This is a genomic window from Clostridium sp. SHJSY1 (genome assembly GCF_031626875.1).
GTDB lineage: Bacteria > Bacillota > Clostridia > Clostridiales > Clostridiaceae > Clostridium.
In genome coordinates this window covers 1-55525 of sequence record NZ_JANDMF010000035.1, presented here as the reverse complement: position 1 = coordinate 55525, position 55525 = coordinate 1, and the positions used below count along the sequence as shown (strand labels likewise).

Annotated in this window: 46 protein-coding genes, 1 pseudogene and 1 other annotated feature; of the genes and pseudogenes, 40 read left to right on the top strand and 7 right to left on the bottom strand. The window is 29.8% G+C overall.

Translation table 11 applies throughout. The annotated features are described in order from the left end of the window. Window positions 1-261: 261 nt before the first annotated feature. The 11 genes from NNC19_RS15685 (at window position 262) to NNC19_RS15635 (ending at window position 14206) form a co-directional block, all read left to right on the top strand. On the top strand, window positions 262-1173 hold the full coding sequence (locus NNC19_RS15685) for a TIM barrel protein (protein WP_310939613.1): 912 nt from the start codon (window positions 262-264) through the stop codon (window positions 1171-1173). A gap of 171 nt (window positions 1174-1344) precedes the next feature. Further along, the gene (locus tag NNC19_RS15680) at window positions 1345-2505 is read left to right on the top strand and encodes a sugar diacid recognition domain-containing protein (RefSeq protein ID WP_310939612.1); all 1161 of its coding nucleotides are present in this window, start codon (window positions 1345-1347) and stop codon (window positions 2503-2505) included. A gap of 347 nt (window positions 2506-2852) precedes the next feature. Next, window positions 2853-4175 carry a gluconate:H+ symporter gene (locus NNC19_RS15675; protein ID WP_310939611.1) on the top strand — a complete coding sequence of 441 codons (1323 nt, stop codon included), beginning with the start codon at window positions 2853-2855 and terminating at the stop codon, window positions 4173-4175. A 549-nt stretch (window positions 4176-4724) separates the two neighbouring features. Beyond that, window positions 4725-6047 carry a gluconate:H+ symporter gene (locus tag NNC19_RS15670; RefSeq protein ID WP_310939610.1) on the top strand — a complete coding sequence of 441 codons (1323 nt, stop codon included), beginning with the start codon at window positions 4725-4727 and terminating at the stop codon, window positions 6045-6047. Window positions 6048-6375: 328 nt separating this feature from the next. After that, on the top strand, window positions 6376-7521 hold the full coding sequence (locus tag NNC19_RS15665) for a glycerate kinase (protein ID WP_310939609.1): 1146 nt from the start codon (window positions 6376-6378) through the stop codon (window positions 7519-7521). An 18-nt stretch (window positions 7522-7539) separates the two neighbouring features. Continuing rightward, window positions 7540-8439 carry a 4-hydroxy-tetrahydrodipicolinate synthase gene (dapA, locus tag NNC19_RS15660; RefSeq protein WP_310939608.1) on the top strand — a complete coding sequence of 300 codons (900 nt, stop codon included), beginning with the start codon at window positions 7540-7542 and terminating at the stop codon, window positions 8437-8439. Between the two features lie 38 nt (window positions 8440-8477). Continuing rightward, window positions 8478-9362, top strand: coding sequence for a 2-hydroxy-3-oxopropionate reductase (gene garR, locus NNC19_RS15655; protein ID WP_310939607.1), 885 nt, complete (start codon window positions 8478-8480; stop codon window positions 9360-9362). A gap of 290 nt (window positions 9363-9652) precedes the next feature. Beyond that, window positions 9653-10981, top strand: a complete 1329-nt coding sequence (locus NNC19_RS15650) for an enolase C-terminal domain-like protein (protein WP_310939606.1) — start codon at window positions 9653-9655, stop codon at window positions 10979-10981. A 97-nt stretch (window positions 10982-11078) separates the two neighbouring features. After that, the gene (locus NNC19_RS15645; protein WP_310939605.1) at window positions 11079-12050 is read left to right on the top strand and encodes a D-2-hydroxyacid dehydrogenase; all 972 of its coding nucleotides are present in this window, start codon (window positions 11079-11081) and stop codon (window positions 12048-12050) included. Between the two features lie 31 nt (window positions 12051-12081). Further along, on the top strand, window positions 12082-12963 hold the full coding sequence (locus NNC19_RS15640) for an aldo/keto reductase (protein WP_310939604.1): 882 nt from the start codon (window positions 12082-12084) through the stop codon (window positions 12961-12963). A gap of 52 nt (window positions 12964-13015) precedes the next feature. Next, on the top strand, window positions 13016-14206 hold the full coding sequence (locus NNC19_RS15635; RefSeq protein ID WP_310939603.1) for an NAD(P)-dependent oxidoreductase: 1191 nt from the start codon (window positions 13016-13018) through the stop codon (window positions 14204-14206). A gap of 60 nt (window positions 14207-14266) precedes the next feature. Here NNC19_RS15635 and NNC19_RS15630 read toward each other — a convergent pair whose 3' ends face one another. Beyond that, window positions 14267-15988 carry a methyl-accepting chemotaxis protein gene (locus NNC19_RS15630; protein ID WP_310939602.1) on the bottom strand — a complete coding sequence of 574 codons (1722 nt, stop codon included), beginning with the start codon at window positions 15986-15988 and terminating at the stop codon, window positions 14267-14269. Window positions 15989-16207: 219 nt separating this feature from the next. Between NNC19_RS15630 and NNC19_RS15625 the strand changes: the two genes are divergently transcribed. After that, the gene (locus NNC19_RS15625) at window positions 16208-18208 is read left to right on the top strand and encodes a KUP/HAK/KT family potassium transporter (RefSeq protein WP_310939601.1); all 2001 of its coding nucleotides are present in this window, start codon (window positions 16208-16210) and stop codon (window positions 18206-18208) included. A gap of 453 nt (window positions 18209-18661) precedes the next feature. Then, window positions 18662-20665 carry a KUP/HAK/KT family potassium transporter gene (locus NNC19_RS15620; protein ID WP_310939600.1) on the top strand — a complete coding sequence of 668 codons (2004 nt, stop codon included), beginning with the start codon at window positions 18662-18664 and terminating at the stop codon, window positions 20663-20665. A gap of 103 nt (window positions 20666-20768) precedes the next feature. Here the strand turns inward: NNC19_RS15620 and NNC19_RS15615 are convergent, their stop codons facing one another. Then, window positions 20769-21275 carry a hypothetical protein gene (locus NNC19_RS15615; RefSeq protein WP_310939599.1) on the bottom strand — a complete coding sequence of 169 codons (507 nt, stop codon included), beginning with the start codon at window positions 21273-21275 and terminating at the stop codon, window positions 20769-20771. A gap of 462 nt (window positions 21276-21737) precedes the next feature. Between NNC19_RS15615 and NNC19_RS15610 the strand changes: the two genes are divergently transcribed. The 5 genes from NNC19_RS15610 (at window position 21738) to NNC19_RS15590 (ending at window position 26489) form a co-directional block, all read left to right on the top strand. Then, complete coding sequence (locus tag NNC19_RS15610; protein ID WP_310939598.1) at window positions 21738-23051, top strand: pectate lyase; 1314 nt, start codon at window positions 21738-21740, stop codon at window positions 23049-23051. A 214-nt stretch (window positions 23052-23265) separates the two neighbouring features. Further along, complete coding sequence (locus NNC19_RS15605) at window positions 23266-23577, top strand: hypothetical protein (RefSeq protein WP_310939597.1); 312 nt, start codon at window positions 23266-23268, stop codon at window positions 23575-23577. A gap of 323 nt (window positions 23578-23900) precedes the next feature. After that, window positions 23901-24314: a hypothetical protein gene (locus tag NNC19_RS15600; RefSeq protein WP_310939596.1), complete on the top strand. Its 414-nt coding sequence runs from the start codon at window positions 23901-23903 to the stop codon at window positions 24312-24314. 477 nt (window positions 24315-24791) lie between these two features. Next, window positions 24792-25259, top strand: coding sequence for a hypothetical protein (locus tag NNC19_RS15595; RefSeq protein WP_310939595.1), 468 nt, complete (start codon window positions 24792-24794; stop codon window positions 25257-25259). 285 nt (window positions 25260-25544) lie between these two features. Beyond that, window positions 25545-26489, top strand: a complete 945-nt coding sequence (locus tag NNC19_RS15590; protein WP_396136443.1) for an ABC transporter ATP-binding protein — start codon at window positions 25545-25547, stop codon at window positions 26487-26489. Window positions 26490-26962: 473 nt separating this feature from the next. On the opposite strand, the pseudogene NNC19_RS15585 reads toward NNC19_RS15590, so the two are convergent. Next, window positions 26963-27412 (bottom strand): annotated as a pseudogene (locus tag NNC19_RS15585) (ATP-binding protein). 362 nt (window positions 27413-27774) lie between these two features. After that, a complete protein-coding gene (locus tag NNC19_RS15580; protein ID WP_310939593.1) occupies window positions 27775-27909 on the bottom strand; it encodes a hypothetical protein in 135 nt (44 codons plus the stop codon). A gap of 610 nt (window positions 27910-28519) precedes the next feature. Here NNC19_RS15580 and NNC19_RS15575 point away from each other — a divergent pair. The 20 genes from NNC19_RS15575 to NNC19_RS15480 all read left to right on the top strand — a co-directional run bounded on the left by NNC19_RS15575 (window position 28520) and on the right by NNC19_RS15480 (window position 49451). Beyond that, window positions 28520-28660 carry a hypothetical protein gene (locus NNC19_RS15575; protein WP_310939592.1) on the top strand — a complete coding sequence of 47 codons (141 nt, stop codon included), beginning with the start codon at window positions 28520-28522 and terminating at the stop codon, window positions 28658-28660. 24 nt (window positions 28661-28684) lie between these two features. Next, the gene (locus tag NNC19_RS15570) at window positions 28685-29878 is read left to right on the top strand and encodes an AMP-binding protein (RefSeq protein WP_310939591.1); all 1194 of its coding nucleotides are present in this window, start codon (window positions 28685-28687) and stop codon (window positions 29876-29878) included. A 13-nt stretch (window positions 29879-29891) separates the two neighbouring features. Continuing rightward, on the top strand, window positions 29892-31019 hold the full coding sequence (locus tag NNC19_RS15565) for a 3-dehydroquinate synthase II (RefSeq protein WP_310939590.1): 1128 nt from the start codon (window positions 29892-29894) through the stop codon (window positions 31017-31019). A 14-nt stretch (window positions 31020-31033) separates the two neighbouring features. Continuing rightward, entirely contained in the window at window positions 31034-32398 is a 1365-nt protein-coding gene (locus NNC19_RS15560) for an AMP-binding protein (RefSeq protein WP_310939589.1), read from the top strand. Continuing rightward, entirely contained in the window at window positions 32388-33149 is a 762-nt protein-coding gene (locus NNC19_RS15555; protein ID WP_310939588.1) for an amidohydrolase family protein, read from the top strand. Before NNC19_RS15560 ends, NNC19_RS15555 begins: the two co-directional genes overlap by 11 nt. A gap of 68 nt (window positions 33150-33217) precedes the next feature. Continuing rightward, window positions 33218-34066 (top strand): carbon-nitrogen hydrolase family protein, encoded by an 849-nt coding sequence (locus tag NNC19_RS15550; protein WP_310939587.1) that lies wholly within the window; start codon window positions 33218-33220, stop codon window positions 34064-34066. Between the two features lie 702 nt (window positions 34067-34768). Next, window positions 34769-35659: a hypothetical protein gene (locus tag NNC19_RS15545; RefSeq protein WP_310939586.1), complete on the top strand. Its 891-nt coding sequence runs from the start codon at window positions 34769-34771 to the stop codon at window positions 35657-35659. Further along, entirely contained in the window at window positions 35656-36537 is an 882-nt protein-coding gene (locus NNC19_RS15540) for a hypothetical protein (protein ID WP_310939585.1), read from the top strand. The genes NNC19_RS15545 and NNC19_RS15540 overlap by 4 nt, the downstream gene beginning before the upstream one ends. Further along, window positions 36534-37484 carry a peptidase U32 family protein gene (locus NNC19_RS15535; RefSeq protein WP_310939584.1) on the top strand — a complete coding sequence of 317 codons (951 nt, stop codon included), beginning with the start codon at window positions 36534-36536 and terminating at the stop codon, window positions 37482-37484. Before NNC19_RS15540 ends, NNC19_RS15535 begins: the two co-directional genes overlap by 4 nt. A gap of 56 nt (window positions 37485-37540) precedes the next feature. Next, a complete protein-coding gene (locus tag NNC19_RS15530; RefSeq protein ID WP_310939583.1) occupies window positions 37541-38497 on the top strand; it encodes a peptidase U32 family protein in 957 nt (318 codons plus the stop codon). 13 nt (window positions 38498-38510) lie between these two features. Further along, window positions 38511-39308, top strand: coding sequence for a 2-amino-3,7-dideoxy-D-threo-hept-6-ulosonate synthase (locus tag NNC19_RS15525; protein ID WP_310939582.1), 798 nt, complete (start codon window positions 38511-38513; stop codon window positions 39306-39308). Further along, window positions 39305-40201: a hypothetical protein gene (locus NNC19_RS15520; RefSeq protein WP_310939581.1), complete on the top strand. Its 897-nt coding sequence runs from the start codon at window positions 39305-39307 to the stop codon at window positions 40199-40201. Before NNC19_RS15525 ends, NNC19_RS15520 begins: the two co-directional genes overlap by 4 nt. A gap of 12 nt (window positions 40202-40213) precedes the next feature. Then, window positions 40214-41155 (top strand): U32 family peptidase, encoded by a 942-nt coding sequence (locus NNC19_RS15515; protein ID WP_310939580.1) that lies wholly within the window; start codon window positions 40214-40216, stop codon window positions 41153-41155. 11 nt (window positions 41156-41166) lie between these two features. Beyond that, complete coding sequence (locus tag NNC19_RS15510; RefSeq protein WP_310939579.1) at window positions 41167-42240, top strand: hypothetical protein; 1074 nt, start codon at window positions 41167-41169, stop codon at window positions 42238-42240. A 146-nt stretch (window positions 42241-42386) separates the two neighbouring features. Next, window positions 42387-42965: a PadR family transcriptional regulator gene (locus NNC19_RS15505; protein WP_310939578.1), complete on the top strand. Its 579-nt coding sequence runs from the start codon at window positions 42387-42389 to the stop codon at window positions 42963-42965. A gap of 236 nt (window positions 42966-43201) precedes the next feature. Further along, complete coding sequence (locus NNC19_RS15500) at window positions 43202-44185, top strand: ATP-binding cassette domain-containing protein (RefSeq protein ID WP_310939577.1); 984 nt, start codon at window positions 43202-43204, stop codon at window positions 44183-44185. Between the two features lie 2 nt (window positions 44186-44187). Next, window positions 44188-44979 (top strand): ABC transporter permease, encoded by a 792-nt coding sequence (locus NNC19_RS15495; protein WP_310939576.1) that lies wholly within the window; start codon window positions 44188-44190, stop codon window positions 44977-44979. Window positions 44980-45003: 24 nt separating this feature from the next. Further along, window positions 45004-46014, top strand: a complete 1011-nt coding sequence (locus NNC19_RS15490; RefSeq protein ID WP_310939575.1) for a class I SAM-dependent methyltransferase — start codon at window positions 45004-45006, stop codon at window positions 46012-46014. Between the two features lie 968 nt (window positions 46015-46982). Further along, window positions 46983-48587, top strand: a complete 1605-nt coding sequence (locus NNC19_RS15485) for an oleate hydratase (RefSeq protein ID WP_310939574.1) — start codon at window positions 46983-46985, stop codon at window positions 48585-48587. Window positions 48588-48812: 225 nt separating this feature from the next. Continuing rightward, window positions 48813-49451: a hypothetical protein gene (locus NNC19_RS15480; RefSeq protein WP_310939573.1), complete on the top strand. Its 639-nt coding sequence runs from the start codon at window positions 48813-48815 to the stop codon at window positions 49449-49451. Window positions 49452-49534: 83 nt separating this feature from the next. Here the strand turns inward: NNC19_RS15480 and NNC19_RS23525 are convergent, their stop codons facing one another. From NNC19_RS23525 to asnB, 3 genes are all read right to left on the bottom strand, one after another. Next, a complete protein-coding gene (locus NNC19_RS23525) occupies window positions 49535-50170 on the bottom strand; it encodes a substrate-binding domain-containing protein (RefSeq protein WP_396136442.1) in 636 nt (211 codons plus the stop codon). An 18-nt stretch (window positions 50171-50188) separates the two neighbouring features. After that, on the bottom strand, window positions 50189-50581 hold the full coding sequence (locus NNC19_RS23520; protein ID WP_396136441.1) for a hypothetical protein: 393 nt from the start codon (window positions 50579-50581) through the stop codon (window positions 50189-50191). A gap of 208 nt (window positions 50582-50789) precedes the next feature. Then, the gene (gene asnB, locus NNC19_RS15470; protein ID WP_310939572.1) at window positions 50790-52379 is read right to left on the bottom strand and encodes an asparagine synthase B; all 1590 of its coding nucleotides are present in this window, start codon (window positions 52377-52379) and stop codon (window positions 50790-50792) included. A 123-nt stretch (window positions 52380-52502) separates the two neighbouring features. Next, window positions 52503-52757: a binding site (T-box leader), on the bottom strand. Between the two features lie 387 nt (window positions 52758-53144). Here asnB and NNC19_RS15465 point away from each other — a divergent pair. Together NNC19_RS15465 and NNC19_RS15460 are read left to right on the top strand one after the other, a co-directional pair. After that, window positions 53145-55067 (top strand): OPT family oligopeptide transporter, encoded by a 1923-nt coding sequence (locus NNC19_RS15465; protein WP_310939571.1) that lies wholly within the window; start codon window positions 53145-53147, stop codon window positions 55065-55067. Beyond that, entirely contained in the window at window positions 55054-55407 is a 354-nt protein-coding gene (locus NNC19_RS15460; protein ID WP_310939570.1) for a PqqD family protein, read from the top strand. Before NNC19_RS15465 ends, NNC19_RS15460 begins: the two co-directional genes overlap by 14 nt. The last annotated feature ends 118 nt before the right edge of the window (window positions 55408-55525 follow it).

Below are 55525 nucleotides of genomic sequence, written 5' to 3'. Positions count from 1 at the left end.
AAAAACTAAACCGAATCTATCTTTGAAGGGAATAGTTGAATAAATCCTATCAAAATAAATTCGGTGAATAATTTAGGTTAAACAATAAATTTTAGGTACTTATATGATTAGTATTAGAGTTTTACTATGGTATATGTTAAAATGCACAATAAATAAGATGAAAAAATGGTAAAATGAATAGTGACAAGAGTGGATGATATTATTAGCATTTAATTATATTTAACATTAGTAGTTACTTTATTTAAGAAAAGAGGAAGCAAAATGAATGAATCGATTTATAAATATCTAGAAGTTGGACTAATACATTTTATGGCTTATCCAGAAACAACTAAATTTAATAGTCAAGATAATATAGTTGAAACATTAAAGAAAGTTTTAGTGGATGATTATTTTAATGCAATAGAAATTACTCATATAAAAGATGATAAAAAGAGAGAAGAAGTTAGAGTGTTATTAGAACAAAGTCATATGAAAGTAGCTTATGGGGTTCAGCCAAGATTACTTGGTGGGAAATTAAATCCTAATGATTTAGATGAAGTGGAAAGAAAAAAGGCAGAAAAGATAATTATTGAATCAATAGATGAAGCAGCTTATTTAGGAGCTAAAAGTATAGCTTTTTTAGCAGGAAAATATGAAGAGAATAAAAAAAATGAGGCTTTTGAACAATTGCTGAAGACAACTAAAAATGTATGTAAATATGCAAAGGCAAAGAATATAAATGTTAGTTTAGAGGTTTTTGATTATGATGTTGACAAAAAATCTTTAATTGGGCCAGCTGATTATGCAGTAAAATTTGCTGCAAAAATAAGAAAAGATAATGATAATTTTGGTCTATTAGTTGACTTGTCACATTTACCTCAGACTTATGAATCATCAAAGTATGCAATTCAAACCATGAAACCATATATAACACATTTTCATATAGGAAACTGTGTTATGAAAGAAGGGGCCATAGCATATGGAGATACTCATCCACGTTTTGGATTTCCAAATGGTTCTAATGATGTAAATGAACTTAAAGAATTTCTTCAAGTGATGAAAGAGGAAGGTTTTTTTAATATAGAAAATCCTTATGTACTTTCTTTTGAGGTGAAACCATGGGAGAATGAGAATTCAGAGGTTGTTATAGCAAATGCTAAAAGAACACTAAATAGGGCATGGGCATTACTTTAAAGAATAGTGTAAGTAAAAAAAATGATATATCGGCAAATATTAACCTAGACATAAGTTAGTAAACTATGAGAATATAAAATAAAGGATATAGATCGTGAAAATTCTATAGCCTTTATTTTTATTTTATATGTAAAGCTTTATACAAAAAAAGTGTAGAGGGGAGAGGACAATATGGAGTTTTTGAGTGAAGAGCTTGCTAGAAGGATAGTTGAAAGAACAATGAATGTTGTTAATTATAATATCAATATAATGAATGAACATGGTGTAATAATAGCATCTGGTGATAAGGAACGAATTGGAACTACTCATGAAGGGGCTATAATTGCACTTCAAAGAAAATCAGAATTTAATATTAATGAAAATGAAAGTAAAAAGCTGCAAGGTGTACTTGAAGGAATCAATATAGTAATAGAATTTCATAATAAAGTAGTTGGAGTAATTGGAATTACAGGAGCTCCTAAAGAAATTTTAGGATATGCTAAACTAATTAAAATGACAGCGGAAATGATGATAGAGCAAGAACAGGTCATGAAAGAATTGGAATGGAACAATAGAATGAAAGAAGAAATGATGATGGCTCTTATATATAATAAAGCTAATTCAGTTATTCTATTGGATGAATATATTAAAAAATTTAAATTACCATATGAATATCCTATGATTATTTTTATTGTAGAGTTAAGATTTTCAGAAAGTTATATGAAAAATGATTTAACTACTAATAGTAAAATAATTAATATATTGGAGGGAACTATTAAGGAATCTTTAGCATCTGCAATTAATTCAAATACTATTGTAGTTTTGCATAAATGTTTGCATTATAACAATAGAAATGAAAATTATGAGGAAAAAATAAAAAAAGTTCATAAAAAAATAAAAGAGCAAATAGGCGTTGAAGTAAAAATATCAACAGGAAAAATATATAATAAGCTTTTAGAAGTATATAAATCTTTTGATATAGCAAAAGAAACTCTTGAATTTGGGAAAAAAATGCACCCCAAGGAAGATATTTATATATTTGAATTACTAAAGTATGATATGCTGTTTTTTCAAAATAATGCGAAATGGAAAGTTAATGAACTTGAAGATACATATAGATTAATAGCTGAAAATGATAAGAGCAAGGCTCTGAGAGAAACGTTAAAAGTTCTTATAGAAGAGAGTGGGGAACTTAGTAGTGTTGCTAATAGATTATTTATACATAGAAATACATTAAGTTATAGGCTAGATAAGATATATAAACTAACTAATAGAAATCCTAGAAAATATACAGATTTATTTTGGCTATATAGTTCTATAATTAATTTTGAAATAGATACCAGGGAAAGGTAAGATGAAAATCTTATCTTTTTTTTAGTTAATGGTTATAAAAATAAAAAAATTATGCATAATGATGAAAATACACCTTGAAAACGATTGATATTTGTGCAGTTGAATATTGTTTGAGATTGTTAAAAATATAATAATGTATATATTGGTTGTCCAGGAAATTCATTTATCAGAAAATTTTAAACTCATTGTTAATTTATTCATTAAAGAATCAAATGTACATAAAGAAAACGCTCACATAAATTTAGAGAATAGATTAAATAAAGAAAAATACAGTTGTTTATGCAATTTTTTTTGTTATTAAACAATATTTACATTTAGTAAATAGAATTAAAGAAGGAGAGATGAAAATGGCACTAGTTACAGTTGCTTTTGGGGTATTAATATTATTAGTATTAATGATGGGATTTAAGATTGATGGATTTATTTCGTTAATTTTAGTTTCGTTAATTGTTGGACTTATGTTAGGAATGCCTTTTGAAGAGGTTACAGCATCAATATATAAAGGAGTTGGTAGTCAATTACAAAGCTTGGTACTCATACTTGCATTTGGTGCAATGCTTGGTAAGTTACTATCAGCATCAGGGGCGGCTCATCGTATTGCAATGACACTTATCAAAAAGTTTGGTAAGCAAAATGTTAGATGGGCAATGTTATTAACTTCACTTATTGTTGGTATTACTATGTTCTATGAAGCGGGATTTATTGTTTTGATTCCAATTGTTTATACTATAGTTGCAGAAATGGGTATATCATTGATGGCAGCTGGATTACCAGTAGTTACAGGATTATCAATAACACATAGTTTTTTACCACCACATCCAGGACCAGCAGCAGTTGTTACTATATATGGAGCTGATATGGGAAAAACATTACTTATAGGACTTTTGATTGCTATTCCATCTGTAATAATATTAGAAGTGTTTTATAATAAATCAAAATGGGCTTTGAGTGCAAAAGCATCAGTTCCAGAAGGTTTAGCATCTACAGAAAAATTTAAAGAAGAAGATTTACCTGGTTTTGGGATAAGTGTACTTACTGCTTTAATTCCTATTATTCTTATGGCTATTGAAACTTTTTCGAGTTTTATAATAGATAAAAACTCAGAAGTTATGAAGTACATAAAATTCGTTGGGGATGCGCCAATTGCTCTATTAATTACCGTTTTGATTGCAACTTATACACTTGGTCTTTCTCGTGGCAAGAAAATGGAAGAAGTGATGAGTATATTAAGTGGTTCTGTAAAAGCTATAGCTATGATAATATTAGTAATTGGAGCTGGGGGTGCTTTTAAACAAGTAATTGTTGATGCTGGTATAGGAAATACCGTTAATGAATTAACAAGTGGATTAAATATTTCCCCTTTAATATTAGCTTGGGTAATTGCAGCTGCTATAAGAACTGCAGTTGGATCAGCAACAGTAGCTATAACAACAGCATCAGGTATTATTTTACCTATGGTAGCTGCATCAGGAGTAAGTCCAGAACTTATGGTTTTGGCTACATCATGTGGAAGTATGTTTGCATCACATGTTAATGATCCTGGATTTTGGATGTTTAAAGAATATTTCAATTTATCAGTTGGTGATGCTATAAAAGTAAGAACTCCATATACATGTATCTTATCTGCACTTGGTCTAATTTTTGTATTGATTTTAAGTAATTTTTTATAATATTAAGTTAATAAACATAAGAAATAGTGTGTTAATAAATTTTCTAAACAATAGAGAATAATTAAGAAGTTTTGGTGATTAATATATAGTGTATAAATCATCAAAGCTTTTTTTTGTTAAAGTGGATTGTTTAAAGTAAAACAATATATGTATTATGTGGAAAATAGAGGTGAGAATTTGAAGCGCTTGAGAAAAAAATGTGCAGAATGATGAAAAAAGACTTTTGAAAACGGTTTAAAATTGTGCAGTTAAACATTGTTTGGAATCGTTAAAAATATGATAATGTAATCATAAACAAATAAGAAATTCATTTATCAGAAAATTTTTATTTGTTTGATAATTAAAAAAAGGTTAAATTAAGTGTGCACATTGAGAAAACGATTACTCATGCAAGGTAAAATTAATTAGAAACAAAACAACTTACCAAAAGAATAAATAAAAAATTATAGAAAGGATGAGCAAACAAAGAAGTAGTATCTTTCATTTGAACAATTTTCATTATTAATTAAGATTCACATGTATTTAATAAAATTAGAAGGAGAGATAAAAATGGCGTTAATTACAGTTGCTTTTGGTGTATTAATATTATTAGTATTGATGATGGGGTTGAAAATTGATGGATTCATTTCATTGATTTTAGTTTCATTAATTGTTGGAATTATGCTTGGAATGCCTTTAGAAAAAGTTACTGCATCTATGTATAGTGGTATTGGTGGGCAGTTAAAAAGTTTAATTCTTATCCTAGCTTTTGGAGCTATGCTTGGTAAATTACTAGCCGATTCAGGAGCTGCTCAACGTATTGCTACAACACTAATTAATAAGTTTGGGAAGAAGAGAGTTCAGTGGGCAATGTTATTAACTTCTCTTATTGTTGGTATAACAATGTTTTTTGAAGCAGGTTTTATAGTGTTGATTCCAATTATATTTACTGTAGTTGCAGAAACTGGAATTCCATTGATGTTTGTAGGATTACCAGCAGTTATAGGATTATCAACAACTCATAGTTTTTTGCCACCTCATCCAGGGCCAGCAGCAGTAGCTGTTACATATGGAGCAAGCATGGGCAAAACATTACTTTTAGGTCTTTTAATAGCTATTCCAGCTGCTATATTAGTTGGAATATTTTACACCAAATCAAAATGGGTTGCTAGCGTCAAGGCTTCTGTTCCTGAAGGATTAGCAACTAGCAAGATATTTAAAGATGATGAAATGCCAAGTTTTGGTGCAAGTATGTTTACTGCATTAATACCTGTAATTCTTATGGCTATTACTACATTTGCTGATCTTTATCTTGATAAAGAGTCTGTATTGTTGAAATATATCAGTTTTGTTGGAGATGCGCCAGTAGCTCTATTGATTACTGTTTTGATTGCTAGCTACACTCTTGGTGTTGCTCGTGGAAGAAAATTAGAAGAAGTTATGAAGAGTTTAAGTGGGTCAGTTAAGGCTATTGCTATGATAATACTAGTAATTGGTGCTGGGGGAGCATTTAAACAAGTAATTGTTGATGCAGGTATAGGAAAAACTATTAGTGAAATGACACAAGGGTTAAATATTTCACCATTAATATTAGCATGGGTAATTGCGGCATTATTGAGAACTGCAGTTGGTTCAGCAACAGTTGCTATAACTACAGCATCAGGGATTGTATTACCACTACTAGCGAGTACAGGTGTTAGCCCAGAACTATTAGTTTTAGCTACATCATCTGGTAGCGTATTTGCTTCACATGTTAATGATCCTGGTTTTTGGATGTTTAAGGAATATTTCAATTTACCAGTTGGGCAAGCAATTAAAATAAGAACTGTATATACAATTTTATTATCAATAATTGGTTTGGCTGGAGTGTTAGTTTTAGATATATTCTTCTAAAATTAATTGAATGGTTTGTATAACGGTAAAAAAGATATATTTTTAACAATTAATTAAAAAGTAAAGGTTAAATTAGTATACATGATAAGGGTGGAATTGTGCAGGTACAATAAAATATTAAGGATAAAAAAAGAGTTATTTGTATGTGATGCACATTGTTTGAGATAATTGTTTTGAGTATAATTTATTTATGTAAAAGTTATCAACGGAATTCTTGACAAGCTACTTACATAAAAGTAGATTTTGAAATGTTATTGATAATTAAATAAATCTACAAAACATTAACAAAGTTATCTTTGCATGTGATTATTTAAGGAGGAGGTGAATTATGAAAATAGTTATAGCACCTGATTCGTTTAAAGGGAGTTTAACAGCTCTTGAAGTAGCTAACGCTATAGAAGAAGGGTTAAAGAAGTATGATGAAACTTTTGAGCTTGAAAAAGTCCCTATGGCAGATGGGGGAGAAGGAACAGTTGAATCTTTAGTTTCACTTACAAATGGAGAAATAATAACAGTAGATGTTAAGGATCCTCTTATGAGAGAAATAAAGGGATTTTATGGACTTTTAGGTGATAAAAAAACTGCTGTAATTGAAATGGCAGCAGCTTCAGGCTTACCACTTTTAAAAGAAAATGAAAAAAATCCTCTTATAACATCAACATATGGAACAGGTCAATTAATAAAAGATGCCTTGGATAGAGGCTGTAACAATTTCATAATTGGAATAGGTGGAAGTGCTACAAATGATGGTGGTACAGGAATGCTAAAAGCTCTAGGTGTTAAGTTCTTGGATGAGAATAATAATGAAGTGAAGGATGGAGCTATTGAATTAGATAAGTTACTTACAATTGATATGTCAGGTTTTGATAAAAGAATTTTTGAATGTGACATAAAAGTTGCTTGTGATGTTCAAAATCCACTTTGCGGAGAGAATGGAGCGTCATATGTCTTTGGGGCACAAAAAGGTGCGGATGAAGAGTTGATGGCTATTTTAGATAAAAATCTATATCATTATGGAGAGGTTTTAGAAAAGACATTTAATACTGAAGTAATTAATGTGCCAGGTGCTGGAGCAGCTGGTGGTATGGGTGCAGCATTTATTGCAGTAATTAAGGGCAAACTAGAACGTGGAATTGATATTATTATTCAAGAAAGTAAGTTAAATGAAAAGTTAGAAAACGCTGATTTAGTTTTTACAGGAGAAGGAAAAATAGATTTTCAAACAAAGTTTGGAAAGACACCTTTTGGAGTAGCTAGTGAAGCTAAAAAGAAGGATATACCAGTAATTGCTCTTGCTGGTTCAGTAGGAGAAGGCACAGATACCTTATATGAAGCAGGGTTTGATGGAATATTTAGTATAATGGATAGTCCTATGACACTAGAAGAAGCAATTAAAGATAGTGAAAATCTTGTGAAGGAAGCAGCATATAGAATAATAAATTTATATATGGCTCATGAGAGAAAAGTTAAATAGAAGATTGGAGTAGTAAGTATGTTTAAACCAAATGGAATTATTCCAGCATTAGTAACACCTTTAGATGAACATGGAAACTTAATGGAAAATTCGTTAAAGAAAGTAATTGACTATACTTTAGAAGCAGGAGTTCATGGAGTATTTGTATTAGGAAGTACGGGAGAAATCTATGGATTAACAGATAAACAAAAGCAAAGAGTTATTGAAGTTACAGTTGAACATGTAAATGGAAGAGTGCCAGTTTATGCAGCAGCAAGTGAAATAACAACAAACAATGCTATAAAAACAGCTAAAATGGCAGAGGAAGTTGGAGGAGTTTCGGCAATTTCAGTATTAACTCCATACTTTGTATCACCTACTCAGGAAGAAATGGCAGAACATTTTAAAGCTGTAGCAAATTCAGTAAAAACACCAATAATTTTATATGGTTGTGATGGAAGAGCTCATAATAAAATTATGCCAGAAACAGCATTCAAATTATCAAGAGAAGAAAACATAATAGGAATTAAAGATAGTAGTGGAGATGCCAAAAGAATGGAAGAATACTGCAAGCTTACTAATGATATAGAAGACTTCACAGTATTATGTGGAATAGATACATTTATTTGTGATGGTTTAACTTTTGGAACTAATGGAGCTATTGCTTCAAGTGCAAATATAGCACCTAAAATATCTGTAGGAATTTACAATGCATTTAAAAATGGTGATCTAGAAACAGCTAGAAAGCTTCAAGAAAAATTATTACCTCTTAGAAATGCATATGGTCTTGGAACTTTCCCTGGAGTTATAAAGGAAGCACTTCAAATGGTTGGAATTGATGTTGGAGTAGCATTAAAACCAGTAGGACCAATGAGTGAAGAAAATCGTGCTAAATTAGCTGCGGTTTTAAAAGATTTAGATGTTTATAAAATAAAATAAATAGAAACTAAAACAATATGAATAGGAGTGAAGTAAAAATGAAAATTGGATTTATAGGACTAGGAATTATGGGAAAACCTATGAGTAAAAACTTAGTTAAGGCAGGATATAAGCTAGTTGTTAGTAGCTTTGATAAAGAAGCAGCAGAAGAATTAAAATCTCTAGGAGCTGAAACTTGTGCAAGCAATAAAGAAATAGCTGAACAATGTGATGTTGTTATAACAATGTTACCAAACTCACCACAAGTTAAACAAGTTGCTCTTGGAAAAGATGGAATAATAGAAGGAGCTCATAAAGGATTAACATTAATAGATATGAGCTCAATAGCACCACTTGCATCAAGAGAAATTGGTGCAAAATTAGCTGAAAAAGGTGTTGAAATGTTAGATGCTCCAGTAAGTGGCGGAGAACCAAAGGCTATTGATGGAACAATATCTGTTATGGTTGGAGGAAAGCAAGAATTATTTGATAAATATCTTGACATAATGAAAGCAATGGCAGGTTCAGTAGTAAGAGTTGGAGAAATCGGTGCTGGTAATATAGCAAAACTTGCTAACCAAACTATAGTTGCTATAAATATAGCTGCTATGTCAGAAGCGCTAGTGTTAGCTCAAAAATCAGGAGTTAGTCCAGAACTAGTTTACAATGCAATTAGAGGAGGTCTTGCAGGAAGTACTGTTTTAGATGCAAAAGCACCTCTTGTTATGGATAGAAAGTTTGATCCTGGATTTAGAATCAACTTACACATCAAAGATTTAAACAATGTACTAGAAACTTCTCACGAAGTAGGAGCACCATTACCATTAACAGCAGCAGTACTTGAAATGATGCAAGCATTAAAGGTTGATGGCTTTGAAATGGAAGACCATGGAAGCATAATAAAATACTATGAAAAATTAGCTAACACTGAAGTTCATAGATAAAATAAATTATAAATCAAAAAAATTATAAACTTACCTAAAATGCCTAAAAATACCTAAAAATTATTTATAAAAATAATAAAAAAGAAAAACCATTATAGATAGTCCGTTTTATTAATCCGAAAATCTGTATTAATTACCAAACTGATGAGATTATTTAATAATCTCATCAGAAATATAGATTTGTATTCAAATTGTACATTATAAGTTGTAAAGGATTTAATTATCCTAAAGAAATTAACTAACAGAATATTATTTAAGAAACATTAAATTTAAGAAATGGAGTGATCGATATGTCAGCACCAAAGGTTACTAAAATAGAAGTTTATCAAGTAGCAGGACATGATAGTATGCTATTTAATTTAAGTGGAGCACATGGACCATACTTTACTAGAAATGTTATTATATTAACAGATGAAAATGGGAATGAAGGTATAGGCGAAGTTCCTGGTGGAGAAAAAATCTGTCAAACAATTAAAGATTCAGAAAAGATAGTTGTAGGTTCATCAATTGGTGACTATAAGAACACTTTACAAAGAGTTCAAAAGGAATTTGCTGATAGAGATTCAAGCGGAAGAGGATTACAAACTTTCGATTTAAGAACAACAATTCATGCAGTAACAGCTATAGAAACAGCTTTACTTGATTTATTAGGAAAGCACTTAGAAGTTCCAGTTGCAGCATTACTTGGAGATGGACAACAAAGAGATAAAGTAAAAATGTTAGGATATCTTTTCTATGTTGGAGATAGAAAAAGAACTAATTTAGAATATGTAAATGAAGAAGATAGTGCTGATGAATGGTATAGAATTCGTAGAGAAGAAGCTATGACTCCAGAAGCTATAGTAAAATTAGCAGAAGCTACTCATGCTAAATATGGATTCACTGATTTCAAATTAAAGGGTGGAGTTTTAGAAGGAAAAGAAGAAATTAAAGCAATAAAAGCTTTAAAAGAAAGATTCCCAGAAGCTAGAATTAACCTTGATCCAAATGGAGCATGGTCATTAAAAGAAGCTATTGAACTTTGTAAGGATATGAAGGGAATAATGACTTATGCAGAAGATCCATGTGGAGCTGAAAATGGATTCTCAGGCCGTGAAGTTATGGCTGAATTTAAGAAAGCAACAGGTCTTCCAACAGCAACTAACATGATAGCAACTGACTGGAGACAAATGGGACATTCTGTAGTTTTAAATTCAGTAGATATTCCTTTAGCTGATCCTCACTTCTGGACAATGGAAGGAACAGTACGTGTAGCTCAAATGTGTAATGATTGGGGATTAACTTGGGGATCTCACTCAAACAACCATTTTGATATATCATTAGCTATGTTTACTCATGCAGCAGCAGCAGCTCCAGGAGAAATAACAGCTATAGATACACACTGGATATGGCAAGAAGGATATGACAGATTAACAAAGGAACCATTACAAATTAGAGATGGATTTGTAGAAGTTCCAAAGAAACCAGGTCTAGGAATTGAAATAGATAGAGAACAAATAATGAAAGCTCATCAATTATATATAGATAAAAATTTAGAATCAAGAGATGATTCTATAGGAATGCAATATTACATTAAAGATTGGAAATTCGATAATAAACGTCCTTGCTTAGTTAGATAATAAATACAATTAACCACTTAATAAAGACATGAAATTATTATACAATATATGATAAGTTCATGTTTTTATTATATAAAAAATCATGTGAGGTGATATCATGAGAAACAGCAATATACTTATACTTTTACCTATAAATGAAAAACAAAAAAGGTTAATAGAAAGTGTTTCAGAAGGTTCTAACTTTATATATAAAACACAAAAAGAAGTAGATAAGGAAACTGTTCAAGACGCGGATATAATAATTGGAAACCCACCAGCAGAATTAATAAAGGAATCTGAGAAGTTAAAATGGTTACAATTAAACAGTGCTGGAGCTGATGCATATATAAAGGAAGGAATATTAAATAAAGATACATTTCTTACTAATGCAACAGGAGCATATGGTTTAGCTATTTCAGAACATTTAATTGGAGTTCTTCTTCAAATATTTAAAAAGCTTCATATATATAGAAATAATCAAAAGTTACATCTTTGGAAAGATGAAGGTGAAGTTAAATCTATATATGGTTCTAAAATTTTAATAGTTGGTCTTGGAAATATTGGAGAAGAGTTTGCAAAACGAGTAAAAGCTTTTGGAGCATATACAATAGGAGTGAGAAGGAGTAATACAGAAAAACCAGATTTTATTGATGAATTATATTTAATGGATAAAATTGATCAAGTGCTCCCAACTGTAGATGTTGTAATGCTTTCTTTACCTTCTACAAAAGAAACTTATAAGATGTTTTCAAGAGAAAGACTTAGTATTATGAAAAAGGGAGCAGTTCTTTTAAATGTTGGTAGAGGGAATGTACTTGATACAGAGGCATTGTGTGACCTTGTGGAAAGTGAATATTTATTAGGAGCAGGACTTGATGTAACAGATCCAGAGCCACTTACGAAGGAGCATAGAATATGGAATATAGATAATATAATAATTACACCACATGTTTCAGGTGGATATCATATTCCAGAAACTCTACAAAAAATTGTTGAAATAAGTTCTGAAAATTTGAAAAAGTTTATAAGCGGTGAAAAACTTACTAATATTGTTGATTTTAGTACAGGATATAGAACTTTAAATAAATAGAGTAACATGTTAAATGAAAGGATAAATTAAAATGACCAATAGTGAAATTAGAGAATATGTAGAAAAAAGAAAAGTAATTTTACCTGATGGAACTAAAGTATCAGCTTTAGGGCAAGGAACTTGGTTTATGGGGGAACACTCTAATAAAAGAGAAGAGGAAATAAAATCATTAAGACTTGGTGTAGAGCTTGGAATGAATTTAATTGATACAGCTGAAATGTATGGTGATGGATTATCTGAGGAAGTTGTAGCTAAGGTAATTGAAGATTGTAGAAAAGATGTATTTTTAGTTTCTAAAGTTTATCCTCATAATGCAGGAGGAAATTCGATTATAAGAGCTTGTGAAAATAGTTTAAGAAGATTGAAAACAGACTATTTAGATTTATATCTTCTTCATTGGAGAGGGGGGATTCCCCTAGAAGAGACCATAGAGGGAATGGAATTATTAAAAAAGCAAGGAAAAATTTTAAGATGGGGAGTATCTAATTTTGATAAAGATGATATGGAAGAATTATATCATAAATCAAATGGAGAAAATTGTGCTGTGAATGAAGTTTTATATCATTTGGGATCAAGAGGTATTGAATTTGATTTATTACCATGGCAAAGGAAAAATAATATTCCTACCATAGCATATTGTCCTTTAGCTCAAGGTGGATCTTTAAATAGAAGTTTACTAAGGGATGAAACCTTACAAGAAATAGCTAAAGAACATAATGCAACATCATTACAAATAGCTCTAGCATGGACAATACATAATAATGACATTATATCTATACCAAAAGCATCAAGTGAAAAGCATGTTATATTAAATGCTAAAGCAACATCAGTAAATTTAACATTTGAAGATATGCAAAGGTTAGATGGAACTTTTAAGAAACCAAGTAGAAAAGTACCACTAGATATAGTATAATAAAATTTTTGATGAACTAAATATTAAATCAAAAGAGAAAGGTTGTTAAATTATGATTTTAATAGATGAAGCATATAGATGTTTATTATGTAAAAGTCCAAAATGCAAAGCTAATTGTCCAATTGATACTCAAATTCCAAAAGTAATAGAGCTTTATAGACAAGAAAAGTATGAAGAAGCAGGGGAAGTATTATTTAAAAATAACCCACTTTCAGCTATATGTGCAATTGTTTGTCCACATGAAGACCAATGTGCAGGAAGTTGTATAAGAGGAATTAAGGGCGAGCCAATAAAGTTTCATGAAATTGAAAAAGAATTATCAAGAAAGTATTTAGAAGAAAATAAATTTGAAAATATCCCTAAAACTAAGGATAGAATTGCAATAGTAGGTGGAGGGCCTGCGGGAATTACAATTGCATTTATATTAGCTAAGAAGGGATATAAAATTACTATATTTGATTCACATGAAAGAATTGGTGGAGTATTAAGATATGGAATTCCTGAGTATAGGTTGCCTAAGGATTTAATTGATAGAATTGAGGATAGGCTTATAGATCTTGGTGTTATGATTAGACCAAATACTCTTATAGGACCAGTTATAAGTATAGATAGATTATTTAAAGAAGGATATAAAGCGATATTTATTGGAACAGGGGTATGGAATCCTAAGACATTAAATATTACAGGAGAGACTTTAGGAAATGCACATTTTGCAATAGATTATCTTAAATCTCCACATACATATAGATTAGGAGAAAGGGTAGCAGTAATAGGGGCAGGAAATGTTGCTATGGATGCTGCAAGAACTGCAAAAAGAAATGGTGCTAAGGAAGTTACTGTTATTTATAGAAAAGGCTTTGAAAATATGAGTGCAACCAATAAGGAAATAGAAGAGACTAAAGAAGATGGTGTTGATTTTAAATTATTTAGAGCACCTTTAGAAATAACAGAAGAGGGAGTTATTCTTAAGAATGTGGAAACAAAAGAAGAAGAATTCTTTAGCTGCGACTCTGCAATAATTGCAATAAGTCAAACACCAAAAACAAATATAGTTTCTAATACTACTAGACTTGAAACAGATAGAGCAGGGCTTATAGTTACAGATAGAAAAGGTAATACAACTAAAAAAGGTGTATTTGGATCTGGAGATGTGGTTACTGGTGCAAAAACTGTTGTTGAAGCAGTAGCTCATGCTAAGATAGTTGCAAAAACAATAGAGGAATATTGTGAAAGAAATTCTTAAAAATAAAACCTATCAGAGGATTTTTAAATCATTCTGATAGGTTCTATTTTACTTATACTATTATTTGAGTTTAAATTGATTTATAGCATCAAACATCAAATTTGCGTTTTCTGAAAGCTTTTCAGCAGATTGAGAAACCTCTGTAGAAGAAGAAAACATTTGCTCAGAAGAAGCACTTATTTCTTCTGATGAAGCTGAATTTTCTTGGGCTATTGCTGAAGCTCCTTCAACCTTGTCTATTATATGAGATTTTTCATCATTTATTTTTTCCATAGAATTGTTTACTTTATTTATTTGAGGAATAATCTTTTCCACAGCATCTATTATTTCTTTAAATGAGATTATTGAACTATCAATAACTTTTATCTGAGAGTTAATTGTTCCACTAACATCTTTGGTTGTTGATAGAACTGAATTGGTTTCAGTGGTAATACTAGACACTAAAGTTGATATATCAGATGAAGAATTTTTACTTTGTTCTGCTAATTGTCTAATTTCATCAGCAACTACAGCAAATCCTTTGCCAGCTTCTCCAGCTCTAGCAGCTTCAATAGCAGCATTAAGAGCAAGTAAATCTGTTTGTTCTGATATACTATTAATTAATGTAGTTATTTCATTTATTTGATTTACACTTGATACAAGATTGTTTGTTTTAGAAACTACAGTTTCAAATGATGTATTCATATTTTGAACAGATGATACTAATTCATGTAGCTGAGAGTTACTGTTATTAGCCATAGAATTAACATTTTTAGCAGTATTATTAACATCATTAACAGTTAAAACAACACTATCAATTGAATTACCAAATTCATTTAGAGAATGTGTCATTCCTACAAGTTCATTTGCTTGAGATGTAGAACCTGCAGCTACTTGTTGAATAGCATCACTTACTTCTTGTGTTGTTGCAGTCATTTCTTCAGAAACAGCAGATAAAGTAAGTGATTGATTATTCATATCTTCTGCTCTATTTCTTATTTCACTCATTAACAATGAGATTGATTCGACAGTATTATTTAAAGAGTTATTCATTAAACCAAATTCATTAGTTCTAGTAGTGTCTATATCTACAGTAAAGTTTCCTAATGATACTTCATTTAGAACGTTTGTAAATTCTTTAATAGATGATTTTATAGAAGATAGTATTAAATATGCTAATCCTGCACCTACAGCAACTAATAAAATTACTATAATAATTAGAGTTGTTACTGCGATATTAAAATCTTTTTCAGATTTTTCGCTTAAAATTTCAGATTGCTCTTTATGATAATTAGACAAATCATTTATAGCATTAGATAGATTAGTTCCAGATTTAGTATTTGCATCAATAAAGTCTTGGCTAGGACTATCACCAATAGATCTTATTTCTTTCAATTGTTCTATAAAAGAAGAATATTCATTAAAACATTTTTTTAATGTATCAGCTTTATCTTTTCCTTCCTTATCTTGGATATTAGAGAATTCCTCATCAATGCTATCATTAATTGTAGTAGTAAGTTCATCTAAAGTAGTTATATAACTTTTGTCAAATGTTCTATCAGTTAGTTTTGTAAGCGTGTTTCTCAAGTTTCCTGATGCACCGTTTATTTCACCAACTCTTGTTGCACCTGTAAGTTGTATATTGGCCAAATTATCTACATTATCATTTATGCTACGAAGTTTTATATAACTAACAGAACCAACTGATAGTGTAGAAATTATAGCTAGAATAAAAAGTATTATTATACCATGAGTAATTTTTAAGTTTTTTAGCAACTTAAAGCTTTTTTCTTTGTCTTTCATAATGTTCCTCCATAATTCAATTTGTTTTATATTATATATTCGGTATAAATAGCAAATGACTTAAGAGAATTTATCCATTTATGTTTTAAATTGGAGAAAAAAATTTCTAATATTTGTCCGTTTGTATTATAAAAAAGTTAAGTTAACTATATATACATAAAATTTCCGTGGATACACAAAATAAAAATAATTATTTATTAAAGTAAAGGGAGTCAAAATATGAAATCAAGTACAAAAGAAATGGATATTTCAAAATTAACTATAGGAGGTACTTTAGTAGCATTGGGTGTTGTTTATGGAGATATTGGGACTTCACCACTTTATGTAATGAAATCAGTTCTTAATGGCAATGGGGGATTAGAGAGTATAAATGATACTTTTATTTTAGGAACATTATCAATGGTTTTTTGGACAATTACTATTTTAACAACAATAAAATATGTTCTAATTACATTAAAGGCAGATAATAAAGGTGAAGGTGGAATATTTTCTCTTTTTACTTTGGTACGTAGACGTGCAAAATGGCTTATTATACCTGCAATTATTGGTGGGTCAACATTACTTGCAGATGGCATGTTGACACCTGCTGTAACTGTAACTTCAGCAGTTGAAGGATTAAAGTTGATTGAAAGTTTTAATCATATTTTTGGAAATAATCAAAATAACATTATTATAGTTGTAATAGCAATAATAAGTGCTCTTTTTTTTATTCAACACTTTGGAACTGACTTAATTGGAAAAATGTTTGGACCAATAATGCTTGTTTGGTTTTGTACATTAGCTATATTTGGAATAATAAATATAGCTAATGATTGGACATTGTTACGAGCATTATCTCCACATTATGCAATAAATACTCTTTTTAGTAATGAAAATAAGCAAGGATTCTTTATTCTTGGTAGTATATTTTTATCATCAACAGGTGCAGAAGCACTTTATTCAGATCTTGGGCATGTTGGAAAAAATAATATATATGGATCTTGGCCTTTTGTTAAAATATGTTTACTATTAAATTATTTTGGGCAAGGAGCTTGGATATTATCAGCTAAGAATAATTCTATATATAATAAAGTTCATGACTTAAATCCGTTTTTTCAAATGGTTCCACAAAAGCTTTTGATATTTGCTATAATAATTTCTACATTAGCTGCAATTATTGCTTCTCAGGCACTAATTTCAGGATCTTTTACTTTGGTTTCAGAAGCAATTAAGTTAAATTTATTTCCTAGATTACATACTATGTATCCATCTAGCTCTAAAGGACAACTATATATACCAGGAATAAATAAACTTTTATGGATTGTTTGTATTGGAATTGTTCTTTACTTTAGAAGTTCTGATCACATGGAAGCAGCATATGGATTGGCAATTACAGTTACCATGTTAATGACAACTATTCTTTTGTTTAATTATTTATTAAAACAAAAGACTCCTTTTATTGTTGCTTTAGGAATACTTGTTTTCTTTATCATATTTGAGTTTTCTTTCTTTATTGCAAATATTATTAAATTTATGCATGGAGGATTTGTAGCTGTAATAATTGCTTTAGGAATTTTATCTGTTATGTATATTTGGATTAGAGGCTACTATATTAAAATGAGATTATTAGAAGAAGTTCCAATTGAAGATTATAAAAATCAATTAGATCAATTAAGATTAGATGAGGATCGTCCTAAATATGCAACAAACCTTGTGTATTTGACTGGTTGTAAAAAACGTAAACGAATTGATAGAAAAATAATGTATTCTATACTAGATAAAAGGCCTAAGAAGGCAGATGTATATTGGTTTGTGAATATTGATGTTAGTGATGAACCTTATTTAGCTGAATATACAGTAGATACCTTTGGAACATCACATATTGTAAAAGTTCAAATTAATCTTGGATTTAGAGTGGAACAAAAATTAAATGTTTTTTTACGTCAAATTTCAACCGAATTAGTTGAAAGTGGAGAAATAGAGCTTCAATCAAGAACTTATACAATAATACCAGAAAGAAAAGTTGGTGATTTTCGTTTTGTTATAATTAGAGAACATCTTTCCTATGAATCAGAATTAAATATCTGGGATTCACTTTTACTTAGGGCTAAATTATTTATGAAAAAGTTTACTGTTTCCCCTGAGAAATGGTTTGGACTTGAAACAAGTGATGTTTATATTGAGGAAGTTCCACTTTTTGTTGGGCATTCTAATCGGACAATTTTAAAAAGAATTAAATGATTAAATAATTTAAGATGTTTTCTTAATAGGAACAACATCTTAAATTTAATTTTGTTTACAAAAAATTAAACATAAGTAAAGTGCAAGAAATTATAAATGAAATTTCATAAAGAGACTTAATTTAATAAAATATATTCAGCAAGATTTATATTTTTCATGCAAAATAACATATTTAAGAAATTGAAATTATAAAGTTTATCACTGTAAATAGATAGAAATAATTTGAAAGATGAAATTGTTTGAAAAAAATGTTGCAAAAACAAATCAGACTACTGATTAAGGGCAATGTAAAGTTATTTAAAAATAATTGACTTATTTTTGAATAGTGATATGATAGATATTATTTCAACGAAAAGGAAATATAATAAAGTACAATTTGGAATAAAGGTAGAGGTAAGTTTCAGAGCATAATTAAAATTTATAAAACATTTGTAAGGTAAAGGAAGTTTAAAAATGAAATCAAGTTTAAAAGACAATAATATTTCTAAATTAACTTTAGGTGGGATTTTAGTAACGTTAGGTGTAGTTTATGGAGATATAGGAACCTCACCACTGTATGTAATGAAATCAGTACTTAGTGGTAATGGAGGTTTAGAAAGTATATCTGAAAATTTTATCCTTGGAACGCTATCAATGGTTTTTTGGACAATCACTATTTTAACAACTATAAAATATGTCCTAATAACTTTGAATGCAGACAATAAGGGTGAGGGCGGAATTTTCTCTCTTTTTACATTAGTTCGTAGACGTGCAAAGTGGCTTATAGTTCCAGCTATTATCGGTGGAGCAGCATTGATTGCTGATGGGATGTTAACACCAGCAATGAGTATAACCTCAGCTGTTGAAGGGTTAAAGTTAATCCCAAGTTTTAATACTGTTTTTGGTAATAATCAAAATAGTATTATTGTAATTGTAATAATAATTATAAGTGCTCTTTTTTTTATTCAGCATTTTGGAACAGATTTTATTGGAAAAATGTTTGGACCAATTATGTTTGTGTGGTTTTTAACTTTAGCTGTATTTGGAATTATGAATATGTCTCATGATTGGACATTATTACGTGCATTGTCTCCACATTATGCTATTAAGACACTTTTTAGTAGTGAAAATAATGCTGGATTCTTTATTCTTGGAAGTATATTCTTATCCTCAACAGGAGCAGAAGCTCTTTATTCAGATCTTGGACATGTTGGGAAAAAGAATATCTATGGCTCATGGCCTTTTGTTAAAATGTGTTTATTGATAAATTATTTTGGACAAGGTGCTTGGATGTTAGAAGCTAAGAAAAATTCTATGATGTTTGCTGATGTTAAAGATTTAAATCCTTTTTTTCAAATGGTTCCACAAGGACTTTTAATCTTTGCTATAATAATTTCAACTTTGGCTGCAATTATTGCTTCACAAGCTCTAATTTCAGGAGCATTTACACTTGTTTCAGAAGCAATTAAATTAAATTTATTTCCTAGATTACATACTATGTATCCATCTAGCTCTAAAGGACAACTATATATACCAGCAATAAATAAACTTTTGTGGGTTGTTTGTATTGCAATTGTTCTTTATTTTAAAAATTCAGAACATATGGAAGCAGCTTATGGATTAGCAATTACAGTTACAATGTTAATGACAACTATTCTTTTATTTAATTATTTATTAAAACAAAAGACACCATTATTTGTTGCCATAGGGGTTCTTATTTTCTTTGGTGCATTTGAAGTTTCTTTCTTTATAGGAAATGTGGTGAAATTTACTCATGGAGGATTTGTTGCTGTTTTAATTGCTTTATTGATTCTATTAGTTATGGTTATTTGGATAAAAGGATATTATATAAAAATGCGTTTATTAGAAAATGTTCCAATTGAAGATTACAAAAAGCAATTAGATCAATTGCGTCAAGATGAAGATCGTCCTAAATATGCGACAAATCTTGTATACTTAACTAGTTGCAGAAAACGAAAGCATATTGATAGAAAAATTATGTATTCTATATTAGATAAAAGACCTAAGAGAGCAGATGTCTATTGGTTTGTTAATATAGAGGTTACAGACGAGCCTTACTTAGCAGAATATACAGTAGATACTATGGGAACATCTCATATTGTAAAAGTTCAGTTAAGACTTGGATTTAGGGTAGAACAAAAATTAAATATTTTTCTACGTCAAATTTCAACTGAATTAGTTGAAAGTGGTGAGATTAAACTTCAATCTAGAAATTATACAACTATGCCAGAAAGAAAAGTTGGTGATTTCCGATTTGTTCTAATTCAAGAACATCTTTCATATGAGTCAGGATTAAATACTTTGGATTCGTTAATACTTAGATCTAAATTATTTATTAAAAAAATTACTGTTACTCCAGCGAAATGGTTTGGTCTTGAAACTAGTGATGTTTACATAGAAAAAGTTCCACTATTTACAAGTAATACCTGTCGTACAAATTTGAAAAGAACTAAATAATACTAATAAAAAAGATGCTTTTTTTAAAGAAAGCATCTTTTTTATATTATAAGATTCATTATTAACTTATAAATTTGAATTATAAAAATATGAAGACTTTTAACTATTTTAAAGGATCAACTTCAGGATAATTAAGTTCATTGTATATATCATCAAATTTTTCACATAAACTTGAATCAAAAGTATATTGAGAGTCACCATAAGATACACATAAGCCAATAGTTAATGAAACGTTTGTATTATTAGCATTTGTAATATCAATGGAGTATGACCAACCCTTAATTTGGTCTTTAATTTTTTTTTCAAGATGTATAGATTCAACAAAATTTTTTACTTTTTCCATGTCTTCTTTAGAAGTTATAACTTTTTTTCTCACAGGATTACCAGTTTTAATAATTGAAATAGATTTTGGAGTTAAGTCTAGGGTGATATTTTTATCTATAATTTCTTCTTTATCTTCTTTATCTTCTTTATCTTCTCTATATAGAGTAGTTATTGTATTAATTGTATCTTGCAACTCTTCCTTATAATTAGCAGCTAGAAAGAGAAGTATACTTCCTAGAAAAACAATAAATATTCCTAAAACAGCAAATTTTTTTATTTTAATCACTTCTTTCTATATCCAATGTTATTTTGAATTAATAATTTCTAAAGCAATAATTATGATTTCAAGTGTTCCTTAAATATCTATTCTGTGTTCTAAAAAAGAATAAAATATACATAAAATTAGAATATATGTAAATTATAATATAAAATTAAATATTTTTCACATTAATAAGTGAATATTAACATATTAAAGATTTCTTATTAAAATTCTATTACTAGCATACAAGTTGTGAGAATATTTGGGTATATTATGAAAATTCTTAATATATCAAAAAAACGTCTTCAAATGTAAATGTATACAAAAATGATTACTTAAAGATAAAAAAAGGCAATTTGGAGAAAAATATATTTACAAAAAAATGTGAAGAAGTTAAAGTTTTATTGAAAATATAAACATGCATGTTCTTATTAAATGTATACTAATTTTAAAATTTAAAATATTTAATTATGAAAAGAGGATTTTAATATGTCAAAGAAATTAAAGATGATTGTATCAAAGGTAGCTGTTGCTACTTTAGCTGTAGCTATGACTATGTCAGTTTGTTATTTTTCAGGAGAAAGTACAGTTGCTTCTGCATCTACAACTATTAAAGCAAGTGCAGTAAGTCAAGTTATTGTAGTTAAAACATTTGATGAATTAAAGGCAGCCATATCTTCTGCAACAACAGGACAAACAATTGAAATTGCAGCTAATACTATTAATTGTACAAGCCAACTTGTATTAGATAAGGTTGATTCAAATATAACTATAAAGGCAGCTAATGGATATTCTCCAGTACTAGACTTTACTTCATTTAGAGAAGCAGCTAAGAAAGAAAGTCCTAAAGCAACAGGAGATAAGTATGTTGGTGTAAGAGTAAGTGGAGGAAAGTATACAATCCAAGGAATTACAATACAAAAGGCATATGATAATGGTATGCTTATAAAGCCAAATTACAATAGTGCATTATCAGCAGACAAGCAGGTACCAGGAAAACCAAATGATAATAAGATTATAGACTGTGTATTTAGTTATAATGGAGATGCTGGACTTCAAGTTTCAGGAAGTCAAAGTCTTGAAGAAGCTGGAATTAGCGTACGTCCAAGCAATAATTTAATATCAGGATGTGTAGCTTATAGAAACTTTGACCCTCTAACAAAGGGTGGAAATGCTGATGGATTTGCAGCAAAACTTTATCTTGGAACAGGTAACGCATTCTCATATTGTGTAGCTGCAGAAAACTCTGATGATGCTTGGGATAGTTTTGGAATAGGAAATAGTGATGTAACATATGAAAATTGTGTAGCATATCATAGTGGGGATTCTACAGTATTTACTGGAGCATATGATAAGGCACAAGGACTTCCTGTTGATAAAGATCTTACAATTTCTAAATGTACTGGAAATGGTAATGGATTTAAAATGGGTTCAGGAGATTCAAAATATGGAGATAAAACAAATGGTGTTAGAAACATGAAGAATTGTTTAGCTGTTGATAATATGTCAAAGGGATTTGATGAAAATAATGGTGTGGGTACAATTAATTTAACTAATGGTATGGCTTTAGGAAATAAAAAAGGTGATTATGTACTAGATGCTATGAAAGCAGGAACATTTGTTAACGTACAAGCTTTCTCATCAAAGAATCTTAAGGCTCCAAGTGGAGGAAATATTTCAGTAGTATCTACAGCAAATCAAGCAGCTATAAGGTCAGAAGTTGATGCTGCTATAGCTAATATGAGGAAAGAGCTTGCAGCTAAAAAAATTCCAACACATATGAACTTCAGTTTCTGGAAATAGAATTAAAAAATTGACTTAAATTAGGTTTGATTTCACGATATAGTGAAATTAAGCCTTTTTTATCTTTTGAAACTTAATTTTCATGATTGCAATAAAAGATTACTAAAGATTATAAAAATAGTTGAATTTTATGTAAAAAAAATAGTTACAATAGAATTATAAGGAAAAGATTTGCAAAAGTAATAGAAAATTTTATAGAGAGGATTGTGAAAATTTGATGAGAAGAAGTAGTTTTGAAAGAATATTTGAGGAAAGAGGTCTTCAGGAGTATAAAATACAAACACTTGATGATTTATTTTATATTTATAATGTTAAAATGAATCAAATTGATGGATACTTTGATTTTGATGAAGCAGAGAGAGTTTTAATAGATAATTTTACTATTAATTATTTTAATCACTATGGGTTACAAAATAATGGTATAGCAATTTTGAAAGTTTTTAAGGAGGATAGAAGGATTAATGTGGGATTGATAGTGAATGGTGAATGGAAAGTTGCACAATTACAATTGAAAATGAATAATTAGAAACACTGCATTGGATAAATCAAGGCTTTTAAAAACAAAAGAAATTAGATATAGAACAGTATTTTTAGATATGGTTCTCTCTTATCATTCATATCTTCACCTCTTCAATCAAAGTATTATCAATAGTGAATGATTATATACCATAAATTAACATAGAGTGTATGCTTTTTTATAAATTAAGTCAACAATAGGTTTTAATTAAACAAGAATATAATATATTATAGATATAAGATATTATATATTTTTTGATATTTAACATAATATTTAACATAGCATATAATATAGAGTATAAAGTATATTTAGTATAGGATGGGGTTTTGGCGATGATAAGACATTTAACAAGTGAATCTAATTATAATAGTATTATTCAAGATGAAATAATTAAGAAACGTGAAAAAGATGGAAGAGACAAGGGGACTATTTCTTTTGAAATATTAAATGAGAATAATATATTTGTCAATTTGTATAAAAGTGGAAGAAAAAACCTTAAAGCTGGGGAAAAGATAGTAGGAATTATAATCGACGATGAAGAGTTAATTGAAGCGGGGGTTAGCATTTATTATACAGATTCAAGTTCAATAAATAGTAGGCAACGTTCTAAATATACTACTAAGTTTGAAAATTTATGTTTTTATGTAGGAAATGAATTGGATCAGGACTATATTAAAATAGGAGAATATGCTCATGTAGAAGGAGATATACCTATCAGCTTTATTAAAAGGGTTGAATTCTACTAAAACATTACTTTCAAAATTTACGACAGTTTCAATTGCTAAACTTAGTATAAATTAACTGATAGAATAATTTAAGAGCTAACCAAGTTATAAATTATGGTTAGTTCTTTTTTTGCATATTGACTTTTTACATAAAAAGGTACAAAATAAATTATATCCAATATTAGGAGTGATTTGTATGAAGTATAAATTTAAAAGAAGAGAAATTGAATGTAATATTAAACAAGTATTCCTGTAATAAAGGGCTTTAGACTTTATAAAAGATAAAAAAGCTTTATTTTATGATACAAATGGAGAGAATAGGAAATATGACAGAAAATTAGTGGTGTGGATTTTTGTAAGGAATACTTTCAGATGCATGTATAGCTCACTCGTTAATGAGCAATAATGCTTAAAATTGTTATTCTTTTTTGATTAGTATAGATATAAGATAATGTTACATATTAAATAAGAAATTTTAATTTAAAAGGAAGTGATATAATGCCTCAAATGAATAAAGGAGGAAAGTTTATATTCGGAAAATCTTTAGTGCGTGATGATTTAAGTGTTCATCTTCCTACACAAGCAATTTCAGAGTATGATATAACATCAGAAAAAAAGGTATATTTAATTTCTGGAAGTAAGAAAACGGGCGGATTTATAGTAACTCGGAAAGGTCTTTTGTATCCTTCAAAAATAGGAAATATATTAAAAGATACTCCAAAATTATGTGAATATGAACTAAAGGAAGGACAATTTATTAAATATAAAGGAAGATTATATTGTTGGGTATATATATCTGATAATGGAGTTATTCAATTAACAAATAATATGCTGAAAATACTTGGAATTTACGTAGGGATGGAACTTTTATCAATTAGAAGTAGTGATATTGCATTTACTATGGGTGCCAAAGGACCGCTATTGGAAAAAGCAGATAATTTCGATGGGTATTTAGAAGTATATTAATTAAACAAATTCAATATTAATAATTGCAATATAACTAAGTGAAACCACTTTCCATTAGAGCTGGGAATATTCTTAATATCTTTAAATAGAATTTGCTTCACATTTATGATAGTGTCATATTCTTCTGATTTACAATTTTAAATCCTGTAAGTATTGAAGTTCAATCTTTAACAAACCAAAGAGGAATTTAATATACACTAACTCCATAAGTATATCTATATTATAAATGTTAAAAATCATAGAAGAGAGTTATAACCAATGTATAAATTAAGAGTAGGTGAGAACATGAATATTATGGAGATTAAAAATATTACAAAGAGATTTGATTATAAATTAATCTTAGATGATGTCTCTTTTAGTATAGAAAAAGGAGAAATATTTGGGATTCTAGGACCTAGTGGGGCAGGAAAAACCACATTAATAAATATATTAGTTGGGCTAGTAAAAATGGAAAAGGGAGAAATAATAGTAGGAGAAAATGATATAAATAAAGAACCACTAAAAGCAAGAGATATGATGGGTTTTGTGCCACAAGATATAGCTTTATTTGAAGGACTTAATGCTAAAGATAATTTAGAATACTTTGGTAGTCTTTATGGACTTAAAGGAAAATTATTAAAAGAAAGAATAGAAGAAGCATTAAAAATGGTAGGATTAGAAGACCAAGCAAAGAAACCTGTTAAAAAGTATTCAGGAGAAATGAAAAGAAGATTAAATATAGCTGCAGCAGTGCTTCATCATCCAGAAATAATTATAATGGATGAACCAACAAGGGGAATTGATTCACAATCAACAAGGTGTATTTTTGAAATAATTCAAAATATTAATAAAGAAAAAAATACTACAATAATATATACATCTCGCAACGCGAAAGAATTAGAGATCCTTTGTAATAATATATTTATTATGGATTTGGGAAAAGAAGTTGTTTATGGAAACAAAGACTATTTAAAGAGAATGGTACAAAGTGATAAAATAATTAATATAAAAGCAAGAGGTGATTTAGATATTTTAGAGCTTTCACTTAGAAAGTTAAATAATATTAGAAAAGTTAATACTTATGAAGAGTTAATAAGCTTAGTTTGTAGTGAAAAAATTGATTTAAATATGCTATTAACTGAAATATCTAAGCATAATGTTCAAATTAAAAATATTTCAATAGAAGAAATTTCACTAGAAGAAGTTTTCCTAACAATAACAGGAAAAAGACTTAGAGAAAAGGAAGCATAAAAATAAGTGGAATTCTTTCTCAAGTCAGAATAAAATGCTTCAGATCACTTTTTAGAGAAGATAAAATTACCTTTGGCGCTATAGTATTGTCATTAATAATGAAATTATTATATGGGATTATGAATATTATAACATTTAAAGGTGGATTTAATGGATAACAAAATAGACAGCATAACTTGCACAAAATGGATTTGTAAGTATCCAAGTCTCGATACAAGGGGGGATAGAGCTTACTCAGATAGGATTTCTATCTGTTAGAATATACACCCTGTTGGGATGTACCACGTATATCGTCTGTACCCTTAAATATTCCCAATTTTCTAATTGAGCATATGAGTTTCATAGAATTGGAAATTTATATTTGTAGATTTATAACAAAGTTATATAATAATATTAGATAAATATATAGTCAGTTTGAGCTATCCTGTTTAAGGCTAAGCCATATTCGGTATTTACAAAACAGGGTAGCTGAATTAAATCTTACTCTTGAATTCCTTTTCTTTTCTCATTGAATCTTTACTATCAATAAAAATGTTGTATGAATGATGAACTATTCTATCTAATATAGTATCTGCTAACGTACCTTCACCTATTTTCTCATGTAAACCCTCAGTTGAAATCTGAGAATAGAATATTGTTGAGGATTTCTTATGTCTTGTTTCAATAATCTCTAATAAATCTCTAGATTCTGTAGGCGTTGTGCAACTAATAGCCATTCATCTAATATTAACAAGGAAAGTTTCTTGTATTCCTTCATAACCCTTTGAAAAATTCCTTCGCCTCTTGCCATTTAATAAATCTGGCAATCTGATATATTTAACAGTATAAAAATTTCTACACGCAGATATACCTAAGTACGAACTTAAATAAGTTTTGCCTGAAACAGTTGAACCAAGTATTATTACATTATGCCTTTCTTCAATCTAAGTACATGATACTAGCTTCGTTAATTGAGCCATATCTAATTTTCTATCTGCATGATATTCTATATTTTCTATACATGCATCTGATGAATAAATTTATAACTCTTTAATTAATCTTTCGAGTTTATTACTTTTCCTTTTGGACCATTCCTTACCTGTTTTAAGATTGTCATGAACAAGAATTCTAGTAACACTACCAAAGAATTTATAAGTATTTACATGGGGGAATTCAGCATCCTTGATTTTGATAAAGAAAAGCTTCTACGTATTCATATTGGCTAGATGGTAAAATAGCGACAAAATATATGCTTTTATAGGTTGGCCATTATCTGTATTTATTATAGTTGCAGAACTTTACTAGCTCAATCGGCTTCAAGTTTCTCACCAGGTTTATGATATATGCATTGTGGTCTTATTTTTAATGCCATAATTTCTGCAATAATTACATAATTAGGAGTATATAAACGGAATTTCATTATTGAATTTACAAAGTTCATAGTACTCAGTCCATAATAAACTTAAAGTAACTCCACCCTTTTCCATTTCCTTATGGATGTATCCACAATCCAGTAGACTTCTAGAAGAAGGTACAATCCTTTCAGAAAAAAGCTTTTTTGTAACACCATATAATGATACAGCATTAACCGTTTTAGATACGGTATTTCTAGAATATTCACAACTCTTACCAATGATCCTTTAACTAATATCATTGAGGTGTAACAGAAGGATTTCTTTATAATTTGTCATTTCGAGACATCCTTAAATTTATTATACATATTTTAAGATATATAAATATATTATTGATAAAAAAAGAAAAGTGGCTCACTTTAATTGCAAGGGTCACTTATTTTTAAAGTTATATTCAATTAAATTATAAATATGATTATGTAAAATTGATGTATATGGATAAAACGAGAGTTAATACCAAAATACTGTAAACAACAAACATATACGGTTAGAAATGGCAATTTACACGATATTGTATATTATGTTAATATAATGAAAAAGGAGGGGTGAAAATGTTAAAACCGAAAGTAAATGGAAGAAATTTGTAAATATCATATTTAGAAAGGAAATCTCATTGACTCCATGTGTCTGGCAGCCATTATGTCCAACTATGATGGATTAATGATTGAGTTCATGAAGAATTGGACAAGTTATAAGGCAGATACAATCGATTTCCAAAGCAATTCGGAGCCATTATTGAGAAGTAGAAAAGGAAAGAAGTTTAGAAAAGAAATTGCTTAGATCGAATAGAGGGTGGTATGAAAAATGAGTCGTATTGTAGAGCAATTTAATAAAACGGTTGAAATTGCATTAAAAAATGATTTTTACAAGAATAGAGTAAAGAAAATCAATGAACTAAAAGAAATTAAAAATTTTAAGACATTACAAAAAAACGATTTGCTTGCTCTAACAATAGATGAACAGTTGCAAGGAAATACTAGCTTACTGTATGAGTATCATGAAAGTTCAGGTTCCACTAATATACCATTCATGACATGGTTTACTCAAAGTGATTTTATGGCATATGTGAAGCAAATTAATGAAAGTCCTATTAAATTTAATTCAAAAGACATTGTTTTGGTAAGATTCCCCTATGCTTTGTCAGTTCCAGCACATACATTTTCAAAAACAGTTCATATGAATGGGGGCTGCGTAATTCATGCTGGAAGGGGTGATTCAAATTGTACTCATGAAAAAGTAATCGAAATATTGATGAGAACAAAGGCTACCATTTTTGCATGTAATGTACAGGAAGCATTTATATTAGGTGAAATTGCAAAGAAAAAGGGTTTGAATTTACCAAAAGACTTTGCATTAAGAGCAATATGTACAGCAGGTGAATTGTTTACAGATAGCCGAAAGAAGAGATTGGAAAAGCTTTGGGGGGTTCCAGTTTTTAATTTTTATGGGACAACAGAATTAGGTAATTTAGCTACCACAGATAAGGATGCAATCTTAAATGCATCAAAGGATCACTTCTATTTTGAGGTGCTGGATGAAAATACTGGGGAAGAGGTTCCGGATGGAACAAAGGGAATTCTACATGTTACAACATTTTCGAAAGAGTGTTTTCCGTTTATTCGGTTTAACACTGGGGATATTGTGGTAAAAAATAAGGATGTGTTACAGGATAAGATTCAGTTGAAACATTTTGGGCGCATAACAGAGAGAATTGAATGTATGGGTAAAAAAATCACTTTTGGTGAATTACAAAATGAATTCTTATCATTGCCAGAAGAATTAGCTGGAAATTTTTTTAAGATAAGGAAAACGTTTAACGAAATAGAAATCATAGTAGAAAGTGATTGTTATAATGAGATTTCCGGCAAAGAGATTAAATTAAATATAGATATTCCCTATAGAGTCTCCTTAGTAAAAAAAAGTATGATTATGAATCTAGATAGCTACATCAATCAAGAAGTAATTGGGAAACCCAAATATATTTTAAAAGGAAATTAGGAGATTAAGATTTATGAAAAAATTATGGTATGACGCAAGAAAACTAACAGAAGACAAGATTAAGGTGCTGATTCCATTAGCGCTAAACAATGGATTTACTGGGATAATGATGAACTTTAGTCAAAGAAAAATAAGGGAAACTCTACCACAAAATGTTTTAGCACTTATTTTTATCAGCAGTAAAGAAAAGAAAGAAGCAGTTGAATATTTAAATCAAAATAAATCAACCCAGAATATTATATTCTTTTCTGAAAGCAATGAATTGTTAGAAGAAAAAATGTTTGAAAAGATAAAGAAAGGTATTTGGGTGGAAGTAAAAGACAAGAGCTCCATGAATGAAGCTATTAGTTTATCAAATAATTATGAAAGCTGTATTATTGATTTTAAATCTGATACCAATATTCCTCTTGAGTTGGTTTTAGCATTCTCACAAAAGAATAAATGTGAGATTTGTAAAAAAGTAACAAACCCGGAAGATGGCTGGATAGCAACCATGACAATGGAAATGGGAAGTTATGCGGTATTATTGGATAGTGAGGAGCCAGAGAATATAATTGGTTTGAAACTATGCATGGAAAAATACGAAAATAATGAATTGAAAATGAAGAAGTTAAAGATAACCTTTATTAAGCATATTGGTATGGGAGATCGTGTTTGTATTGATACTACTTCAAATTTACATAGTGATGAAGGTATGATTATTGGATCAACCTCCTATGGTGGTATATTAGTCAGTTCAGAGACACATTTTTTGCCTTACATGGAACTTCGTCCATTTCGAGTAAATGCAGGTGCTTTACATTCTTATATTTTCTGTAAGGATAACACAACTAAATATCTCTCAGAGCTAAAAGCTGGGGATGAGGTGCTTGCCGTTAATGCGAAAGGTGAAACACGAATCGTATCAGTAGGTAGAGTAAAAATTGAAAGAAGGCCATTATTATTGATTAATGCAGTATCTGACAATGGAGTCTGTGTTAATACAATCGTTCAGGATGATTGGCATATTCGTATTCTTGGGGAGAACGGTGAAGTGAAAAATTCAACCTTATTAAAGGAAGGTGAATTTGTTCTTGGTTACATTTCAGAGCCTGGACGTCATTTAGGAGTAAAGATTTCAGAAACGATTATTGAAAAATAAAGAGAGGTTTTACTATGCAATGGAAAAGAAATAAATTTTATGACTGGAAATGTAAGAAAGCTATCATTAAAGAATATTTTATGGATAATGAGGAACCAATGGAGCTTTGGGGTGAAGAAAAGCGCAAAGAGTATACAGAAAGAGCGGTAAAAGAAACGGTATGTCATGCTTTGCAAAATAATAATTATTACAGGGAAAAATTCCATAGTGTTGGAATCGAATCAGAAGCATCCTTCTCAATGGAGAAGTTTCAGCAAATTAGCTATTTAACCAAGGAAGAATTAATTCAAAAAAGTGACTTAATCTTATCCGTTCCAAGAGAGGAAGTAGCTCAGGTCTTTCTTTCAACAGGGACAACAGGACAAGAGATGATTTATGTAATGCATACTTGGGATGATTTATTTATTCATGATTTATCAGCAGAAATGCCGATGCTTTTTCCTGTTAATAGTGAGGATTTTGTTGCAGTCGCATTGCCCTATGAAATGAGTTCAGCTGGTCTTTCCTTTCACAGAGTAATTCAGCATGGTATGGAAGGCGCAGTCATTTCTTTAGGAAAAGGAGGCGCATATTCCGATCCTGGCAAGGCAGTACGTGTCTTAAAAGAATTGAGATGTCCAGTTTTAGTAACAAGCCCTTCGTATGCTATGCATCTATTTGATCAAGCAACAAAAATGGGGATTTCTGTAGAAAAAGAACTGTATGTAAAAACCATTTGGCTAACGGGGGAAGGCTGTTCTAATGCATTTCGTAAGCGTATTGAAAAACTATGGAATTGCGGTGCTTATTTTTATTATGGTTCACTAGAATGCGGTCCAATCGGCATTGAATGCAAGGAACAAAATGGTTATCACATTACAAGCGGACATGTATACGTAGAAATTCTAAATCCTGATACACAGGAAATATTAGCTCCAGGTGAAATCGGTGAAATTGTGGTTACAACCTTGTTAAAGGATGGAAGCCCGTTTATACGATATAGAACGCAGGATACTGGATATATAGAGGAAAGTAACTGCGAATGCGGAATAAAATTAAAACGTCTGTTTTTACGAGGCAGAAAATCAGAGCAAATGGTGGTGGATGGAAAGGAATACTCTCCGTATTATGTAGAGGAAAATCTGATGAGAATTAAAGAAGTGGGCAATAACTACAGGCTAATAGTTTATGAAAATTGCGTACTTATTATAACGGAAGCAAATTGTAAAGAGGAGGAAAGAAGTGAGCTAGAAGAGGTTATAGCAAGCAAGGTGGAATTTGGTTGTGGACTTCCAAACAAGGTAAAAATAGTTGATGAGATAGGTTTTACTGGGAAGAAAGCAGTTCGAGTGGAAAAACGAAATTGTAAGATGGAGGAGGATATAAGCAATGATTATTGATGGACATGCACATGTTACAGAAGCAGGATATGGTAATATTGACACTTTATTAGCACAATATAAGGAGGCCAAAATTGATAAGGGTGTATTAGTTCCTGGAGGAATGCTGGATGTTCGCCAAATTACGAAGTATATAAGCGGTGAAAAACAGCCAGAGACAATGGAGGTTCCTAATCACTTAGTTTTGGATGCAATCAAAAAGTATCCAGATAAATTTTATGGTTTTTATTGTGTAAATCCTCATATGGGAAAAACTACCTTACATCAATTAGAAGAAGCAGTAAAGCAAGGTTTTGTAGGATTAAAGCTAGCACCAATGGTACATCAGTTTTCTTTTTCATCTAACATTATTTATGAACTAGCTGAATTGTGTGGTGAATTAGGAATTCCATTTTATGCACATGTTGTATATTCACCAGCTGCTTCCACAAATAAATTTAATAACCTAGTAAAAATGTTTCCAAAGACAAAATTTATCTTAGGGCATATGGGATTTGGTCCGGCAGACACGGCTGCAATTCAATATGCTATGGAAAGTGATAATTTATATTTAGAAACATCTCAGGGAAGCTACCTTATTTTAAAGCAAGCTCTTGAGAAATTAGGATCTAAAAAAATAATTTTCGGAACTGAATTTCCGATGTATCATCCAATAGCAAGTTTGAGCAATGTATATGCGTTAGGGTGTAGTGATAGCCAATTAGAGGATATTTGCTGCAATAATATTTTAGAATTAATTGAAGGCAGATAAACCAGCTAAGAAATATAAAGTGCAAACTTTAATAATGTTTAATAGTAGTATAAAAAGGAGAAAAAGATATGAAAGATAATATTAAAATTGCAATGATTCAGATGAATATTCAATCAAATATTTTTGGAACAGAAATTAGGAAAGAAAATGTAAAGCATGCTTGCGAAAGAATGGAAGATATCCTAAAGAAAGAAAAGGATATGGATATCCTAATACTACCAGAAGAGTTTTATGCAGGAGCAGGATATGGTCCAATCAGCTTGCAAGATAGCATCGATAAGGTTAAAAACGATGTCTTTCAGGTATTCGGCGAGCTAGCTAAAAAATATAACGTATATATTGCAGGTGCACTTTCTGCAAAATTAGATCCTAATAGTTTTCGAGGAAACAATATTGGATTTCTAATAGGAAGAGATGGCTGCTTAGTTGGAATGCAGGAGCGTTTTCATTTAACAGAAAATGAAAAACCATTTTCCATACCAGCTACCAATTATGAAGTATTTGATTTAGACATTGGAAAGGTTAGCCTTGTAATCGGAGTAGATATTCTGTATCCAGAGATATCTAGGAACTTCATATTAAAAGGCGCAGAAATATTAATTAATCCAATTTTGGCACCAGGATATTTAAAAAATAATGAATATCCAAATAATTTATATAAATATTGTGCAATTACTAGAGCATTAGAGAATCAGGCCTTTGTTATTATGGTAAATGGTGTAGGACAGTTTGCACATGCAGATATGGCTATATTTGGAGAAAGTCTTGTAGCTGGACCAGTAGGAATCATTAAAAAAACAGAATTTGACGAATGCTGTGAAACTGCTGTACTTACGATTAAGGACAAAGTACTGTCAAATAAGAATATGGCTATTGTTGAACTAAGAAGTACAGAAGCTTGTATTATAAAAGAATAGATGATTGAAAAATTGAAAAGTGAAGACTGTGAACAAAATAAAAAATCATTAAATGATTACAATGTTTGTAGTATAAAAGGACCTTTTTAAAAGGTCCGATTCGAATGTAATTACAGAGTTGCAGGGGGATTGTGCCTAAGTTAGAATTGCAAAAAGTTTTCTATTAGTTCGCATGTATATAATATTATTTACAGTATCAGCTATAAATTTTAATATTACTGTTAGCTATAGTCACAGCATATTTTTATAATATTAGGTTGTTAATAATCAGGCAAATGTCTAAATTCTTTTTTGTTAATAGCTTCTACATAGAAATTTTGCTATTTATCTCAGATGCAGATGTCTATGATTATTTTCTTTAATTTTGGTTCTAATCCAGAAGTATCATAAACAAGTAGAGAATTTAAAGCTTTGTATTTATAGTAACTAGGAAGATTTTTGTTAAGGTTTTTACAAATATAAAATATTTTAGAAAACCAGTAGGTATTTTTTAAAAGGATAATTTAATTCTAAAACTTTACAATATAAATTTAATTGTTTAGATTTGCTAATTTCAACATAATGTTTGATTTCATTTTGTTATATTTTTAATCTGAAATAATATTTTGACACGATGGAGGAAAATATGAATATTTAACCTTAAAAGGTTAGATAAACGAATTGAGCAAGTGACTAATTATATAAGAATAAAAGGAGGCCATAATGTTTGAGAATATAGAATTAAGAACCTGCAGATTTGAAAAGGCAAAGGAATATACAGCCTATGCGATACAAGAAATTGGCATAGGTAGTGAAAGTTGCATTTATAAAATTCCAACCATTGAACAAATAAGAGAACTAACAGATATGACGGATAAAAAAATAAAAATTATTTTCCCATTTATAGCTCAAAAGTATTTACAGAAGGTAAAAGACTTATTGGATAAGATTATCGAAGAGAAGCTTCATTTGACAGTAGTATTAAATGACATCGGGTTAATAGCATATCTTAAAAAGATGAACAGCCCTGTTATAGATGTAATAGCAGGTAGGTTTTTTGACTGGTCCTATGAAATGGTGCCTTGGAATAATAATGTGCTTAGAGATGAATCAGTTTCTTGTGTAGATTTTTTGAAAAGAAGTAGATTGCATAACGACAGAAAATTAGATCTTTTAAAAAGCTTAAATGTCAAAGGAATTGAGTTAAATACAACAAGAAGTAACCTGGGTTCCTTAGAATATTTTGAACAAAAGGGTATGGAAACATATGGACATTACTATTTCAATACACTTGCTTTTACCAGAGCCTGTCCTTATAAAAGGTTGAATGAAAGCAGTGAATGTATAGAGAAATGTGACCAATATCAGAAGATTGTTTTTAATAATAAGTGGGTGGCAAGTACAAGCTTTGCTCCTGAAAAAAATAATTTTTCAGATGTTGATAGAGTAAAGGATATGTTTCCAAAAATCTATATAAAAGAGAATATGATGTTGCAAGAGAATAATATTAAAATAGAGAGTATGTCCAAATTTCATGGTGTAATTTTAGACGATGCTTTATTAGACATGGAAACAAGTGTTAGGAAAATGTTAAAGGAAGGAGTGGGATTATGAAGCTAGATTATAGAATATATGGCAACACAATAGATGATGAAATATTACAAAATAACCTTATTGATACTATTTCAATCGGTTCAGAAGGCTGTGTACATAAAGTACAATCAGAAGACATCATTTTGGATTGCAAAAGAAAAGCAAAGCAATATGGAAAAGCTTTCAAATTAGTGTTACCCAAAATTCCACAAAAGGATATGATGAGGATACTAAAATTAATTCATAAGCTCAGTAACAACGGCTTGGACTATTCCATCGTATTTAATGATTTTGGTCTACTATATGCCTGTAGAGAAGAAAATTTGTTACCTGAATACGCAACGATTGGTAGAGGTATTTCCCGTTCTTTTGAAGATTGCTTATGGTATGAACACATTTTGAGAGGTGAAGATGAAAAAAAGCGAGAAACATTAATTCAAAATAATATGTACGATAGCTACAAGTATGAAGAATTAAAGGAATTTAACATAAAAGGGATTGAGTGCAATATGCTTAAGCATCAGCTAGTGTCATATAATAATCTTCAGAAAATGGGCTATCAGGTTCACATTCACTACGGTTATGTTTCTGTTGCCTATTCAAGAGCATGTCAGACTGCAAAGTTCTATAAAAAAACAGTACCAAATTGCAAAGACCTATGTAATAAAGCCATTGATATTGAAATGCATCAGATATGGACACGAAATAAAAATCTAGATGCAAGTGAAGAAAAAATGGATGAAGCATTGAAAGCTGTCAATCCTAAGTTTCTACTGCTTGGAAATACATTACTTCGTAAAATGTACACCAATTTAGAGAAAGAGAACTTTAAGCAGGCTGAGAGCTGGATTTTTGATTCACGTTTTTGGAATGCAAAGGATTTAGAGGAGGTACTATGAATAAGCTATTGATTAAATCACCAGTAAATTCACTTGAAGCAGCAAGAATGCAGATTCAGGCAGGAGCAGATGAGATTTATTTAAGCTATATATCAGATGCAATCAAAAATCTATCATTTTCAGGGAGAGGAAAGGAATCCTATCACAAAATTCAAACACAAATGTCTTATTTGGAATTTATTCAAATTATTGAATTGGCACATAAGCATGGTGTAAAAGTGGATTTGGCAGCAAATGTACCTATGAGTGGTAATGATCCAGATGGAGGGCATACCTTTCATGATAACTATAGAAAATACGTAGAAGAAGCAATTGATGCAGGAATTGATGGAGTCATTGTTGGAGACATGGGAAACTTGCTACTTTTACAAGACTTAAGTGAAAGGGTAGAAATGACTGCGAGTGTATTCTGGGGAACATTAAACATTCCTCAAATTCAAATGCTGGAAAAATTAAAAATAAAAAAGGTCTGTTTACCCCATCATTTTTCCATTGAGGAAATGAAGAAGTTCGTAGAGCATACAAATATGAAAATTGAAGTATTCGGTCATTTCGGTTGTTCATTTATCGAATCAACCTGCAGTTTATATCACCATGCCAGTGAAAATATAGATTTTGGAATCCCATGCAGAGCAAAGTACAAAATAGCTGGTGTAAAAGACAAAGTAAATATATTAGATATGGGAGAAGATTGTTCCTTATGTAAATTGCCAGAAATTATAGATGCTGGAGTTTCCAGTATTAAAATAATCGGACGTGAATTAGATTATAAGCTTTCCTCAACCATAACCTATGTTTATCGATATGCAATTGATGAAATCAACAGTGGAAAAAATATAGAGCAGGTTTTAAAGGATTTAGAATCTAAAATTGATTTTTCTTTTTGGAAATCACATTTTTGTGAACCAGGAAGATGTAAGTTTAAAGATAACAGTTATTATATATAAATAAGATATTGCAAAGAAAATTAAGAATTCTAAAGCCTAGAAAATATAAGATATAAATGAAGGAGGTACGTAGTATGAAAGTTATGTCACCAGTTAGTTCGCTTAGTACTGCAAGAATGCAGATTTTAGCAGGGGCAGATGAAATTTATGTGGGCTTGGATTATGATACGTTTCAAAATGTTTCCTTTTCAGGAAGAGGAAGGTTTAATAATAAAGGGAAAAAGGTAAGTCCTTCTTTGGACGAGTTGAAAGAAATTGTTATCTTAGCTCATGATAATGGTGTAATTGTAAATTTTGCAGCAAATACCTCTCATATGTCTCAAAGTAAGGATGATACCATTGAAAGGGAATATCAAAGATATGTAAAGGCAGGACTTGAAGCAGGTGTTGATCAAATTATCGTCGGAGATATTGGGAATTTGTTGATATTGAATGAAATGAAGGTAAATAAGAAGATTGTAGCAAGTGTATTTTTAGCAACCTTTAATATAGAAACAATTCAATTTTGGAAGACACTTGGTGTAACCAGAGTTGTACTGCCTCATCATGTATTATTAGAAGAAATTAAAATGATAAAGGAAAATGTGGATATTGAAATTGAAATCTTTGCTGGCGTTGGCTGCTCTAATATCGATGGAAGTTGCTGTTTTTTACATAATTGCGGTGAAAATTGTGATTTAGGTATTCCATGTAAAGCTAGGTATCAGTTGGAGAATGGAATGAATTTAGCGGTCTTGGACTCTACACTTGATTGCTTACTGTGCAATCTGAAGGATTTATATGATCTTGGAATCGATGTTGTTAAAATCATAGGTAGAGATCAGGATATCGCATTTACTTCCGCTATGACCAAAATACACAAAGAGTTCATAGAGAAAATAAAAGATGGAAAAGCGGCAGATCAAAGTGAGATTCATAATTATCTAAAGCAAATCCCTTGGTGGACAGAGGAATTTTGTAAAAAGAATAAATGTAAATTTAAAAGTAATTATATTACTAAAAGTTTTATTTGAAAGGAGAAAAACATTGTTAAAGGATAAGAGATTAAAACGACTATTTAATAAGTCTGGGAGAATAACAGTTATTCCATTGGATCATGGATTTACATTAGGCCCAATAAAAGGTCTAAATAATTTTGAAAAAAATATAGAATGCTTGTTAAAGAATGTTGATTCTGTCATTTTACAAAAGGGAATGATCATGAACCATTATGAAATGCTTTGTGATAAAAACTTAGGTCTGATTATGCATTTGTCAGGAAATACAAGTTTAAGTCCTCAGACAAATCAAAAAATTTTAACAGGTACCGTAGAAGAAGCAATACAGTTAGGCTGTGATGCAGTCTCCATTCATGTCAATGTTGGTTCAAAATTTGATACAGAAATGTTTAAGGACTTTGCAGAAGTATCCAAGGAATGCTATCAGAATGGTATGCCTTTATTAGCTATGATGTATGCCAGAGGAAATAATATAGAATCGGAATGTGATTTAAAATATATCAAGCATATTGCGAGAGTAGCAGAAGAAATGGGAGCAGACATTGTTAAGGTAAACTATACTGGAAGTAAGGAAAGCTTTCATGAAGTAATAGATGGATGCAAGATACCAGTAATTATGGCAGGCGGAGATGTAGTGGATTTAAAGACACTTGCAACAAATGTGAATGATGCAATAGTAAGCGGAGCCAGGGGAGTTGCTATTGGACGAAATGTATTTCAGGCAAAGAATCCGGAAAAAGTATTATCTATTATTAATCAATTGGTTCATAATGGAACAAACATCGATAAGATGATATACAAAAGTTATTTGGAGGCATCAATATGAAAAAGGAAATAAGATTAACGAATTTGGACATGTTAGAAGAGGTATTGAATTTGGATGTTGATATTATTAGCATTGGGGATGAGTTTTGTCCATGGAGATTGTGTCACATCAAAAATTATATGGGAATCGTTAAAAAAATATTATCAAAAAACAAAAGAGTACGAATTAATACTTCATTTATTCCTTCAAAAGCGATGGAGCAGACACTTGTTATCATAAAGCAGTTAATGAGTCTATCTGATGACATAGAATTTGTAATGAATGATTATGGGATACTCAATTATTTAAAACAAAATGAAATGCTTCCCAAGAATGTAATTATTGGACAGATGTTAAATCATAGTCTAGAGGAATATTTGTGGTCAAATGAGGTTATTTCAGAGGAAGCCATGAAAGTAAGAGATAACTGGTTGCTTAGTAATTTCGCTAGTAAACACGTTTTGAATTATTTTAAGGATTATTACAATGTAAAAGGTATTATTATGAATTATCTTCCATATGGCCAAAAAAGTGCGGATATCATCAAGGAAAATGGAATTGAAATTAATTTTGTAGATAAGTACTATACAATGGCTGTAGCAAGAAAATGTCATAGTGCCTTGTATTATAATATGCAGCCCGGAGAAACATGCAGTGAACCGTGTCATAAAAAACTGATTATATCCTTAGAAAAAACATATACAATTGAGAACATGGATCAAAAATTTATCAGCCCCGAAACTGAAGTAAAAGAAAAGGTGGAGGGATGGATAGTTTATGGAAATGTAATTTATTATCCTTATCCTGAGAATGCACAATTGGATAAGATGAAGTATGCAGATGACACAATTGTTATTAATGAAAGATATTATGAAAATTTAGATGCGATTAAGAAAGCATTGAATGTATATTAAGGAGGAAAAATCATGAATATAATGTGCCCCGTAAATAGTGTACATGCGTTAAAAAGCTATATTGGTCTTGGGATAGAGGAGATATATGTAGGTGTTGATTGTGAGGAGTTTGGATTAAATAATGTTACATTCACTGGGAGAACTAAATTATTGTGCAATGGAGAGAATGCACAATTAAAGGATTTTAAAGAATTGAAAGAGGTAATAGAAATATGCCATGCAAATGGAATCCTTGTTAATTTTACTGCTAATGTTAGAAATCTGCCAGAAGAATTGACGCAGGAATATTTGAATTATGTTGATAAAGCAGTAAAAGCAGGTGTGGATACTATAATTGTAGGCTCTATTTTAGCATTGATTATATTAAAAGGCAGATATGATATTCCTGTTCATTCCAGCACATTTTTTTATCCTTTTAATAAGTACAATGTTGATTTTTTTCATGAACTTGGTGTAAAACGCATGATATTGCCAACTGCTTTATCCCTCGCAGAAATAAAAGAAATAACAGAATATATAAATAAGAAAAATTATGATATGGAAATTGAAGTTTTTGGACATTTTGGATGTACTAATATCAATGGAAGGTGCAACATATTTCATAATCCTCCATCCATATGTAGAGGAAAGTTCTTAGTAACAGATTCCAAAAATAATACACAGACGGATTGTAGTTTTCTGGATGCAGGTAAGGATTGTACCATATGCAGCATAATCGAACTAGAGAAACTTGGAATAAAATCGATTAAGATTATGGGAAGAGGGTTGCCGATTCCTTTAATCGGAACGTTAGTAAGTGTTTACAAAACGGCTACTACTATGGTAAAAGAAGGCTACAATACAAAAGAAATAAGGAAGGCGATAATAGAAAAGGCACCTTGGTGGCAAAATTCATATTGCAGAGATGAGCGCTGTATGTATAGAGAAACCCAAATATCAAATTATTATGTATAAAGGAGAATTGTATGTTTGTTCCAATACTTCCTATAAAATGTCTCATGTTTTCAGATGCGAGTCACTTAATAGCTTTTATCGAACATGACATCTATGATGCAGTTGAGGTTTTGAATTACAAAAAAAGTACATTAGGAAAAGGAATCGAAGTGATTCTTACTAGAAAAGATGGGACTCAAATTATTTTAGCCAACACTAATGAGATATATGAAAATAAACGTAAGGCAAAGAGAGAGGCATACCTAGCCGAGATAGACATGGAAACTAAGGAAAGTAATCACATTATTTTGGTTCACTTGACTTGTAGAACTGATTTTGTTCATGTGGAAATGGATTTTGAAAGCTTATTCCCTTTATCCAATATAAGGCAAGGGAAGATAGATCCTAAACGTCATAGCAAAGAAAGTATGCCTTTTATGTATTCAACAATGAATACAGTAGGAAAAAAGTGCGAAGTAATGATAGATGACAATAAAGTAAATGTTAAAATGTCAGAGGATGATATTTTAAAACAATTCAAGGGACTACAAGCCTATTATGCAGGAGAATTTTATTTGGGAATTCTTGTTCCTCAAATTGATGAATTGAATTTAGTACAGATTAGAGAGAAAGAATTTATTTATTCCATAGGTGATGACCTGATATCCTATCAAGTAAATGAGAACAAATGCACCATGAAATATTCAAGCTATGATAAGGAATGTCATTTTGAAATATCAAATTTTACTGGTGAGCAGACTATAAGTAGTTATAAGATGTATTGTAGAGATAGGATTATCATACAGATATTCTTTGAACCTCAGTTATATTCTATGATAGATGAATTTAATAAACAAATGATTATGCGAGTAGAAATTCCAGAACCTAAAGTTACTTATAATTGCCGTTTTCTTGTAAATACGAAAAAGATATTTGAGGATAATGAGAATATTTTTATTCAATCCGAATGTAGCATTGTTTATGAGGACGAGACTTGGGAAGAAAGCAGGAGAGAGCTTGTTGTTGAATCGGAATATAAAGTTGCAAAGAAAGATAATATAATCGAAAATTATAAATTGTGTAAATTTTACCTAAAAACCACTTGATTTTTTTATTACAATAGCGCTATACTAATAGAGTACTATACACTTATAGTACTTCATTAGTATAGCTTTATTGTTGCAAGAATTCCTTTATCCGTTTTAGTAACAATGAAAATAATGAGTATTATAAGAAATCAAAGGAGGAATTTATGATATCAAAAGCATCAGTACTTATTCTTGGGATATTAGAACAAAGAGCACTTAATCCCTATGAATTGATTAAAGTACTAAGAATATTCCATGTAAATGATTGGTTTAATATTGCAGATTCTACAGTTTATGCAACCATTAAGAAGCTATGCAAAGGGGGGTATCTTGAAGGAGAATTGTCAAAAAATGGAAATATGCCTGAAAAGACAGTTTATTCTGTCACAGAGAAAGGGCGAAAACAATTAGGGGAGCAATTGGTTAATGCACTATCTACTTTTTCTTATGATGTTTTAGAGTTTTCAGTAGCAGCACTTTTTTTTGATTTTTTTGAAAAAAAAGAAATTTTAAAATTATTAGAAGAACGATTAATATTTTTAGAAAAGTATGAATGTGGAATAGATAGCCAAATTAATTATTTAAAAAACGAGAATATTCCAATTTTATTTTTAGCAGATATAAAAAGAAACAAAAAAATTATTACATGTGAAAAAGAAGTAACCAAAGACTATATCGATGAAATAGCACATATGCAAGAATGGTCTAAAACTGCATTTAAAAATATTGAGATTGTTGAATAAGGGAAGAAAATATGTATTTGGATGCTTAGAGATAAGAGAAAATTGATATGTTTATTCCCCAAAGGAAGTGATTCACGAATATCATTTATCCGAATGTAAAGAACTGATTATGAAATCTAGAATTAAAATATCAGGAGGTTTTTGTGTTTCAACATATCAAGCACTCTTTGTGTGCTAGAAAAGAAAAATCACAATATGTTCTTTAAATAGTTTAAATAGGAGAGGTATGGTGTTATATGGATATAATTAAAATTGAAAAGTTAGTTAAACAATACGATGAATCAAAAAAAGCTCTTACAAACATTACCTTTGAGGTCAAAGAAGGGGAGTGCTTTGGTCTTCTAGGACCAAATGGTGCAGGTAAATCAACATTAATAAATATTTTAACAACTCTTATAAGAGAAACGTCTGGAGAATGTTATATTAATGGAATTAAAATTACTGAAAAACCTTTACTGGCGAGAATGCAATTTGGATTGGTATCACAAAATCTAATGGTCGATGATAAATTAACAGCGTGGCAGAACTTGTATTTAACTGCTCGATACTATCATATTGATAAAAATGAAATACCATCAAGGATCGACCAGGCTTTACAAATCGTAAATTTAAGTGAAGCTAAAGATAAATTAGTAGAAACCTTCTCAGGAGGCATGAAAAGAAGATTGGATATATCAGCAGCTTTGATTCACAATCCTAAGGTTCTGTTTCTGGATGAACCTACAGTAGGCTTGGATATTCAAACAAGAAGGGAAATCTGGAGATATATAAAACAACTTCAGAAGGAAAAAAAGACTAGTATATTTTTAACAACTCATTATATGGAAGAAGCGGATAAACTTTGCGACAGAATTGCAATACTTGATCATGGGTGCATAAAAGCGCTTGATACACCAAAGAATTTAAAGAAGAACTTAGAAGGCGAATTAATTATTTTAAAATCAAAGAAAAATTCAAAAAAACTAAAAGAAGTATTTGAAAAGAAGGAATATGTAAACAAGTGTAAGATTCAAGAGGACCAAGTAATATTGCAGGTACAAAATTGCGAAAAAGTTTTATTAGAGATATTACAAAGTATAAAGGAAGAAGAAACTGAAATTGACTTATTATCAACAAAACAACCTACATTAGACGATGTATATTTAGATATCACAGGAAATTCATTAGAAAGTAAAAATCAAGGGTATGTAATGAGAAATCATATGCATGGAAGGAGATAATCATGAAAAGATATTTTATTAGTGATATAATGAGTATTTACACAAAGGAAATGAAGGACTTTGCAAAAGATAAATCTATGATTTTTATGACAATTATGCAACCATTAATCTGGTTGATATTAATGGGAAGTGGTATGAGAGGTCTTACTGATAATATGCAATATGCAAATAATATATTAGATGGAGCTCCAAACTATTTAACCTTTTTAACGCCAGGTATTATGATAATGACAGCATTGTATGGCGGTTTGTATGGAGGAGTTACCTTATTAAGTGATATTCGCTTTGGTTATATCAATCGTTTATTAAGTTCTCCTATTTCCAGAGCATCAATCGTAATTGGAAAAATAATGGCTACTGTAGTGCAAACGGGAATGCAGATTATATTTGTAATATTATTTTCCTTGTTATTGGGAGTCAGGTACCAGGCGGGAATTTGGGGAATTTTAATTATTATAATTATTGCTTCCTTTTTTTGTATCATCATGGCATCTATATCACTAATTTTATCAACAATTTTTAAAACACATAATGCAATTTATTCTTTAGTTAGCTTTATTACATTACCACTTATGTTTACAAGTAATGCAATGTTTCCTAATAGTAGCATGCCAGAATGGCTGAATGTAATAACTTATATAAATCCAATCACCTATGCGGTAAAACCAATTCGAGAACTAATTGTATCACAAAATATAATCAGCAATTTTTGGATTAATAGTGGTATCGTGTTTGTATTAGCGTGCATATTTATGGGATTTACAATTAAAAGATTCCATGCTAAATTTATATAATTTTCAATAGTAGGAGGTGTACAAATGGCTCAAAATGGACCAGAAATGATTTTAAAGTTTATGGGTGCATATATGCATTCTAAGATATTATTAGTAGCAGCGAAATTAAAAGTATTTAATCATTTTGGAAATAATAAATTAACGGTGAAAGAAGCGGCAGACGCTTTAGAGATGAAAGAAAGTTATTGCAGTTTTCTGTTGAATGCATTATATAAAATGAAGTTTTTAGAAAGATTGAAAAATGAGGATGGTACAATAGTGTATTTTAATAGCACTGTATCAAAGGAATTTTTATGTGAGGATAGTATCAACTATTTTGGAGATTTGCTTATTTTTCAAGAAAATGAATGGGATTCTTGGAGTAAATTATACAATACCTTCATTAGTGGGGAACCAAAAGCACTAGATTCGGAAGATATGTCATCAGAAGAATTGCAAATTTATATGAAAGGTATGAATCAGATTGGAAGGTTTACAGGAAAAGCAGTTGCTGCATCCATAAATCTGCAAAACTGTCATTCAATTTTGGATTTAGGATGTGGCTCTGGAATATTTAGTATTAATTTTAAGAAGAGAAATAAAAATTTAAAATGTACATTAATTGATCGTGAAGAAGTGATAGAAATTGCAAGAAAGAATTTTCAAAAAGAGAATATGGATGAAACAGACTTTACTTTTTTAAAAGGTAATTATTTGATGTATCCTTTTGTCAATAAATATGATTGTGTATTTATTTCCCATAATATACATGAATATTCTAGTGAGGTAACATTAAATCTCTTTCAAAACATATATCAATTACTCAATGATGGCGGAATGTTAATCATACATGACTATATTTCAACAGAGTCATCGATTTTCCCAGATTTATTTTCAATAGGGATGCTGATGCAAAAACAGGATGCTCATTGCTATTCTTATAAAGAATTGTTAAGTATGTTAGAAGTTACTCAATTCAGTGAGGTAAAATTAGTTTCTATGGGAAATGATATACCATCATCTTTAGTCATTGCCAAAAAGCAAATTGTAGAATAGCATTTTAAACGGTATTTAAAAGTAATAAATAAAGGACAAACATTATTTAAATGACTAAATTATAGTCAAAGTATTTAATGTCTGTCCTTTTTACGTTATTATTTTTTATAAAAAATTGTAACTATTCAACTATTGCCAAAATAAATTAATTGGTTCAACATCTTATATAGCTAATTCTTATTTGTAAAATTACATAAAAAGTTTTTAGTTTTCCTAATTTAATGGTTGAGAGAAAATCAACTAAAAATAGTCGCTTTATCAAGTATTTTTCAAATAGTTTGAGACAGTATTTCATAATCATTGAGAAATTCTTTTAAGTATTAAGATCCATACAAAGTTAGTGTTCTACTACATTTAAATGTTTTGTCTCAAACTTTATGAAAAAAGTCTCAAACTTTGTGAAAATCCACAATGGAGCACAGAGGATGTAAACATTATTGAATTTGTATTACATAAAAGTATAAAGATAAGGAGTAGATATATATTTTGTCTAAAACTTATTTTATAACTACAGAAAAATAATAAAGTTAATATCATGAAATATAAAGGGATTGTTTTGGATAATAATACCAAAAAATAATGAATAGTTTATGACGTATTGAAAGAATTCGACTTCAATTATTTTAAATGTTCATTAATAATTAAAAAAATTTACAATGATAATTTCGAAAAAAGTAAAATAATGACTTAAAAGTATGATGTTTCAGAAATAAGAATTATAAAATTATTATTAAAAATATTATATAAAGATAGCAATAAGCAAGAGTGTATAGTTTTTTAATATTCTGATTATTTGGAGAATTAATAATTGATAGATATACATTTTATGACTAATAGTCATATTTAATAGTTTGTTAATAGTTTGTATGCACATAGAATTCTTTTTAATGATATATTTATCTCATCCAACTTACATAGATAATTGATATTTATATAAGTTATTTTTATAAATTAAGGAGGATTTCAAAATGAGTAAAAAGTATAAAGTAAATGAAAAGACTAAAATATATTGTGTGGGCGGTGGACTTGCTTCCATGGCAGGAGCACTATTTTTAATTAGAGACGCAGGGGTAAAGGGAGAAGACATTACAGTTTTAGAACAACTTAATATTGATGGTGGTAGTTGTGATGGATCTGGAAATTCTGAAGATGGATATATGATAAGAGGAGGTAGAATGATCAATTACGAACATTATACTGCTATATTAGATATGTTAAATTCAGTACCATCTTTAACTGATCCGCACACAACTGTTAGAGATGAAATATATAAATTTAGTAATGAAACAAAAACATGTTCGAATGCACGTTTAATTGGAAAAGATCATGATATATTAGATGTAAGTTCATTAGGATTTGATAATAATGATAGAGCTGCAATGGTAAAATTAATGCTTGCAGATGAGGATAAACTTGCACCAGTTAGAATAGACCAATTATTCTCACCACATTTCTTTGAAACAAACTTCTGGTATATGTGGGCAACAACATTTGCATTCCAACCTTGGCATAGTGCTTTTGAATTTAAAAGATATGCACATGCTTTTATAAATGAAATGCCTCGTATAAATACATTGGCAGGTGTTCATAGAACTCCTTACAATCAATATGATTCAATTATTTTGCCAATGCAAGAACACCTTAAAAAGTTAGGGGTAAAATTTGAACGTGGATGTAAAGTAGTTGACATAGACTTTAAAGAAGAAAATGGAGAAATGACTGCTAAAGTAATTCATATGATTAGAAACAATAAAGAAGAAGTTATCAATGTAAATGATAATGATCTTGTATTTGTTACAAATGGTACTATGACTGAAAATGCAACTATTGGTACTATGGACAAGCCTGCTGCAGCTCCAACAAAAGAAGGAAATGGTTGTTGGGCTCTATGGGAAAAGTTGGCTGCTAAAACACCTGAGTTTGGAAATCCTACTCCATTCTGCAATAACATTCCAGAATCAGTATGGCAATCATTCACAGTAACTTTGAAGGATAAGAAATTCTTAAAGAAATATGTTGAATACTCAAGCAATAAACCTGGAACAGGTGCATTAATGACATTTAAAGATTCAGGATGGTTCATGAGTATAGTAGTTCCAAAACAACCTCATTATATAAATCAACCAGAGGATGTTGAAGTATTCTGGGGATATGCACTTCATCCAGAAAAGCCAGGAGATTATATTAAAAAACCAATGCTTGAATGTACTGGTGAAGAAATATTTAAGGAATTATGCTATCAATTAGGATGGATTGATGAAGTAGATGAGTTCCTTAAAACAACAATATGTTTACCATGTATAATGCCATATATTACTGCTCATTTTATGACTCGTAATAAGACAGATCGTCCATTAGTTATTCCAAAATGCTCAACTAATTTAGCATTTATAGGACAATATGCAGAATTACCTGATGTTGTATCATTTACTATAGAGATGTCTGTTCGTACAGTTCAAGAAGCTGTTTACACATTCTATGATTTACATGATACTAAAGTTATTCCAAAGTTCTACAAAGGAGAAACAGATTTAAGAGTTCTTCTAGGTGCTGCAGCAGCAATGATGAGCTAAATTTATACTGATTTACAAAAAGAAGATTCAAAAATGAGTCTTCTTTTTTATGTTGGCGGATTTTACATGTTTTTATATAAAGTTTACATAATTGTGACATCAATTTATAATTTTGTGAACATTTTTTGGTAATATTGGGTAAGAGGGAAGTAAGCTTACTGAATTAAAAAAGATTTTATTATTATAATCTATAAAGTATATAAATAAAAGAAAGAAGGAAAAGAAATGAATATAAAAAAATGTATAGCAGGATTATGTGTCTTAGGAGGAATGCTTTTTTCAATGAGTCCAACTACTGCACATGCAGATTCACCAATAACATCAACTAACTTTTATCAAGCTTATTCAGATGTTCAAATTGTAGAAAAAGCTAGAGAAAAAGGAGTCTTAGATGAAGAAATAGCTAATTATTTACACTCAAGTGAAAATCCTATTGATGTGAAGGCAGCTGTTATTAATGCATTAGGTTGGAGATATGAGGGAAAACATAATGCAGAAGACTATCTTAAGTTATTCTATTCAGATAGCATGAATAACTTGGATTTGGATTCAATTGATAGTGATGAACTTTTTTGTATAGGATATATGATGGCTTTAGATGACTATTTTAATGTTGAGAGAGCATTACCATTCATGGAAAAAGCTTATGAAAAAAATAATACTAGTTTTACAGTTTCAATGATTAGAAATATTGTGAAAGAACAGTCAGAAATGAGTAGTGGGCATTGGGGAAATGTTTGGGCTAATACAAAGAAGGTATTAGATGATAAAACACTTACAAGAGATATGAAACAAGGAGCAATAGATATTATAGTAGACTATATGAAACTATATGAGAAAATTCCAGCAGAGATGGCAAGTTAATAATCGTTTTTAATTATTAATTTGAAAATTATATGAAAAAGTAAAAGGGTGTCTTTGGGACATCCTTTTATTAAAATGATAAATTATTGTTTTACATACTTATAATAAGGGATTTTTATAGTCATTCCCGTTTCATCAAATTTTAAATTTGTTCCATCAAGGCTATATTTACCGGAAACAAGATTCATTCCTACATTATAAATTGCATTTGCTTGAGCAGTGAGGTCTTCAATAACAGTACCTGCCATAATTCCTTGATCAATTAATTCTTTAGCTTTACCTAGTCCACCAATACCTACAATAGGAATATATTTCAATTTGTCATTTTTATTAAATCCATATTTCTGAAGTGCTTCAATAGCACCTATAGCCATTTCATCATTGTTTGATATTATTGCTTCAATTTTATTACCAAGAGTTATAAAAGAAGTTTCAATATTGATTTTTGCACATTCCTTATTCCAATTGCATACAGTTGATGAAAGTTCGTTAGTTTTTATGCCTTCAGAATTAATAGATTTGATAGAATTTTTGCTTCTCAAAATAGTTGATGCATTGTTTAGTGAACCTTGTAACATAGAATATTGTAATATATTATCTTTATTTCTATCAATAGTTGCAGTATTAGATTTCCATATATCTGCTAGAATTTTTCCTTGTAAAGAGCCAGCTTGTTCAGCATCTCCAGTTACAATAACAGCTCTAGGAGCAGATTTAATAATTTTTATTAATGATGGTTATGAAGATAGATATAGAATTAATGGAATATTTTTATGTATTATTTTATTAAGTGTATCTTCAATTTCTTCTTTTTTAGTGGTAACTGGATTAACTACAAAAAAATCATATTTATCACTAATTGCTATGTCAATATTTTCATTCTCAATAAGTTGATTACCTTTTGAATCAAAAAAAGTAAATTCAACTTTATTTTCATGTTCCCTCTGAACATTTTCTAAAGCTTTTTTTGCATCATCAATAAATAAATCGTTAAAGTTATTTAAGAAAACAGCAGCTTTAATTGGAGTCGTAGCATTTAGAGTTGGACTAGCATAAGTAGTATTTTCAATAGATTGCAATAAGAATATAGAAACTATAATAAGTGATAGTGATTTTTTTAAAATATTCATTTTAGCCCTCCATAATGTGTGATGAGTTATAATATTTATTATTAGGTTGGCTTTTTAAAGTTATACATATAAAATTAGTATTTTTATAAATAAGAAGACAAGTTAACTTAGAAAGTTTTTAAATCACCTTGTCTTCTTTAAATACTATGTCTATCTGATAGTTTTATTCCAATGATTGAGTATAAAAAATCAATTTATGATTTCTTTATTATAATCCACTGGCACCATAATTTGATAATACTCTAGCGCTAGGATCATCTACAGCACAGCCTTCCCACTCTTTGTTTGGCATCCAGAAGTCAACTATCATTTCAGCTTGTCCTGGATAGTGCTTTTCGAAAATTTCTCTATATAATAATGACTCTTTTGTAAATGGCTTAGAGTGATATCTATATTCTTCACATTGTTTTTGGAATTTATCATCATTATAATATGTTTCTGCATATTCCTTTAAATAGTCTACCATTGAATGTCCTACAGCATCACTAAAGGCTGCTTTTTCACGGTATAGAATATTATGAGGAAGATAGTCTCCTTCAAAAGAATGTCTTAAAAGATATTTTCCCATGTTGTATTTGTTTAATTTTTTTTCAGGGTCAATAGCCATAACATACTTTACAAAATCTAAATCACCAAAAGGGACTCTTGCTTCTAAAGAGTTAGAACTTATGCAACGATCTGCACGAAGTACATCATACATAAAGAGTTCTCTAATTCTTTTTTGAGATTCTTTTTGGAATTCAATTGAATTTGGAGCAAAATCAGTGTATTTATAACCAAACAATTCGTCAGAAATTTCACCAGTTAGAAGAACTCTAACATCAGAAATTTCATGAATTTTTTTGCAAATTAAATACATTCCAATGCTAGCTCTTATTGTTGTTATATCATATGTACCAAGAAGTTTAATAACTTCATCAAGTGATTCAAGAACTTCTTCTTTAGTCATATAAACAACTGTATGATCACTATGAATATAATCTGCAACTTCCTTTGCATATTTTAAATCAATTGCATCTTCAGTCATACCTATGGCAAAGGTTCTAATTGGTTTGTTAGGATATAGTTTTTGAGCAATTGAGCATACTAATGAACTATCTAATCCACCACTTAGCAAGAAACCTACAGGAGCATCAGCATCCATACGTTTTTCTATAGCAGTTACTAATTTATCATGAATGTTATTACAAATAACATCTAAATCATCTTTGTAATAGTCACCATCTACTGTTGTAATATCACAGTAACATGTAAACTTGCCATCAGCATAATAATGTCCTGGTGGAAATGGCATGATTTTCTTCGCAAGGCCAACTAAATTTTTTGCTTCGCTAGCAAATATAATTTTTCCTGTTTCAGAATATCCATAAAATAGAGGACGAATTCCAATTGGATCTCTTGCTGCAATAAAACTATTCTTTTTTCCATCATATATAACAGTTGCATATTCTGCATCTAATTTTGAAAACATATCTAGTCCATATTCATAGTACATTGGAAGTAATACTTCACAATCACTATCAGAAATAAACTTATGACCTTTAGCTGTTAGTTCATCTTTGATTTTACGGAAACCATAAATTTCACCATTACATATTGAAGCGTCTGTCTTTCTTGTGAATGGTTGCATTCCACTAAAACTTAAATCCATAATAGAAAGCCTTTGAAAACCTAAGATACCAGATGGTAAAGTAAGTATTTCAGTCATATCTGGACCTCTAGATTCAGTTCTTTGTAATGCCTCTGCAAATAATTCATGTTTCATGTCTGTTCCTGTATAACACATAATTGTACACATATTAATATTCCTCCTAAAATTTAAAATGTTAAAAAGTATAAATAAACTTTTAAGTATAATTATTCAAATATTTGTCTTAAGTATTAATTTTCTAGAAAATAAAAAAAGCCTTTCATCCTATATAAATAGGACGAAAGACGTATACTTCCGCGGTACCACCTAAATTAGCTTAAAGCTCTCTCTAATCAATACGGAATTTAGATAAAAATTCGATACTGTCCAAGTTTTAACGGTTTGGCTCCGTCCAAGACTACTCTTAAAAAATTTCGTTTGGAAGCTCCAGGATGTTCTTCGTTACTAGCTTCGTATCAGTCTCTCACCATCACTGATTCGCTTTGACTACTTCATAATAATTACTCTTCCCATCATAGCTTTTGCATTGAGTTTTTAAATTTAACTTTGAATTCATTTTACTTGCTATTTGGTAATGAGTCAATAGATTTATTGAAAAATTTTTAAAATTAAATTCATTTTATTAAAAATCAAATAAATAAAAAACTTTATAAACTGTGAAAATGGTAGAGTTTAAAGAAAGTGTTTCTAAAATAATAAGATTTGAGAAAATTGAAATATAATATTTATATTACTTTTTAAAAATTCAATAATAAAATAGATGAAAAATTATTAAATTGAATGCAAGTTGAAAATCTATATAGTATTTTTGTTAAAATGCTTACAAGTCAGTGGTGAAAGGGGTTAAAAAGATATTATTATAGCAAAATTGTGTTATAATTATGAGGAAAAACATAAAAGGAGGAACATCTTATGGATAAAAAATTATCTAAAGATGCATATGGGGGAGTAGTTGGTAAAAATTATGTCCCATACGTTTCTAGTGGATCAAAATCGGGTGGAAACGTTGCAGTATTGATAATTGGTATTATTTTAGCTATTTTATTTGCAGCATCAACTGCATATTCAGGCATGAAATCTGGACTTACAGTTGCTGCTGGTATACCTGGATCTATAATAGGATCCGCATTCATAGCTGCATTTTCTAAATCAAAAGGTATACTTGGTAAAAATTTAGTACAAGGTATGGCAAGTGGAGGAGAATCAGTTGCTAGTGGAGTAATATTTGTATTACCAGCAATTCTTTTAATAGGATCTAAAGTTACATTCTTAGAAGGTTTTCTTGTTGGGTCAGCTGGGGTTTTATTTGGAATTGGAATAGCTTCACTTGTTTACAATTACTTAATTATTGAAGAACATGGTAAATTAATGTATCCTGAATCAATGGCTATATCTGAAACTCTTGTAGCTTCAGAAGGTGCTGGAGAATCAATGAAATTCATGGGAGTTGGATTTGCAATAGGAGGAGTTATAACAGTTATAACAAGTTCATTTTTGAATTTAGCTAATAATGTTATAAGTTATGTAAATGAAACTTTCTATAAGTGGAAATTTGAGGTTGAAGTTAATCCTTTATTATTAGGTATAGGATTTATAGTTGGACTAGATGTTTCCTTAACTATGTTTGCAGGATCAATATTATCTAACTTTGCTATTATGCCTTTAATAGGGTATTTTTCTGATCTTGGAGGAGATGGTTCAACTGTATGGAATAATCCAAATGTTGCAATAAATGCAATGCAAGTAACACATATAGCAGGAAGTTATGTAAAATATATTGGTGCAGGTATGATGCTTTCAGGTGGATTAATAGGTGCTATAAAACTTATACCAACTATAATATCTTCCATAAAAGAAACTCTTAATGCTAAGTCTTCAAATAATAGTAATGGATCATCTGTTGAAAATATAATATTACTTGGTGGAATTGTACTAGGGTTTATAGGAGGCTTTTTAGCATCTGGTGGAAATATAGTAATGGCAATACTTGGATCTATTTTATCGTTATTCCTATCATTGCTATTTGTTATAGTTTCTGGTCGTTTAACTGGTACTATAGGAACTTCAAATCTTCCTGTATCAGGTATGACTATAGCTTCTATAGTTATTGTGACATTATTATTTGTAGTTATGGGATGGAAAAATCCTGAAAGTAATAAATCATTGCTTCTATTTGGTACATTTATAGTTACTGCTATATCTATAGCAGGGGGATATTCACAGTCACAAAAGGTTACTTTTATAGTAGGTGGTGACAAAAATGAAATGGAAAAATATTTTGCTATAGCTGGAGTTCTTGGTGTTGCAGTAGTAGTAGGAACTATATTATTACTTTCAAATCAACTTTCTATGACTGGTGATAATGTTCCATTTGCATTGCCTCAAGCTAACTTAATGTCAACATTAACAGCAGGTATAATGTCAGGTAAATTACCTTGGGTTATGGTTATTGTTGGTGCTGTTATGGGATTTGTTATGTTTTTATTAAATCTTCCTATAATGACAATTGCTATAGGGTTTTATTTACCAATAGCAACAAGTTCTATAATATTAGTAGGAGCATTAGTTCGTGTATTTATTGAAAAAACCTCTAAATCTGATAAAGAAAAGGACACAAAAGTTGCAAATGGTATAAGCTTATCTTCAGGGCTTGTTGCTGGAGGATCTATAATAGGACTTATAGGAATAATATTCCAGGTAACAGGTATTATAAAAGGAGCTGGACCAAGTGGATTTGCATCAACTAATGGAATGGCAATTATAATATTAGCAGTTTTAGTAATAGCAACTATAATACCTATATATATAAGTAAGGTGAAAAATGCTAAAAAATAATGAAGATGTTTTAAATATAGTCTATAACATAACTAATCATTTACAATATGAAGTAGATAAAGATAATATTGTGACTATACTTGAAAAACAAGATCATAAGATACAAAGATTTTTTAGAAAAATTAGATTTAAAATTCCAGAGTATAAAAAAATTACTTTAGATGAATATGGAAGTTTTGTGTTTTTGCAAATAGATGGTAAGAGAAATGTAAAAGATATTGGAGAACGTCTTGAAGTAAGGTTTGGTAATGAAATTCAACCACTTTATGAAAGATTATTGGTATACTTAAATCATATTGATGTTAATTGTAATTACATAGAGAAAAGTAACTTTTCATAAATAAAATGGAATTATACTTAAATTTACATATAGACAATAATAAAGGAGGTGTTGCAAAATGATTTTTCAAATCATTTCAAGCAACACCCTCTTTTTATATATTTTAAATAAACAGAGT

What these genes read in the sequence shown, in the direction of transcription:
- NNC19_RS15485 (WP_310939574.1), top strand. Translation starts at nt 46,983, where the DNA reads ATGAGTAAAAAGTATAAAGTAAATGAAAAGACTAAAATATATTGTGTG.
- NNC19_RS15490 (WP_310939575.1), top strand. Translation starts at nt 45,004, where the DNA reads ATGGCTCAAAATGGACCAGAAATGATTTTAAAGTTTATGGGTGCATAT.
- NNC19_RS15575 (WP_310939592.1), top strand. Translation starts at nt 28,520, where the DNA reads ATGTCCAACTATGATGGATTAATGATTGAGTTCATGAAGAATTGGACA.
- NNC19_RS23520 (WP_396136441.1), bottom strand. Translation starts at nt 50,581, where the DNA reads ATGAATATTTTAAAAAAATCACTATCACTTATTATAGTTTCTATATTC.
- NNC19_RS15635 (WP_310939603.1), top strand. Translation starts at nt 13,016, where the DNA reads ATGATTTTAATAGATGAAGCATATAGATGTTTATTATGTAAAAGTCCA.
- NNC19_RS15640 (WP_310939604.1), top strand. Translation starts at nt 12,082, where the DNA reads ATGACCAATAGTGAAATTAGAGAATATGTAGAAAAAAGAAAAGTAATT.
- NNC19_RS15620 (WP_310939600.1), top strand. Translation starts at nt 18,662, where the DNA reads ATGAAATCAAGTTTAAAAGACAATAATATTTCTAAATTAACTTTAGGT.
- NNC19_RS15670 (WP_310939610.1), top strand. Translation starts at nt 4,725, where the DNA reads ATGGCGTTAATTACAGTTGCTTTTGGTGTATTAATATTATTAGTATTG.
- NNC19_RS15570 (WP_310939591.1), top strand. Translation starts at nt 28,685, where the DNA reads ATGAGTCGTATTGTAGAGCAATTTAATAAAACGGTTGAAATTGCATTA.
- NNC19_RS15565 (WP_310939590.1), top strand. Translation starts at nt 29,892, where the DNA reads ATGAAAAAATTATGGTATGACGCAAGAAAACTAACAGAAGACAAGATT.
- NNC19_RS15560 (WP_310939589.1), top strand. Translation starts at nt 31,034, where the DNA reads ATGCAATGGAAAAGAAATAAATTTTATGACTGGAAATGTAAGAAAGCT.
- dapA (WP_310939608.1), top strand. Translation starts at nt 7,540, where the DNA reads ATGTTTAAACCAAATGGAATTATTCCAGCATTAGTAACACCTTTAGAT.
- NNC19_RS15680 (WP_310939612.1), top strand. Translation starts at nt 1,345, where the DNA reads ATGGAGTTTTTGAGTGAAGAGCTTGCTAGAAGGATAGTTGAAAGAACA.
- NNC19_RS15500 (WP_310939577.1), top strand. Translation starts at nt 43,202, where the DNA reads ATGGATATAATTAAAATTGAAAAGTTAGTTAAACAATACGATGAATCA.
- NNC19_RS15590 (WP_396136443.1), top strand. Translation starts at nt 25,545, where the DNA reads ATGAATATTATGGAGATTAAAAATATTACAAAGAGATTTGATTATAAA.
- NNC19_RS15530 (WP_310939583.1), top strand. Translation starts at nt 37,541, where the DNA reads ATGAAGGAGGTACGTAGTATGAAAGTTATGTCACCAGTTAGTTCGCTT.
- NNC19_RS15580 (WP_310939593.1), bottom strand. Translation starts at nt 27,909, where the DNA reads ATGAACTTTGTAAATTCAATAATGAAATTCCGTTTATATACTCCTAAT.
- NNC19_RS15535 (WP_310939584.1), top strand. Translation starts at nt 36,534, where the DNA reads ATGAATAAGCTATTGATTAAATCACCAGTAAATTCACTTGAAGCAGCA.
- NNC19_RS15495 (WP_310939576.1), top strand. Translation starts at nt 44,188, where the DNA reads ATGAAAAGATATTTTATTAGTGATATAATGAGTATTTACACAAAGGAA.
- NNC19_RS15595 (WP_310939595.1), top strand. Translation starts at nt 24,792, where the DNA reads ATGCCTCAAATGAATAAAGGAGGAAAGTTTATATTCGGAAAATCTTTA.
- NNC19_RS15630 (WP_310939602.1), bottom strand. Translation starts at nt 15,988, where the DNA reads ATGAAAGACAAAGAAAAAAGCTTTAAGTTGCTAAAAAACTTAAAAATT.
- NNC19_RS15540 (WP_310939585.1), top strand. Translation starts at nt 35,656, where the DNA reads ATGAAGCTAGATTATAGAATATATGGCAACACAATAGATGATGAAATA.
- NNC19_RS15555 (WP_310939588.1), top strand. Translation starts at nt 32,388, where the DNA reads ATGATTATTGATGGACATGCACATGTTACAGAAGCAGGATATGGTAAT.
- NNC19_RS15545 (WP_310939586.1), top strand. Translation starts at nt 34,769, where the DNA reads ATGTTTGAGAATATAGAATTAAGAACCTGCAGATTTGAAAAGGCAAAG.
- NNC19_RS15505 (WP_310939578.1), top strand. Translation starts at nt 42,387, where the DNA reads ATGATATCAAAAGCATCAGTACTTATTCTTGGGATATTAGAACAAAGA.
- NNC19_RS15550 (WP_310939587.1), top strand. Translation starts at nt 33,218, where the DNA reads ATGAAAGATAATATTAAAATTGCAATGATTCAGATGAATATTCAATCA.
- NNC19_RS15465 (WP_310939571.1), top strand. Translation starts at nt 53,145, where the DNA reads ATGGATAAAAAATTATCTAAAGATGCATATGGGGGAGTAGTTGGTAAA.
- NNC19_RS15480 (WP_310939573.1), top strand. Translation starts at nt 48,813, where the DNA reads ATGAATATAAAAAAATGTATAGCAGGATTATGTGTCTTAGGAGGAATG.
- NNC19_RS15675 (WP_310939611.1), top strand. Translation starts at nt 2,853, where the DNA reads ATGGCACTAGTTACAGTTGCTTTTGGGGTATTAATATTATTAGTATTA.
- NNC19_RS15460 (WP_310939570.1), top strand. Translation starts at nt 55,054, where the DNA reads ATGCTAAAAAATAATGAAGATGTTTTAAATATAGTCTATAACATAACT.
- NNC19_RS15625 (WP_310939601.1), top strand. Translation starts at nt 16,208, where the DNA reads ATGAAATCAAGTACAAAAGAAATGGATATTTCAAAATTAACTATAGGA.
- NNC19_RS15610 (WP_310939598.1), top strand. Translation starts at nt 21,738, where the DNA reads ATGTCAAAGAAATTAAAGATGATTGTATCAAAGGTAGCTGTTGCTACT.
- NNC19_RS15650 (WP_310939606.1), top strand. Translation starts at nt 9,653, where the DNA reads ATGTCAGCACCAAAGGTTACTAAAATAGAAGTTTATCAAGTAGCAGGA.
- NNC19_RS15645 (WP_310939605.1), top strand. Translation starts at nt 11,079, where the DNA reads ATGAGAAACAGCAATATACTTATACTTTTACCTATAAATGAAAAACAA.
- NNC19_RS15685 (WP_310939613.1), top strand. Translation starts at nt 262, where the DNA reads ATGAATGAATCGATTTATAAATATCTAGAAGTTGGACTAATACATTTT.
- NNC19_RS15665 (WP_310939609.1), top strand. Translation starts at nt 6,376, where the DNA reads ATGAAAATAGTTATAGCACCTGATTCGTTTAAAGGGAGTTTAACAGCT.
- NNC19_RS15520 (WP_310939581.1), top strand. Translation starts at nt 39,305, where the DNA reads ATGAAAAAGGAAATAAGATTAACGAATTTGGACATGTTAGAAGAGGTA.
- garR (WP_310939607.1), top strand. Translation starts at nt 8,478, where the DNA reads ATGAAAATTGGATTTATAGGACTAGGAATTATGGGAAAACCTATGAGT.
- asnB (WP_310939572.1), bottom strand. Translation starts at nt 52,379, where the DNA reads ATGTGTACAATTATGTGTTATACAGGAACAGACATGAAACATGAATTA.
- NNC19_RS15510 (WP_310939579.1), top strand. Translation starts at nt 41,167, where the DNA reads ATGTTTGTTCCAATACTTCCTATAAAATGTCTCATGTTTTCAGATGCG.
- NNC19_RS15515 (WP_310939580.1), top strand. Translation starts at nt 40,214, where the DNA reads ATGAATATAATGTGCCCCGTAAATAGTGTACATGCGTTAAAAAGCTAT.
- NNC19_RS15600 (WP_310939596.1), top strand. Translation starts at nt 23,901, where the DNA reads ATGATAAGACATTTAACAAGTGAATCTAATTATAATAGTATTATTCAA.